Here is a 57,671-nt window from a genome sequence, read left to right as displayed (position 1 = left end):
TACTAAATTTTTTTAGGATCAATAATTAACAAATTGCAAATTGATAATTAAAGGAGAGGATAACTATGTTTAGAAACTGGACTTTATTTGAAAAAAGTTGGCTTTTGGTGTTTACGCTGATTAATTTTTATTTGCTTTTTAGGTGGGATGATTCCTTTTTGGGGTTAATTACCTCCATTACTGGTATGTTTTGTGTCGTTTTAGCAGCAAAAGGGAAAATCGCTAATTATTATTTTGGCATTATCCAAACAGCTACCTATGCATATCTTTCTTTCAGTTATGGGTTATATGGAGAAACAATGTTGAACGCTTTGTTTTATTTCCCACTTCAATTTATTGGAATGGCTCTATGGAGGAGAAATCAAGTGAGTGAAAAGGTGAAGGGTGAAGATATCCAGGTTAAACGATTAACCTCAAAAAGTTGGATGAAAGTTTTAGCTACCTTTACAGTGTTGTTTGTGTTCTATGCCTTTCTATTATCTCAATTAGGGGGGAAGAGCGTTTGGATTGATTCAGCAACGACAATTCTTTCTATTATTGCGCAAGTGTTAATGCTGCAGCGGTATGCTGAGCAATGGTTGTTCTGGATTACCGTGAATGTACTATCGATTTTGTTATGGATCACTGTCCTAGCCATACAGGGAGGAAATGATTTATCAATGCTTGTAATGTGGTCTGCCTTCTTAATTAATAGTGTCTACGGCTATTACAACTGGATGAATGTTTATAAAAAGCAAATGAGAAAGGTGGCGTAAACAATGACGGTGGGATTTTACGGAGGAAAGTTCTTGCCACTCCATCTAGGTCATGTTTATGCGATTATTCAAGCCTCTACAATGGTTGATGAATTGTATGTGGTATTATCGCATAGTGAAAATCGAGATAAAGAATTGTGTAAGAATACAAACATAGATTATATTGAGAGTCGGGTCCGCTTTAGGTGGCTTCACCAGCTAGTAAAGGATATGGAACATGTTAAGGTGTTGGCTGTTGAGGATTCTAATGGGGATAAAGATTATAATTGGCATGAAGGAGCCTTTGAGATTAAAAGAAAGATAGGGAAACCTATCGATTATGTATTCAGCTCTGAGCGGGCATATGAGGGTATTTTTGCCAATCTTTATCCTCATTCTACACATATCATAATTGATGGGAAACGCGAAATGGTTCCTATTTCAGCAACAAAAATACGCGAAAATGGGGTGTTTCAGTATTGGGATTTCCTTCCCGATGTTGTGAAACCTCATTTTGTGAAGAAAGTGGTTGTACTGGGGACCGAAAGTTGTGGGAAATCGACACTTACTCGTAATCTAGCAAAAATTTTTAATACTACCTTCGTTGAGGAATACGGGAGAACTTTTTGTGAGAAAGTCGGAGGTTGTGAAGGAATCATGCTTGAGGAAGATTATCCTCTTATAGCTTATCACCATAAAGTAAAGGAAGCAGAGGCAATTGAAAAGGCAAATAAAATTGTTTTTATCGATACCGAAGCAGTCGTTACTCAATTTTACTCAGAACTGTACAATGGAAGTTTTCATCCCATTCTAGATGAAATGGCGAAAAACCAAAATTATGATCTTATGCTTTACTTAGAACCAGATGTGAAATGGGTAAATGATGGTTTAAGAGTGCATGGGAAGCAAGAAATACGAGAGGAAAACAATCAACGTCTTAAGATGCTTTTACAAAAAAATAAACTCCCATTTATTCCATTGTCAGGGACGTACCACGAAAAGCTGGCACAAGCCGTAAAAGAAGTTCGAGCAATATTAAGGTATAGGAAGTAGGGAATATCCCTACTTCTTTTTGTAAACTCAAATCAAATATTAGTTGACACAAAAACAGAAAACCTTTATTCTGTTAAATAGAATTAATAGTCTGAAAGTTTGATAGGGGAGGATGCTTAATGAAAAAGTTATCAGCTTTTGAAATTAGCCTAGCAGGGATGTTCGTGGCCCTAATGGCAATTGGGGCCAATATCACAACGATTGTTCCGTTTATGGTCGTTGGTGGAGTCCCAATTACGCTGCAAACCTTTTTTTCAGTTTTAGCAGGAGCAGTATTAGGGAGTCGGCTAGGTGCAATCAGTATGATCGTTTATGCGGCATTAGGTTTAGTTGGTGCTCCGGTGTTTGCAAAATTTGGCGGTGGTTTTGGTTCGATTGTGAGTCCAAATTTTGGGTTCATTGTATCGTTTATTCTCGTCGCATATGTTGTTGGGAAGATGGTTGAGAAAAAGTCAACCCTACACATGTTTGTTTTTGCTTCCCTTGTCGGAATGGTCATCAATTATTTGTTTGGTACCAATTGGATGTACTTTGCTTATATATTGTGGGCAGCGGCACCAGAAGGCTTTACTTATCAAATGGCTTGGTTATGGATGGCAGTTCCGCTTCCAAAGGATATTATTCTATCCATTCTAGCAGGAGTATTTGCTTATCGATTAGAGTATTCTGTTTTAAGTCGGAGTACATTTAGAAAAATAAAACAATCAGCATAGGAGGAGAGAAGATGAACTGGAAACAACTCGCACAGCAGGTTATCGATGGAAGCGAAATAACGAATAATGAGGCACTTGCGATTTTGACAAGTTCAGACACTGAATTATTAACATTATTGAATGGAGCTTATTTGATTCGTCGGCATTATTTCGGGAATAAAGTTAAACTCAATATGATTGTGAATGCAAAATCAGGGTTATGTCCGGAAAACTGCGGCTATTGTGCACAATCTAGCATTTCGACGGCTCCGATTCAAAAATATAAAATGATGGATAAAGAGGCCATTTTAAAAGGCGCGGAACAAGCACATCGCTTGAATGCTGGTACATATTGTATTGTTGCTAGTGGACGAGGCCCAAGTGATAAAGAAATTGACCAGGTGGCATCAGCTGTAAAGGAAATAAAAGAAAAATACAACTTAAAAATTTGTGCTTGTTTAGGGTTGATACAGCCTGAACAAGCGGGAAAGCTAAAAGAGGCTGGCGTCGAGCGCTATAACCACAATTTAAACACATCTGAAAACCACCACGAAGCCATCACCACATCCCATACGTATGAAGACCGTATCAATACCGTACAATTGATTAAGGAAAAAGGAATCTCTCCTTGTTCCGGTGTCATTATTGGCATGAAAGAAACTATACAAGATGTCATTGATATGGCACGCAGTTTAAAAGCGTTAGATGCCGACTCTATCCCAGTTAATTTTTTGCATGCGATTGACGGAACGCCACTAGAAGGCACCAATGAGTTAAATCCGAGATATTGCTTAAAGGTTCTTGCTTTGATGCGTTATATCAATCCAACAAAAGAGATTCGGATTTCCGGTGGAAGAGAAGTTAATCTTCGGAGCCTTCAGCCTCTTGGTTTATACGCAGCGAACTCTATTTTTGTAGGCGACTATTTAACCACGGCTGGACAAGAAGAGTCTGCTGATCATCAAATGCTGAAGGACTTAGGATTTGAAATAGATTACGTGAAAGAATCTACCACAGTCAATTAATAAATGGAAGGAAGGAGAGGAGATAAGCATCCTCTCCTTTTGTTATGAGCTGGGGATTGTTTTTAGTCTTAGTAAAAGGTTTTGTTTTAATCCTTATACGACGATTGTCACGCACTAGAAGTCTAGCGTTCCCAATTAAGGAAGAACAAGACGAAAAGGTAACGCAAGATAAGGCTAGTGTTATTAAGTCTTTTTAATTGGCTCTTTTCTCAAAAATTGTTGCTTTTTAAAGGAAATATAGAATAATTTAGCTATGATTCCATTCCAAATTTGCTTTCAAGAGGCGAAAAGAGCTTACAACTAAGTAGAAGCGCAGAGAAAGGCTTATTCCTCGTTAAAATCGGTTTTAGGATTTTACAACAAACTTTAAGAAAACAGCCTTTTAATTACACTAAATATGAGAAATACCCCTAGTATGGAAACAGGCTGACAAGTACGAAAGGGATTGACACATACTCCTATTCAAGCGGAAAATGACTCTAATGAAAGGTGGGATACTATGTGTGGTATGAGTTAACAGATAAAAAATCGGTCAAGAACTTGTTGAATCAGTATGATGGTTTTCATGATAGTTGTTTAAAAGAGATGATGATTCATACGAATAGTTTTGTGGATGAAGAATATCGAATGAGTGTTGAACCAACGTTTACCGCTTATTTATATTTTCAAAGTCAATGTGAATTACCAGCTTCTACGATTGAAATGAAATTTGAGGAAGTGATTGAGTGTCATTTGATGCCTCATACAAGATATTATGATGCTATCATTTTTGATGTGAAAATAGCATTTTTTGATGATGCTATTTATTGGGCGAATTCCGCGGATTTTTCTCCAGAGCAACCACACTATCAAAAAGGATTGTACTGGCTTTCAGCTAAGAAGGTGTATTGGCGACCGATTGAAGCTGTTTTGGGAAGTGAAAATAGATATATAGTGAGTGAATAGTCCACCTTTCTGTTTGCTAAGTAAGTAAACAAGACAAAGGCAGCATCCGTTAGACGCTGCCTATAAACTTTAATATTTATTTTCAATGACTTTTTCTTTCTCTTGAATCGGGTCAGGAATTTTTCCATCTTCTTTGACTTCAGTATTTGTAGGGAGGTTCTCCATTTGCTTTCCGAGTTGAGTTATTTCTGTGAAATTTCTTGCCATTGAACTGTTTTTAGGGTTGAAGGACTTGTCCATTTTGTTTTTCAACATTATCACCTCTAGTAACCTAATACCCTAATGGAAAGTAGCTAAACCTTTGGAAAACCATCAATTGTACTAGACAAACTAATAGTCTATGGTAAAATAATGCACAAGTGAATAAATCTTGCAGAGATTAGGTGCTATATTTTTAATAGCTTAAGAGGGAATTCGGTGTAAGACCGAAGCTGTTTCCGCAACTGTAATTGCTGATGAAATAAGGAATACCACTGTTTGTTTTGAAACAAATGGGAAGGCCTTAAAGTAAAGTGAAGCATAAGCCAGGAGACCTGCCTTTTCTTGATCGTATTATGCTCTTCGGAATAAAAGAGGATTGTACGGCAGCTCCATTTTTCCAATCTTTTCTACTGAAAAAGGGTTTCCGCCGTCCAATTGTTATGGACGGTTTTTTTACGCTCATTTTTACTGGATGAAGGAAAACACAGCTGTTGTTATTTTCATGTTTCCCGAAGAGTTGTTCTTTAAGATCATTCACAAAAATAATAAGGGGGCAAGAAATTGACAAAAAAAGACATGCGGTACTTGTGTTATCCATTTATGAGGGAAGCGGCTTCGACAGTTGATTATGAAATACGCACAGATTCACTTGCAACAAGGATTGGTGAGGCAGCATCCTTAACAAAGAAGATTCCCGTCGTTCAAAAGGATTTAATGGAACTCCTACCAATGGCTTACCATTTAAATGGGTCAGCAAGGGGGAAGGTAGCGATTAGTGAGGCAAATTTGAAGCGCTTAAGTGATAAGTATGATTTTTATGTATCAGAAGTTGAAGATCGGATTCAATCGTTTGTACTACCTCAAGGCAGCACAGCGGCTTGTGCACTTCATGTATGTCGCAGTGAAGCCAAAAAATCTGTCCGTGCTTTACATAAGGTAAGTTTAGAAAGAGATGTCCCTGAAATTCTTTTCGATTACGCTCATCTAATGGCCAATGTTTTATTTGTCATGGCTGTGTATGTAAATAAACAAGAAGGGATTAAGGAAATCCCATTCATTAGTAAATCGTATCCAAATTCATTTAAAGGAAAGAAGAGGAAGAGTGAAAATGAACAATAACAAATTGTGTAAATGGTTAGCTGGAATTTTTCTGTTATTATTTTTAGCCGGTTGTCAATCTAATGAAACAAGTTTGGAAGAGACTCCAAAAGCTACAGAAACCGAAGCTTATAGTGTGGTCGACGACCGTGGCAAGGAAATTCTTTTCGAAAAAACACCTGAAACTGTTGTATCCTTACAGCCAAGTAATACCGAAATACTTTTTGAAATCGGTGTGGGTGATAAAGTAATTGGTGTGACGGAATTTGATAATTTTCCTGAAGAAGTAAGTGAGATTGAAGTGGTTTCTGATACGGTAGTGTTTAATGCAGAAAGAATTATTGAATTGGATCCGGATGTTGTCATAGCTTATACGATTGGCGATGAAAATGCCATAACTCCGTTAGAAGAAGCGGGTATCCCAGTATTCGTGATTGAATCTGCGAGTGCTTTTGAGGATGTTTATAGTGATATCAAACAGATATCGAAAGTAATGGGGGTTGAAGAAACCGGAGAAGAGTTAGTGGCGAACATCCAGTCACGAATTGAAGATGTGAAAAAAACGGGAGAAGTTATAGAATCAGCGAAGAAAGTCTACCTTGAAATTAGTCCAGCTCCAGAAATTTTTACAACTGGAAAAAACACTTTTCAACAGGAAATACTCGACCATGCTGGTGTTGAAAATGTATTTTTAGATCAAGAAGGGTGGATAAAACTATCAGAAGAAGATGTGATTAAGCGAAACCCAGAGATTATCGCGACAACCGTGTATTATACAGAAGACCCACTTGCAGAAATTAAAGGGCGGAATGGTTGGAATGAAATCCAGGCCATTCAAAATGAACAAGTGTTTCAATTAGATGGTGATATTTTATCTCGTCCAGGCCCTAGAATTGCTGAAGCGGTCGAAATGGTAGCAGAAATGGCTTATCCAGAGCTCTATAAATAAGGCTGTTTTTATAAGGCTATTTTCGTAAAGTTTGTTGTTAAAATCCTAAAGCCGATTTTACGTGAAATAAGTTTTTATCTGCGTTACTACTTAGTTTATAAGCTCTTTTCTCATCTTATAAACATCTTTGGAATGGAATCATAGATAAATTATTCTTTATTTCCTTTAAAAAGCAACAATCTTTGAGAAAAAGAGCCTTAATTAAGACGAAAGGGACTGGCCATTTTGTCAGTCCCTTGATTGGTCCAAGGCTTTGCTCGCTAAAAATAATCCAACTGCTTTATTGCGTTCCCAAATATCAGGAAACTCTTGGAGAGGAAGGCTATTATCTTCAATCAACTCACCAATCTCAATGGTGACGCCCGGTTTTTTGAATTCCTGAACAAACCAATCTGTATAACCACCTCCTTGTTGATGAGAGGAAGGCTCTTTTAATGGATAGTTTGTAATAGTTGAAAGTGGTTGAGCGATCTTATAAATATCTTTTGCATACTCAGTGGTATGAGTCAGCCCCCATTGATGATATCCCCAAAATAAAACATTCCCACTTGAATGATAAGCTACTGCGATCTCCGGTTTGACTTGATAGGTAAAATGAAAAAGTGCGAGTACTTCTTTTGCTTCGAGGGGATAGTTCCCTTTGAATAATTTGTAACATGGTTTTAGGGTCACTCTTTTTAGCTGATCCCAATTAGCTGGATATTGGCGATTTAGATCAATGCCTTGTAAATTGGCTTTCCATCTTTTGAAATCCTTCGAGCCTTCATTCATTTCTAGTAAATGTGCATGCATCTTTTCGGGAAAAGAGTGAATGCCTAATTGTTGTAATGTAACTCCATCAGGATTCAGCATAGGTACGAACCAAATCGATACTTCCTCTAGTAAATGAGGGGAAAAGCCTGCTACATTTTCCTTATTTGTAATTGCCTCTGCATAGGTTTCTATCATTTTCATCAGCAGTATGCTTGTCATCCACTCACGACCATGATGGGCTCCATGTAATAAGATCGATGTTTCTCCAGTTCCCAACCGAATGGCCAAGATGTCTCTACCGAAAGGCGTGGTTCCAATTGATTGGGTCTTAATCCATTCTGGGTATTCGTAGGCAAGTTCCATGGCATCTTGTAGGAGTTTATTATAAGAATATACTTCAGAAGGATTAATAATTTGAGCTGTACTATTTGTAGGATGAAGGAAAAAACATAGGCATAAAACAACAAGAATAAATTTCATACATAGCTTCCTTTTTACGTAATGTCACTTTATTTATGGCTCTTTTCTCAGTGGGAAATAAATAGGTGTTAAAGGCAAAAGGGCTTTGATAGTATAGTTGTGCCCCCTTATAATGAATCCTATCATTTCTTAGTTTTGTTAGAAGGAGCAGTAAAAATGCATTCAATCAGACTCCATATCGTAACTTGGATCAGTAATTGAATATGGTTAAAAGCTCTGTAGGTGATAACAGAATACAAGGGATAAGACTGTTCTTTTTTACCATCCTCATGGTTTATTCAAACTAAAGGAAAAGACAGTACGGCACTGTTTTCTATTTTCACATACTAATTTTTGATAATCTGAGTAATTCCTTTCTTTCAAAGCAAATAGCTTAAAGATGGCTTTATCCACTTATTCTTTTCACATGCGCTTGGTCTGTAAATTTTTATTATTCGAAAAGGAGGAAAAGCATCATGCAGTTTTTACTCTTTTATTGATAAAAACAAGGTTAACTAATAAGCGATTGATAGAAGGTCGTGAAAACATGAATACAACAGAATATCGTTTGGAAAATTGGAAAAGGAACATCATCCTTTTTTTAAGTAGTCAGACGGTTTCCTTGTTTGGGGCGTCTTTGGTTCAATATGCGATGATGTGGTATGTCATGCTTCAAACAGAGTCTGGAATGATGATGACTTTGTACATTATTTGTGGATTTATTCCTACCTTCCTGTATCACCAGTAGCTGGTGTTTGGGCAGATCGGTATAACCGCATAAAATTGATTGTGATTGCTGATGGGATGATTGCGTTATCAACGCTCATTCTCGCGATTGTTTTCATGATGGGATATGAGGAAATTTGGTTGCTATTTTTGATGGCAGGTATACGTGCCCTTGGACATCGGAACAGGGTTGCTCATGTTTGTCCTCTCGTTCTTCTTAGGGATAAACAAAATCCTTTAGAAACAGGTAAACCAGTTGTTCAAGAACAAACAAAATAGGAATGACGAGCCGGCTCAGTTTAGTAGTTGGCTCTTTTAAAACTAGGTAAGTCATATACTTCAAAAGACGAGTTTTCAGTTACTAGGATGGAGTACAAGCACATAAAGTAAGTGGAGCATAAATTAGAAGGAATCGAATAGAAAGGGGGATTAGATGTGTCTAAGAAGCATAGGGAAACGGATACAAAAATGAGATTTGAAAAAGAGTTCAAGGCTAGATTTCCATTCAATACAAAATTGCGATGTAAAATGAAGTTTTCATTCGACAGGAATTAACACTAAAAGAACCTCTTCTATTAGGGGCATGCGTTTCAAGCCCCTATTGTTACATAAAATAGAACCAAACAGTTGTTTATTACGGTTGGGCGGTTACATCGAAGCTTCCAAAGACAGTGCTAAACAGTTGAACTTTTAATGCCAGATTCTTTGATTTAACCTTTTCAGATTATTCTGTTATTATAAAAAGGAGATATGTAAATAAAAGGTAAGGGAGTTTTGGCAAAAGTGACAACACTTGCTGGTCAGATGAATAGCGTTGAGAGTGTTTTAAGCAAGGCGGAAAAAAGAAAGCTCTTGTTTTTAATATGCTCCGTTTTGTTATTTTCCGTTATGAACGGAACGATGTTTATGATAGCTGTTCCAGATATCGCGAAGTCGTTTTCACTTATGCCTTCGCAGGTAAGTTGGGTTGTAACGGGATATATCATCCTTTACGCCATCGGTGCGCTAATGTATGGGAAATTAGCGGATTTTTACCCTTTAAAAACATTGTTGACGTTGGGCTTATGCTTATTCGCAACAGGTTCCATTCTGGGGTTTTTTGCTCCGAATTATTTAACGGTCATCTTCGCAAGATTAGTTCAAGCATCCGGAGCATCGTCGATTGTCGCACTCGTTTTTATTGTTCCCACGCGGTATTTTCCAGAAGAACGCGGGAGGGTTTTGGGGATTGTTTCCAGTACAATGGCTTTTGCCTCCGGTATTGGTCCGGTATTAGGTGGATTTATTGCCGGGGCCTTAAACTGGCAATTTTTATTTTTAATTTCTGTTTTTGTTTTGTTAACGATCCCATTTTTTCAAATGTGGATGCCGAAAGAGGAGAAGAAAGAGGGGAAAGTCGATATTCTCGGTGCGATGCTGATTGCTTGTGCCTCCGCGTCACTCATTTTAGTTATTACAACCTTTGTGTGGGAGTACTTCGTCTCTAGTCTGATTTTTTTGCTACTATTTCTTTGGAGAATTCATCATCATCCTGAGCCGTTTATCCATCCTGACTTGTTTAAAAATATTCCTTTTCGAACCACGATTATTTCATTTTTCTTTGCAATTATGACGATGTTTGGCATGATGTTTATGTTGCCGCTTTTGTTAAGTGAAGTAAATGGGTTAAATACGCTCTTGATTGGTCTTACCCTGTTTCCGGGTGCAATAGCGGCTGCTTATACGGGCAAATGGGCAGGCATTCTAAATGATTTATGGGGTAGTCAGCAGGTTATTTTTTTAGCGTTTAGCTTAATGGCGTTAGGTTTTTTTCTTTTATCTACCTTTATTGGAACAGCAGCTTGGGTCATTAGTATAATTGTTATTATTAGTTATATTGCATTTCCCTTTATTCAGACGGGGACGGCTAGCTTAATTTCGTCCACATTGCCTAGTCATGTACTTGGTGTGGGCATGGGGATTTATAATTTAACCAATTTTATGGCGGGGGCATTTGGTAGTGCGATCATTGGGAGAATACTAGATTATCAGACGGAAATTAAGCTGAACCCCCTTACATTTGCTCAATTTGAGAGTGTGATGTATAGCAATGTTTTTATCGGGATGATTGGTCTGACCTTTTTTAATGTCTGTTTTCTTTACTTCTCTCTTCGTCTCAACAAGATACATAAGCAAGAACGCTTTTACTAACAATGGATCGTTGGTGCAATACTGCATCAACGTTTTTTTATCCCGCATTAACTGGCAGCAAGACCTCAAAAAACAAGATTTAAGGAAGAACTAGTAAGAATAGGTGGGGATCAACTGCCAGTAAAAAGCCCGATTGGTGAAGCAAGATCCTTTCTTAGGGCTTTAAGCCTTTAGAAACATCAATCAGGCTACGCATGACTATCATTCAGTAGGGGATACCCCCCACTGAATGAAGTTACACTTTATGTTCAAAAGCAAGATTTGTAAGAATATTTACATAAATTAATGGCGGTTTATTGACAATATTGCTAATGTCGAAAATAAAACTACGGCTTAAGTTACAATAAAAGTGTAGTCATCGAGAAGCTCATTCCAATTTGGAGTTCGACATAGATGGACATGAAGTGAGGGAAAGGAGAGGGTATTAATGAAAGGGATTTGTACTAGAATGGTTGTTGCCTATGATCACTCTGAATCTAGTCAAAAGGCGTTAGACATGGCCATGACAATGGCGAGCCAAAACGAAGAGATTGTGATTGATGTAGTTATGGTCATTAAACCGGAGGTGGTTTATAGTGTTCACTCTGTGTCATTGCTAGCCAAGTATGAACTTCGCCAACAAGAAGCACAGGAAATAAGGAAAGAAGTAGAGCAGAAGTTATCAACACTATCTAATAAGACGAGGACATATATATTGGACGGTTATCCGGCTGAAGTCATCGAAGAATTTGTCAGAGTGAATGATGTGGATTTTATTTTCATTGGAAATCGAGGGTTGCACGGACTGAAGGAAATGGTCTTAGGGAGTGTCAGTAACTATGTGCTTCATAAAGCAAACTGTCCAGTATTAGTTGTAAAGTGAAACGATAGAAGCGCTTGTTTCGTGAATGAGTCACGGACAAGCGCTTTTTTATTTGTTTTCAACTAAATTCGCTTTTCTTCCCACACCAAATGTTTATTGTTCCAAATATCGATACAGTGTCGATTTGCTGATGCCGGTTGCTTCTTTAATTTGGGCAAGAGTATATTGATTGCTTTGGTACATGTCAATCGCCCGGGCGACATTTTCATCCGGTTTCCTAGGTCTTCCAGTTGAAACCCCTTTTTTCTTTGCTTCCGATAACCCTTGTTTTGTTCTTTCGCTGATTAAGTCACTTTGAAAGTCAACAATATGTTTCAAAACGCTTTGAAAACTGTATCCTGCTTCCTTGCTAGTATCAAGGTCTTCTTGAATACAATAAAGGTTTGCCCCCTTTTTACCGATCATTTCAAATAACTCAACAAGATGGCGTGTAGAGTCAGCGAGGGTAGAAAGTCTATTGATGATGAGTTTGTCCCCTTGTTTCAAGGTGTTCATCATATTTTTTAGTTCAACTCTTTTTTTAGGGGAGGAATGATTTTCTTCAAAAAATAGTTCACAACCTAATGTTGTTAATTTTTCACGTTGGCTTGTACCGTTTGGGTCCACTATGGACGGTCTTATATATCCAATTAACATGACAAAACTCCTATTGAATCAATCTTGCATAAAGTTCTTTTTCATACACTTGTTGCTTTAGAAAGAAACTATTAATTTATTTTACCGTATTGTATGATTTTTTTCAGCGCTTATCACTGTTTCAAAGGATCTTTAACCTTAACATGATTATACCACAAAGCTTACAAAAAAATATTCCCATAATGGTTCCATTTTGGGAAAAAAGGTGATAGACTGTTCAAGTGGTTTTTATTCGGCTAATAGTGTTGTTCCCGCTTTAACTGGCAGTAAGAGCCCCACCTCAAGACTAGGGTAAGACCCAAAAAGGATGTGGGGATCAACTGAAAGCTGAAAAATCAATCAGGCTATACGTGACGAAAATTCAGTGGGAGTTGGAGAAACACCTACTGAATGAAGTTTCACTTTATCTAAAACTATAAAAATATAAATTGGAGGTATGTGCAGTGTTTGAAAAGATTAAGGTTGATTGGTTTTCCAATATAAAAGGGGATGTCCTTGCTGGAATTGTGGTTGCTTTGGCGTTGATCCCCGAAGCCATCGCCTTTTCGATTATTGCTGGAGTGGACCCAATGGTTGGGTTATATGCCTCCTTCACAATGGCTGTCATTATCGCGTTTGCAGGTGGTCGACCGGGAATGATTTCGGCAGCGACTGGCGCAATGGCATTGGTAATGGCCCCGTTAATTCGTGATCATGGAGTCGAGTATTTATTTGCAGCTACTATTTTGACAGGGGTTATCCAAATCCTTTTCGGTGTGTTTAAAATAGCAAAATTAATGAGGTTTATCCCACGGGCTGTCATGATTGGCTTTGTCAATTCGTTAGCGATCTTAATTTTTATGGCACAAGTCCCACACTTTATTGGGATTAACAATATGACCTATGTATTCGTAGCGATTACCTTGTTGATTGTGTATGTTGTGCCTAGATTTTTCAAGGCGATTCCGGCTCCATTAATTGCGATTGTCGCGTTAACATCGATTGCTCTTTATTCAAATGCTGATTTACGTACGGTTGGAGATCTTGGGGCGATTACACAATCATTGCCAACTTTCTTAATTCCGACTGTCCCGTTCAACTTTGAAACCTTGGCGATTATTTTCCCTTATGCAATTGCGTTAGCGATTGTTGGTTTACTAGAAAGTTTGTTAACAGCATCCATCGTGGATGATATGACAGATACAACAAGTAATAAAAACCTAGAAGCAAGGGGCCAAGGGATTGCGAACGTGGTAACTGGTTTCTTTGGTGGTATGGCTGGCTGTGCAATGATCGGTCAATCCGTAATCAACGTTAAATCAGGTGGTCGTAGTCGCTTATCCACTCTTGTTGCTGGTGTCTTTTTGATGTTCCTAATCATTGTCTTAGGTGAATTGGTTGTTCAAATTCCCATGCCTGTTCTTGTTGGAATCATGATTATGGTTTCAATTGGAACATTTGATTGGTCTTCTTTCAGCTATCTGCGCAAAGCACCAAAAACAGACGCACTTGTTATGTTAGTGACAGTAGCGATTGTGGTCGCAACTCATGACCTTTCAAAAGGAGTGATTGCCGGGGTTATTTTAAGTGCAATTTTCTTTGTAGCTAAAATTTCCACCATGAAGGTTCTGAAACAAGAGGAAGACAATCAAATTACGTTTCAAGTGGAAGGACAATTATTCTTTGCTTCTGTTGACGCTTTTGTAGATGCGTTCGATATATCAGTTGAAAAGAAAAACATCGTGATTGATTTCACAACGGCCCATGTTTGGGATGACTCAGCTGTCGGCGCAATTGATAAAGTAGTCATGAAGTATCGAGAGAATCACAATCAAGTCACGATTAAAAACCTCAATGCCGCAAGTAAAAAACTTGTTGATCAATTGGCTGTTTTTAATGATCCAAAAGCTTCTACACATTAAGCACAATGATGGAGTGGTGAAGGTGTACAAGAGAATATTGGTCGCCATTGATGGGTCATTACATTCCTATCGCGCAGCAGCTGAAGCGGTCAAAATCGCTTCATTGGATAAAGCTAGTAAGGTAGAACTACTCTATATTGCTGATTTCTCGAAAGCGAAAAAGGAAGTTTTGCATGCGCAGGGAAAAGCGGAGCTAGAACAGGTAAGAAGAGGTTGGATTCAGCCAGCCGAAGACTTGATGAAAGAGAATCTGATTGATTATGAAGTGAAAATATTACACGGCGATCCCGGTCCGACAATTGTCGACTATGCCAATAAAGAAAAATTCGATTTGGTTGTGATTGGGAGTCGGGGACTAAACGGCTTACAAGAAATGGTGTTGGGCAGTGTCAGCCATAAAGTTGTAAAGCGCGTGAATTGTCCTGTGTTGATTATAAAATAATCACTAGAATAGGTGAATTGTATTCTTATAGTTTTTTAGACCACTCAACACGTAATGTTGGGTGGTCTTTTCCTTTTTGAACACGCATAGGAAGTTCAGGAAGCCTTTTTAAAAATCAGTATTGGAGAATCCTAGAAAAGGACTTGCCAAAGCAAAAATAGTATATTATAGTTAGTGATACAATATATGGTGTTTATTAAAAATATAAACACTAAATATAGATATTGCCAATAAAAGTGGTGTCTAAATAGACGTTAATAGGGAATCTGGTGAAATCCCAGAACTGTACCCGCAACTGTAATTGCTGACGAAATAAGCAAATCCACTGTCTACTAAGATGGGAAGGGCTTAGAGTAGGAAGAAGCATAAGTCAGGAGACCTGCCATTTTTATATGTATTATCTTCTTCGGGAGTTGGGAAGGTAAAACGAGGGTATTCATAGATTCACAGTATAGGTTAAACTGTGTTCCTAGATTATTCTACGTTTATCCAACCCATCTTAGCTTATAGATGGGTTTTTTGCGTGTAAAAATAATCATTCCTAACGACCGATGCATGGATTTAGTTTCCTAAAAAAAGAAAGTGAGGGATGGGATGTTGGAAGAAACGCCTGCATCAAGGTCAAGAAGTGTTCAAACAAAACTTGTGTTACCTCCAGATACAAACCACATGGGAACCATTTTTGGAGGAACTGTTTTGTCTTATATCGATGAAATCGCAGCGATTACCGCGATGAAACATAGTAAAAGTGCGGTTGTAACGGCTTCGATTGATACGGTTAATTTTATTTCATCTGCAAAAGTGGGGGACATTTTAAATTTAGAGGGTGTCGTCATTTCTACAGGCCGAACATCGATGGAAGTGTATGTAAAAGTAGATTGCCAGAATCTCGAAACAGGAAACAAAACGGTCACCACAACAGCCATTTTGACAATGGTTGCGGTAAACAATGACGGGAAACCGACACCTGTTTGTCGGGTGGTACCGGAGACGGAGGAAGAAAAAAGTCTCTTTCAAAATGCACAGAAGCGTAAGGCAAGGCGCTTGAAAATAAACGAGTTCTCAAAGGAGCAAGCTTATGATAAGTGAACAATTAATAAACAACCAGTCGATCATCCAGACTATTAAAAAAACGGCAGAAAAATATAATCTAGATACAGTGGGGCTGAGTGCAAGGTTTCTCTCTGAGAAGGAATCAGCCTCTAAGGTAGCTCTTCATTATGCGTTAGATCAAATTTCAATGGAAAGTCCGAATTGGACCTATCTTGCGGCACATCTTTATTTACAAGAATTGTACCACGAGGCAGCTAGCAATCGAGGGTATGAACAAGAAAAGAAATACGGCGATTTTTATACGCTGATTAAGAATTTAACGAAACTTGGAATCTATTCAAAAGAGTTATTGAACCAGTATACAAAAGCGGAAATCGAAGAATTAGGAGCAGAAATCTCTCCAGAAAGAGATGAATTGTTTCAGTACATAGGGCTATTTTTATTGGCGAGCCGCTATCTTGCAAAAGATTATGAAGGCCGTTTCTATGAATTGCCTCAAGAACGCTTTATGGTGATTGCGATGACGTTAATGAGTAAGGAGGCAAAATCGAAACGGTTAGATTATGTGAAGGAAGCCTATTGGGCCTTGAGTAACCTGTATATGACCGTAGCGACGCCAACACTAGCGAATGCAGGCAAAAGTTATGGACAGCTTTCCTCTTGCTTTATTGATACGGTGGATGACTCATTAGATGCGATCTTTTTAAATAATTGGGAGACTGCTCGACTAAGTAAAGATGGGGGCGGTCTTGGGATCTATCTTGGAAAAATACGCGCGTTAGGATCAGACATTAAAAAGTTTAAAGGCAATTCTTCGGGAGTTATTCCGTGGATTCGGTTATTAAACGATACCGCCGTAAGTGTAGATCAATTAGGGCAAAGGCAAGGTGCGGTTGCTGTATATTTAGATGTTTTCCATAAGGATATCATGAATGGGTTCTTAGAATTAAAAACAAATAACGGCGATGAAAGACGGAAGGCTCATGATTTGTTCACTGGGGTTTCCATCCCAGATTTATTTATGCAGAAGTTAGCAGAACAGGATGAACAGGGGAAAAGCATAGGAGAATGGCATACTTTTTGTCCGCACGAAGTGAAACAAATCATGGGATGGAAGGATGAAAATGGAAATGCACTTGGTTTGGAAGATTTTTATGACGAGATCGATGACAAAGCGTTTACCGAAAAATATGAAGAGGCGGTCAATCATCCACTGCTTCCGCGTAAAACCTATCGCGCGATGGATCTTATGGCTAGAATCATGATTTCTCAGTTAGAAACAGGGACTCCATACATGTTTTACCGCGATGAAGTCAACCGCCAAAATCCGAATAAACATGTGAGGGGAAAAGGAAGAACCTCTATTTTTTGTAGCAATTTATGTACAGAGATTGCTCAGAACATGTCGGCGACGAAAATTGTCGAGGAATATAAGGATGACATCGGAAATATGGTCCTCGTCCGCAAGCCAGGCGAGTTTGTTGTTTGTAATTTGTCGTCTATCAATCTCCCAAAGGCTGTAACGGATCGTGTGTTAGAAAGATTAATTCCGATCCAGATGCGAATGCTAGATAACGTCATTGATCATCAGTCGATATCAGTCGGACAAGCAGATATTACGAATAAAAAATATCGGGGAGTGGGTTTAGGAACTTTTGGGTGGCATCACCTTTTAGCCTTAAAAGGGATTCATTGGGAATCTGAGGAAGCTGTGATCCTGGCAGATCAGCTTTATGAGGACATTGCTTTTTATGCGATTCAGTCATCACTGGAACTGGCGAAAGAAAAAGGGGCATACGGTGAATTTGCTGGGTCAGAATGGCAAACAGGAGAGTATTTTGAGCGAAAACAATATCATACAAGACGTTGGGAGAAATTGAAAAAAGAAGTTGCCTCTTTTGGAGTTCGTAATGGTTGGCTGATGGCTGTTGCTCCTAACTCTTCGACTGCTAAAATTGGTGGTTCGACCGATGGCATTGATCCTTTATATGCTGTTGAATATGCGGAGGAAAAGAAAAACTTCAAATTTAAAGTAACGGCACCCGATTTAACTCATCGCACATACAATTATTATCGCAAAACTAGACATGAGTTGGATCAGGTTTGGAGCATTCGCCAAAACGCAGCACGCCAGCGGCATATTGACCAAGCTATTAGTTTTAACCTTTATGTTCGTCATGATATTAAAGCGAAAGAATTATTGCATCTCCATTTAGAAGCATGGAGACAAGGATTAAAAACGACCTATTATGTTCGCAGTACTTCTCAAGCGGAAATCGACGTATGTGACGCTTGTCAAAGTTAGTGGAAAGGGGAAAAAAAATGAAGCCATCATTATTAAAAAAAATTAAGCTATTAAACCCTGAATTTCCAAACAAATCTACAGGAGTGATCAATGGGAAGTCCTCCGGATTGCTCAACTGGAATGATATTGCTTATCCGAAGATGTATGATGTATACCAAGCGTTGTTATCAAACTTTTGGAAAGCGCAGGAAATCAATATGCAAGATGATATTAAACAGTGGGATTCTCTAAGTATTCAAGAGAAAGAGATCTTTTTACGAATTAACACCCAGTTAGCGTCTTTGGATAGTTTACAAACACCAACAATGAGTTGTGTCATGGATTATGTAACTGATTCTAGTTTCAAGGCCATTTTTGCCGTCATCTCGCAGCAGGAAGCTGTTCATAATGAATCCTATTCGTATATCTTAAGTTCACTTGTACCTGTTAAAGAACAGAATGCCCGTTTTGATCAAGTCCATCAAGACCCAATCGTGAGGAAACGGAATCAACTTATTTTAGATACCTATGAAAACTTTAGACAAGAACCAACTCCAGATCATTTATTTAAACTATGTGTAGGTTCGACCATCCTAGAAGGGATTTATTTTTATGCAGGATTTGCGTTTTTCTATCATTTAGCGCGGCAGCAAAAAATGCTGAAAACGAGTACGATGATTAGTTATATTCAACGAGATGAAATGCAACACGCATATTTTATTTCCCAGTTTACCCGAATTCTTATGACTGAAAATCCAGAGCTTCAAACCGAAGAACATCTAGAATATGTTTATCAAACAATCGACAAAGCGGTTTCTCTTGAAAAAGAATGGGCCCATTCCATCTTCGTTGGCTTAGACGGAATTGACTTAGATGAATTTGATGGATATGTGGAATATTTAGCCAATAAACGACTCCGACAGTTAGGACTTGAAAACCTTTATGAAGAAAGAACGAATCCGATGCCATGGATTCAAGTATTTAGTGATGAAATGATGAATGAAACCAAATCTGATTTCTTCGAACAAAAATCAAGAACGTATACGAAAGTATCGCAAGCGAATGGATTTGATGAGTTGTAAATGAAGTGTGTGATCGTTTATACATCTGTTACTGGAAATACAAAAGAATTGGCGGAAAACTTATATCAATCTATTTTGTCCAAAGAAGTTGATATTCAAATTTATAGAATTGAACAGTTTTCAACAACCTATTTAAATGAATATGATGCGATCGTGATTGGGACCTATACATGGGGAAATGGGCAGGTTCCTCAAGAAATGAGAAGACTTTATCGTGCATTTGAAATGTTTGAAAAGAAAGATAAAATAACAGCTGTTTTTGGGACAGGTGACAGTTTTTACCCTCATTATTGTGGAGCAGTGGATCAGTTTCGGGATATGTTATACGTTCATTCCAACTTGGCGGCCACATTGAAAGTAGAGCTATTTCCACAACAACAGGATGAAAAGCGTTGTCAAAAATTTGTTCAGTCGATTTTCGAACGTGCCCAAAAGCTAGTTTAATTGAAAAATCCCGCTCAAAGAGATTGCAAACCTCTGAGCGGGGTTTTTTATGATGTCTCGTATGGTTCTTTGGTAATCAAGCGATGCCCTTTTCTTAAAAAATAATAAGCACCAATAAAGGTAACAGCTGAGCCATAAAACAGTGCGGAATGTGAGAATAAATCCATCAGCAAACCAAGAAGTCCCGGAGCGACGATTGCCGAAGCCATTGAGAAAAAGTAGTAGAGTCCGGTAAAAAAACCGATTTTGCTTTTTCCACCTAAATCGGCCACTAACGGATAGGCCTGAACATTGATAAACGCCCAAGCAATTCCACCGATAAATAAAACGATTTGAAGAAGTAGGACTGGATTGATAGTGGGAAAGAAACCACCAAGATAAGGCAGCAGCGGAATGCTAATAAAAATAATCGGTTGTGCGATCAACCCAATTAACATGGAAGGAGCTTTGCCCCATCTACTTCCGAGTATGCCGGCTGGAACCGCAAATATAACAAACGATAAACTGAAGAAACCGAGGGTGAATCCTGCGGTGCTTTCTTTCATGTTTAAGTGCTCAACAGCATAAACGGTAAATTGGGATTCGACACCGGTAAAGCCAATAAAATAAAGGAAAATACTAATTAACACAAATAAATGACCCCGAAATGCTTTTTCTTTTAAAATCTTAAAGTTCTTTATCAATGAATCGGAATGATCATTATTCGTAGCTCTGGTGACGTAAGGAGGTTTTCGGTCGACGGTGTAATATAATAGTAGAAACGTTAGTAAAAGCAATAAGCCAGCAACGAGAAATGGGTAGTTTCGATTAATCCCATATAGAGTCGATAATCCAAATAAGGCAATGATGGCACCAATTCCACCAATCAAATTAATAATTCCATTGGCTGTTGAGCGTTGTTCAGGTGGTGTATGGTCAGGCATAAGCGCGATAACGGGTGCTCGGTATAAGGTCATTGCAAATAAAAAGACAATATCCACAAGAAGCAGCAGCCAAAATGTCATGGTTGATGCGAAAGGGATGAGGATGAAAAAAAGGGCGGCTACTGGCATGCCCACCATGATGAATGGAAGTCGATTACCAAACCGTGTATCCATTTTATCAGACCATGCTCCAATGATAGGAATTAAGAGAACTGCTAGGAAATTATCTAATCCCATGATGGCTCCCCGAAGTGCTCGGCTTTCAATATAATCACCTAAAATGAGAGGCATATAGGCATTGTAAAAAGCCCAAACCAATGATAATGCAAAAAAACCACTTCCAATAACAAAAATCTTTCCATATGAAAATGGGCCTTGTTTCTGCATAAAGTTCACCACCAATCGGTTGTTATATGGATTACTTATTATTTAGTATATGGTGTGATTTTCCATAAAGAATGGGTGAGCTTGTGAGAATCCAAGATAACAGAAAAAAACCGAATTTCTGCTAAAGATGAAGAAATCCGGTTTTTTATGAATGCTCTTTAGCTTCTAATGTTTGTTTTGGTTCCTTGCTTTTACTAAGTAGTATGCTGTAATAGACGCAGTAACAGGAATAATCAAAGCAACTCCAATTCCAGCGCATAAAATGGTTATCATTTCCGCGCTAAATACTTTGGAGTTAATGATTTCCCCCAGCGAGTATGATAAGTCTTTAAACCAAATCAATAACCCTAAATATCCACCAAAGAAAGCAAAAAACAAGGTGTTCGTACTTGTTCCTAAAATGTCTTTTCCAATGTTCATTCCGGAAAAAAATAATTCTTTCCGACTTATCGTTGGATTATGAATGAAAATTTCACGCATTGGAGACGAAATTGCCATCGCTGTATCTGTGATCGCCCCAATGGTACTCATGATGATCACAGCAGTGGCGATTTTTATAAAATCAATCCCAATAAATAGCGTAAATATCCCAATTTCTTCAATTTCCTCTTCGCCAAAGCCTTGAATCATCGACTTTTCAGTAAAGACAAAAATAAACATTAGTAACATGATTATGGTAATGACAGTTGAAATGAAGGCTGTCTTAGTCGTTCTATTTACTTCATTAATATAAAAAAGATTAATACAGCTGATTATGGTTGAAGCAATAATCGTGATGATAATTGGATCCGCATTTGGCACAGTCATCAGGAGGACAGTAAACAAGATGACGGCAAAATTGTAAATGATGGCAATAAACGAGCGAGCCCCTTTGTGTCCACCAACTAGAATCATTAAGATGAGTAGGATTCCGGCTAGCCATATTAACACATTCATGCTCTCGCCCTCTTTCGATTAACAAAATAAATCGCCGTATATAACCCAATCGGAATGGTCAATACAATGCCGATTCCGCCTGCAAGAGCACGAGCAAGTTCGAGGGAAAGGTTCATCGATAGCGTAAACATCCATGTTGAACCGTTTTTTAAATATAAAAGCAACATCGGAATGCTCCCACTGATGTAGGCGAAAAATAAAATATTAGTCATTGTACCCATAATATCTTTTCCGATTTCCAAACCAGATTTTTTTAGAGCCTCTACGGATATCTGATGATTTTTCTCATATAAGCTAAAAATTGACGACGACATGGTAATGGCAACATCCATGACCGCTCCCAATGCTCCAATAAACACCCCGGCCATAAACACCATCTTATAAGGACGGGTAATAAATTGCATCTCTTCATATCTTAGACCGTTTTCGTTCGTGATTACCATAACTATATAGGTTATGAGGAGTGATAGAAATGTTCCGAGTAGTGTAGCGATAATCGCTGCATACGTTTTTTCATTTAATCCATTCACCAACAATAATGATATCACGGTAAATAAAATGATGCTGACTCCAGAAATGAGCAATAAACTGATGCCAGATGTGCTTAAATACAAGTCCAAAGCATAGGACAACAATACAGCATTCACCACTAAACTAATAATCGAAAACAAACCTTGTTTCCTTCCGACCAATAGCAGCGTAAAGATGAAGACCCATCCAACGATGACCACATACTTGTCCCGTTTGATGTCTTCAATTGAACCAGTAAGTTCAGAGCTCGTGCTATCTTCATTGATAGAGACAAAGATTTCAGAACCAAGCTGAAATTTCTGATCATTAGCACCCGATAAAGAATAGTCATTTGTTAACTCAATGAGCTCTCCTTTCGCGGGCCCGTTTTTTAGTTCTGCTAAAAGTCGTTGTGTAAAAATTTGATCCTCATTTTCGATATCAACCGAATCGATAAGAGTCGTTTTTACGACTTCCGCAATTGGACGGTCATAAAAGGAATAATTATGATAAACAAAAAAGATGGAGGCGACAAAACTAAGACCGATGATGGCATATCCAATTTTTTTTATCAAGGTTCAAACTACCTCCAAATTTGGCATTAACGGACCTAGAATAACAGGTATGTTTTTTGAACGTCAACTAATAATGGTAGGTTCATGTTTTTTTTAGGCCTTTTTCTAAAAATTTGTTGCTTTTCAACAAAAGATACGTTGAATAAGCTTGGTATTCAATAAACAGCTATTTTTACGAGAAAAGCGCTCGCAAACTAATTTTAAACAAACAAAATGGCTACTATATCGTTAAAATCGGCTTTAGGATTTTAACAACAACCTTTACGAAAACATTTCATTAATTTTTTTTTACTTTCCAAAAACAAGGTAGTTTGGAAGGTGATAGTCTATTTTGGTATGGGAAAAAAATAGCGAACCTAGTATGTTCATTTACCTCAATTCTGTTAAAAATCTTATCATGCACCTAATGTAAGGTTTCTATATTCATATGTCTTTAATTTCAAGAATATTGAAACTTCTGTTTTTTAAAATCGTATCTCCTTATAGAAGGGGGAAGGGGATTGAAAGTGATTCTATGGATATTAGCGGCTATCGTGGTATTTGCTGGGGGAGGCATTTGGTTATTTTTAAGGGAAGACCCTGATTATATTGTAAAGTTGATCAAAGAAAATGCGCCTAGTAAAAAGGGAGCTCTTACAATCAATTATAATAATGAAAGTTGGGTTAAGGTGAATGAGAATGAACCACTTCCACTTGCTAGTACGATGAAAATCATCATTGCGATTGAATATGCTCACCAAGCGGCAAAAGGAGAAATTGACCCCCAGCAAAAAGTTCGGTTATCAGAGCTTGCAAACTATTATGTACCAAAGACAGATGGTGGAGCACATGAAGCCTGGCTTAAATCGGTAACCAAAGCTAAAGAGGAAGATGAGGTACCATTAAGTGAAATTGCTAATGGGATGATTGCTTATAGTTCAAATGCTAATACTGACTATTTAATTAAAGTACTTGGAATCGAAAATATCAATAACTTATTACATGAAATCGGGGCTACCAATCATGAGCCAATTTATCCGGTTGTGAGTAGTTTGTTTATACCAGTTCAATTGACGGCGGAAGAACAATTGTCGTGCGAGGAAGCTTTAGAGGTATTGAAAAAGATGGACATCACTGAGTATCGGCTAAGGGCTTTGAAAATCCATCAGAACTGGTTAGAAAATCCGCCGACTACTGAGGAAAAAGAACAAATTATAAAATCCTTAAATATGGACTACCAACGATTATGGTCCGATCAATTGCCGCGGGCAGCGGCACAGGATTATCTTGCACTCATGAAAAAAATAAATAGCAAAACGTTTTTTGACAAAGAAGTTCATCATTATTTGGATCTGGTACTCGAACAAGTAATGAAGAATCCCAAAAATCGCGAGTGGTTAGAACATGCAGGTCAAAAGGGCGGATCCACTGCTTTTGTTTTTACCATTTCCATGTACGCCAAGGACGTGGATGGCAATCAAACCGAACTCGTTTTTTTAGCAGATGATTTGAACATGCTTCAACAAATAAAGCTTAGACGCAATATGAATGGATTTCAACTAAAATTTTTACGTGATGATAAATTCAGGCTAAAAGTAAAGCAATCATTAGCTGAGAGAAATTAAAGGCAAATAACGGTAGGTAGACTTATCCAGTCATTCAATCCTTTTATTGCTCGTAAAACCTAATCATTTAGCGTGATGAGGATACTAATTGATAGACTGAAAAATTAGGAGGATTATTGATTCGCGGAAGGAGGAGCAGAATGAAGAATCGGAACTATGCAAAGGAATGTCCAAAATGTGGTGGAAAAGATATAGGATTTGGCAAGCAAAGTGGCTATGCCACAATGTCAACAGCGAACAAAATGAGTTTAGGTTCAAATATAGAATTCGTGCTATGTACAGATTGCGGATATATTATTGAAAGTTATGTGGCTAAACCAGAAAAGTTTAAAGGAACGATTATGTGATGGAGACGATCATTACCCTTTGATTTTGAACAAATTTCAAATGAAATATTATACCATCAACCTGCTTGAAATTCTGCTTTTTTATTTTTAAAATCTAAAAATAAAAATGTAGTAAAACGACAATTCACAGTGTAAAATAAATTCAGTTTCATAGTAACAAAGACAGCGACTAGATTCGCTGGAGCTTGACCGTTCTCTGTTTAAAAGTCGAAAAATTGCAAAAATTAAATATGAATATAAGAGGTTGATGAACGTTGACAATGGATATAAAAGATTTATCTGTTAAAGAACCAACTATTTTTACTCATGTTGGCAATAAAATCGTGACCGAAGATCGTGTCATTAACATTATTGCAAAATTTGAGGAGCCATTGGTCGTTATTTTAGGAAATGTATTAAGTGATGAAGAATGTGATGAATTAATTGCATTATCAAAGGAGCGAATGAACCGTTCGAAGATAGGGAATACACGTCAAGTAAACGAACTTCGCACTAGTAGTAGTACATTCCTTCAAGAAGGAGAAAATGATGTTGTCAGCCGAATTGAAAAACGGATTTCTGCAATTATGAATATTCCTGAAGAACACGGGGAAAGTTTGCAAATTCTTAATTATAAAATTGGTCAAGAATATAAAGCGCATTATGACTTCTTTAAATCAACCGGTCAAGGAGTAAGTAATCCAAGAATTAGTACACTTGTCATGTATTTAAGTGATGTTGAGGAGGGGGGAGAAACCTATTTTCCAAAACTAGGTTTATCTGTGTCTCCGCAAAAAGGAATGGCAGTGTATTTTGAGTACTTTTATAATAATGAAACATTAAACAATTTGACCCTGCACGGTGGAGCACCTGTTGTAATTGGAGATAAATGGGCTGCTACTCAGTGGATGAGACGAAAACAAGTAAATTAAACTATAAATTAAAGTGGGAACGCCTATAATGGGTGTTCCCATTTTTATCTTTCGAAGGGAAACACTACAAGAAAATCGAATTAAGTAAAGAAAGCTGGAAAAAGGGGTTTTAACAAAATGAAAAAACTGGCACTTTCTTGGAGCGGCGGCAAAGATGCTTGCCTAGCTTTAGATGTTCTAACAACACAAGGGATTGAAGTTGCTTGTCTAGTCACAACCGTTCCTAAGGAATTAGGAAGAACTTTTGGCCATGGCGAGAAAATGGAATTGATCAAATTGCAGGGAGAAGCCCTGGGAATTCCTGTTCATTTTATTCAATGTACGTTTGAAGACTACACCGATCGTTTTGTAGGAGATTTGATGAAATTAAAAAAAGAACATCGATTAACAGGGGTGGCCTTTGGTGACTTGTATTTTGAGCCCCATCGCGAGTGGGGTGAAAAAGTAGCGGCGCAGGTTGGGGTTGAAGCAGTTTATCCATTATGGATGGAGGAGAAGGATCGTTTAAAAGCTCTTGAAACATTTATTCAAACAGGCTATCAATCGACTGTCATTCGTGTAAGAGAAGAAATGCTAGACAGTTCCTGGCTTGGTAGAAATGTAGATTTTTCTTTTTATCATGACATTCAATCAAAAAATGTCTGTCCAATGGGGGAAGCGGGCGAATACCATACATTCACGTATGATGGGCCTCTTTTTAAGAGAAGACTTGTGCTTGAACACCCTGATGTCATTGAATTAGAGACGACAAAGAAGCTCGAATTTCGAAACTATTATTTAGAGAGCAAAAGCAAAGAGGAATAGAATAGAAGAAACCAGATTTGCTTGTAATGACATTAGCAAATCTGGTTTCGTTAGGTTCAAATTAATTTAATATCGAATTCATATCTTGATGGATTTTTAATAAACGTTTGAGGAGATTTGTAAACCTTTTTTCATCGGTTATTTGAGTTTGATCTAATTCTTTTTTGACTTTATTGCTTTCGTTAATAAGCGCTTCTAATGCTCTCTCTTCTGATGCTCTTTTTAACATATCCATTCTCCTTAACGTAAATCTATTACCTTTAAGGTATCATAGATAACGCACAACAAGGTTACGGGTGAATGTTATTCAGATTAAAAGTTCGTAACAAGGTGTGTAATATTTCATCCAAATCAAGGGAAATCATTCTCGTTGACCTATAAGGCCTGTTGTCGGTAGTTATCTTACGCTGACAAGCGATTTTCTTTTATACAACCATGAGCCTAATAAATAGGCACAAATTCCCCATAAGGTAAGAATCCCGATGCCTAACCAAAGCGAACTAGAGAAAATACTAACTTCATAGACCATACTATCCCTTAATCCTTCTGCAAAATAGGTAAGAGGAAGTATTGTGGAAACAGGCTGAAGCCAATCTGGCATCATTTCAATTGGAAAGAATATCCCGCTTAAAAACATCATGATGAAGCTTAGGATATTTGCCACACCCATATACGCCTCGGTTGTTTTGCTAAAGGAAGAAAAGAAATATCCCAGCGCATTAAAAGAAAGTGCCCCAATTAGAAAGATGACAAGCAAGCTAGCAAAATTTATATATAGATTAGCCCCGAATAAGAGGACACCGATTAGGCTCAACAGTATAATCTGGATGATGCTAAACACAAGGCGCATCACCATATCACTTAAACCAAACAAACTCATATTTGCTGGGGTCATTCTTAGTCGTTTAATCAGACCTTTGCGTTGCATATCGACTAAGTCCACCATCCCGAACATTCCACCTTGAGAAATAGCTAGTGCAATCATCCCAGTTAGTAGAAAATCAGAATAATCTAAGTTTGATTCACCTGCTGATACCGAGACGTATTCAATCTCATAGGTAGGAGTAGCACCAACAATAGCCAAATTCGCTTGGTGCAGAATTTTATCCAGTGTAGCAGAGACTGCTTGGGTGGATGTGCTTTGCTCATCTTCTTTATTCATAATGAGTTCAACGGACGTAGATTCTCCCGATTCAGGCAAGACAATGGCTGCGCTAACTTCTTGTTCTTTTACCCATTCTTCAGCTTGTTCGCGACTCACTGGTTTCCCAGTCTTTAGCTCAACAATTTGAATTTGTTCTAATTGTGTGAATAACAATTCTGAGGTTTGATTTGGTTGTTCATGCACAATCGCCACTTGTGTTTGAAATTCTTCGTTCGAATCAGAACCAAAAATGAGCATGAAAATACTCATTAAAATGACTGGGTAAAATATTCCCCAAAACCATGCTTGCTTTTCACGAAAAGTCATCCTTAATTGTGCAAAAAACATTTGCTTGAATTGCTTTAGATTCAAGTTAATCCCTCCATTCTTTGCCGGTGTAAGCAATAAACACGTCCTCAAGGCTCATTTCACGAATGGAGACTTGTTCAAGCAAATAGTCTTTTTCTTTGGTGAATTTAAATAAATTTAAGAGAGTATCTTCTGGGTTTAATGTCCAAAGTTTTAGAGAGGTACCTTCTCGTTCTGTACGGATAACAGATTCAAGTTGATTTGAAAATAGTTCACCGTCTAGGGCAGCGGTTTCTCCATCTTGAAAAGATAACCTCACTTCCCGTTCTTTGGTTAGTTTTTCTATGAGATTTGATGGGGAGTCTAATGTTACGACACGTCCTTGGTCGACAATACAAACACGGTCACTTAATTTTTCGGCTTCTTCCATATAATGCGTGGTCAAAATCGTCGTTTTGTTTAAGCTTTTTAATTGGGTTATGATCTCCCAAATGTTCCGCCGTGCTTGGGGGTCAAGACCTGTAGTGGGTTCGTCGAGAAAAATGATTTCTGGATCGCTAATCATGGCAAGACCAATCGCTAGACGCTGTCGCTGTCCACCTGAGAGCTTTTTAACTTGATTGTTTTGATGGTCGGTTAAATTGACAATCTCAAGAATTTCCGCTGTTGAACGTGCTTTGTCGTAAAAGGAGGCAAATAAATCTAAATTTTCTTTTGGGGTGAGTAGGTCAAACATTGCACTTGATTGAGGTTGAACACCAATCTTCTTTTTGATCTCGATGGCGTGCTGTTTCCAGTTTAATTCTCCGAAATGGATTTCTCCAGTATCTGGAGCCACTAGTCCCTCAATCATTTCTAGTGTCATCGTTTTGCCGGCTCCATTTGGTCCAATAATTGTAAATACTTCGCCAGGTTCAACAGAAAAACTAATACCCTGTACGGCATGGATATCCCCAAACGATTTTTGCAATTGGTTCACTTCTAAGATGGGCATTTTTTCTTCTCCCTTGATTCGAGCCATACTATATATATTTTCAAGGGTGGGAAAACTTTCTATTTAATTTAAATTAGAAAAGCATTTATCAAAAAAGGAAACTGGTTTATTGATTGTTTTAATTGGAAATGTCCTTATTTGAATACAAAAGGGAATTAATAGTGAGGGAGGTATAAATAGTGGTATATAGTTGCGTGTGTCAGGAAGCAGAGAAAGACTCTGCTTCTTATCTGTTATTATCTTCTGTAAAATTATCGACAGCCTTAGCAGTTGCATCAACAGCGTTCATCGCAGCATCTTCTGTTTCTTCCAGTGCTCGGTGGACGGAATGAAACGCAGCGCCGGCACCATCTTTAATTTTTTCAGAAACGGGTTCATTTTTCTCGCGTTTATCGTTAGCCATTCGTTATCACCTCCAAACAACACTAGTTTGTCTTAATAAGTTAGAAATATGCTATTTCTGATTTTGCAACAAACATTTCACGCGTAACCGTACATCTTTGGCAAAGAATTAATTAAACTTAATGGATCAGATTGCATATTTTTCTTCTCTTTTCTACCTTTTGATTCAGTACGGTTTATTTCTTTTAAATAGGCTCTTATTTAAAATTTTGTTGCTATTCGGGAAAAATGAAGAGAAATCACTTTATTTTCACTGAAAAGGACTTTTTTAGATTAGGAGAAAAGGGGCCAGCAAACACACAAAATGGCTGATTCAACGTTAAAATCAGCCTTTTAATAATAGGTCTTAGAATGAGTAACATTCTCATTCAAGAAATTGTCATGAAGATGAAGACGGGATGCATGCTCAAGGAGGTTTATCTAACAAAATGTTACAAGTGCTAAGGAATGGGAGCAGGTTGTGAGTGAAACCGAAAAAGCTTTCAGTCCAGTTGATATTTTGGTAAATAATGCTATGACTAGCAAGATTGACTCGATTGAGGAAATTTCGAAGGAAGAATACTGAAGAATCATTGATATTAATTAAGTTTCAGTATTCTTGGGATGTAGAAGTGATTCCAACGATGAAAGAAAGCGGAAAAGGTTCGATTGTCAATATTCTTCAATTAATGGGTTTGTTGGCGGAGCGATTGGTTATACAGATTCGAAGCACACTGTGATGTCCATTCAGGAGTGATTGAAACGCTTATGATTATGATTGCAAGAAGACTCCAGAGAGGCCAATGAGCAACTTTGCGAAATTCATTCCAAATGGGCGAGTAGCATAGCCTTAATTACGGACGATTGTCGTCTTATTCCGAGCGTCCTCCGAGAATTCTAGTAAATTGCACAGGAAAGGAACCTACCGTTGATGGTGATCTAACAGCACAATAAACAAGTGTTAAAAAAAGGAATATACATGTAAGGGAGGCACGAAGCTTGTGCCGCCCTTTCAATCTTGCGACACCTGAATTTGGTGCATCGCTTGAACGTTTTCAGGAAAATGGTTCCTCCAGTCGTCTAGTTGAAGATCATCGTAAGTGAATAGATTGTATTTTTCGGCTTCTACTAGCTCTTTCCCGTATTGAAGAATATCGTTCCGATAGACTTGAAACATTCTTCTTCCGTGCATTTTCCCTCCAAACCAGCCTTTTTTCGCGCCACGTAAAATCTTCACGTATTGTTGTTTCCTTTCTTTTTTATCGATCGTTCCGAGCATACCATTGACGATCCTTGCTGCGTGGGGAATTGTAATATAGCCAGGGTCTAGGTGATAATTTCGCATCATTACACCTCCAATAACATCTTCCTTACTATTCTGTATGGGCAATCATCGAAAAACATGACAAAAAATAATAGAATCGCATGCTGAACTAGAATAAAACGTTTTTATGCAAAACGAACGGATGTATTGAAGAAATAATCGGCAAGAAAGTTAAATGGAAGCATATAAGGAAGGAGGAGAGACCAAAAGGTGGAAACAGTTTTTAAAGCGGAGCGACGCAAAGCCGTTCAAACGAAGAAAGGGAAGTAAAAAAAAAGAGCCTTAAATGGCTCCTTTTTGAATCAGCCTTTAGCTATTTACCTTAAACAGCCATCACTGTATCATTAGTATTTTCAAAACAGGCTTTCTAAACTACTTTAAGCTGTTCCGAGTGTAACTCCGATGCGTTTTAAATATTGACGGTAAGAAATGCTCATCCGATCGCACTTTAAGGATAATTCAACCTGTAAGTCTAATGGAAGTTCCTCTGGTTTTTGATTTTCAACAATTGGTTTATCTTGGATGAAAATCATATCTTGGAATTCAATGGTTTCCTCATCAGTTTGATTGGTTTCATAGTTAAAGGACATAATTCCATATGCGATTGATTTTTCTTCCGAGATAGGGGAAATCAACAGAATAATGACCATTTTGCTATCTGTTTCAGGATCTCGTTTAGTGAAGCGGACAGCAAGTGGGCTAAGGATTTCATACGTATAATAAACGTTTTTGGCTACGCCGGATCCGTCTGGATCAGGTTGAAAAATCGCAATTTCATCACTATAAATACGACCTTCCTCAATGTGAACATTGTAGTCCCCAATGACTGGATGTTCTTGAACCCCAAGAAATCCTTCGTGAACGAATGAAAGGTGCCCTACATCAAGGAAATTTTCAACGACGCGAGGTGGAAGGGCATTCACTTCTTGAGGTCCCCATAAAATATTGCGGTATTTATTATCTGAGAATTCGGTATAGGTGAAAATTTCTGGACCATTATTATTAAAATTGACCCAAACAAACCCATATTTTTCTTGGCAATTATATTTAACTGCTTTTGCTTTTAATGGAATCGAGCGTCCTTCAGGTAGTTGCGGGATTTTCGTGCAATCTCCAGAATCAGCAAATTCCCAACCGTGGTATGGGCAAACGAGGTTTCCGTCCTTTACACAACCTAACGAAAGCGCAGCACCCCTGTGAATACATAAATCTTTAAAAATATGGATGCCTTTATCATTACGGAAAAGAACAATCCGTTCTCCCATTACAATCTTTTGGATAGGTTCCTCTTTTACATCGTCTATTTTACAAACAATAATCCAATCGTTTCTTAAAACACGATCTTCTATGACTTTCATCCTGTACTCCCTCCATAACTTTTGATTCATATCTTCATTTTATGGTGGAAGAGATGTCTAGTCAACTTAAAACTCGAACATTTTTATTAATATCCTAAATAAATATTCGTGTTTGTTGTTTACTTTTAATTCAGAGTTCTTTATAATTCAAGTGGAAAAAGTCCTTGATCTTCATTTTTTCGGTAATTGACAGAAATCAATTTAAAACGGGGGAAGCAAAACAATGAAGCAAAAGAGCGAAAATCCGAACTTAAGTGTCGGAGTGGAGGAGAAAATCAGCCTGGGTAAGTCGATTTTACTGGGGATGCAGCATGTTCTGGCAATGGACCTTTATATTGCTCCAATCATTATTGCAGGACTATTAGCACTTGACGCCATGAATACAACCTTTTTTATTCAAATGTGCTTTCTAGCGGCAGGAATTGCGACGTTAATCCAGACAATCGGCGGAATTCGTCTTCCAGTTGTTCAAGGCCCATCCTATGTTCCGATTGGAGCATTAGCTGCTATTGGCGGGAAGCTAGGATTAGGTGCCGTTTTTGGAAGCTTAATTCCGGGAGCGCTATTAATTGCCATTCTAGGTTATCCATTGAAAGTATTCGCAAAAATGGTAAGAAAATTTATCCCGCCTTTGGTTGGAGGCACGGTTATTGTCATCGTAGGGATTTCACTCATGCCAAGTGCGTTTAATAGTATCTATATGTCACCAGGAAATGTCGGAGATAACGTCATTATTGCCGCTGTATCTGCAGCAGTACTTGTTATATGTATGTTGCTTGGTCGTAAAGCAAAAGGGTATGGAACGTTCTTCCGCTTAATGTCGGTTATCTTAGCGATTCTTGCAGGAACCATCACGGCTTCAATCTTCGGATCCGTTGACTTTTCTCCTGTTAAAGATGCGGCCTGGTTTTCATTTCCTAGTTTCTTCCCGTTTGGGGCACCTGTGTTTGATTTACAAGCGATTTTAACGATGGTCTTTATTTATTTAATTATCTTAATTGAAACAACAGGTACATGGTTTGTCGTATCGACAGTAACAGATAGCGAATTAGATGATAAGCGGTTAAATCGAGCTTCTGTCGGGGAAGGCCTTGGCTGCTTCGTTGGTTCGTTATTCGGAGGTACACCAATGACAGGCTATTCCTCTAATGCGGGGATTATTGCGATTACGGGTGTTGCGAGTAGAATGGCGATTATTAGTGCTGGTGTCATTCTTGTGGTCCTTGGATTAATTCCAAAATTGTCGGCAGTAATTACATGCATTCCTGAACCAGTTATTCAAGGGATTTTTGGAATCGTCTGTGTGGCAATTGCGATGAATGGGTTGAAAGTTATTCAGCATGTCGATATCAACGACCGGAACATGATGGTTATTGGGATTCCTATTCTTTTAACGATTGGAACCTTAGTTTTACCGAAAGAGATTCTATACAGTGTACCTGATTTTGCAAACTATATTCTTTCTTCTGGTACAGCTGTTGGAGCAATCGCTGTCGTAATCTTGAACTTGGTGATCCCCAATGAAAAGATAGACACGAACGAACTACAGCAAAAAACAGCAGAAAAGACTCTATAACCAAACCAAACCAAACCCAACCGATGACTCGAAGACTGAGTCGTCGGTTTGATTTAGATACCATTCCCTTCGACGATTATTGACGCGAACCTGTTAGTTAAATGTTTTCCAATCTATTATGTCAATATAATTTAAGGGGGTTTTTCGTCCGAAATTTATATGAAGGTATTAGTAAACTGTGAAGACTTCTTGTTTTTAATAATAAAAATTAAGACGAAAGACATGAACCTAGTTTCTAGAAAAGTAGGTATTTATAGGTAAATATTCCTTATAAAGGACTAGAGTTTAAAAATAAACTAGGTCATAATTACCGAATTTATAATTTTCATAAATTTATATAACTTTCTTAATATAGTTCTGCTATATTGATTTTAGAGTCGATGGGCTCAAATTAAGTCGAAGGATGGATGTAGCGTATGAAAAAGCGTAGTAAATCCAGTGGAAGAAAAATCTTATCAAGTACTCTTGCACTTAGTTTGTTAGCGACACCTTTTGTTCCTTATAATGTGCTAGCAGCAAAACCTACCGCTCCAAAGGTTCAGTCAGAAGTTGAGCTTCGAATCATGGAAACAACCGACATTCACACAAATTTAGTAAACTTTGATTATTACAAGAATGCCGAAGCTCCTAAGCTGGGTTTGGCGAAAACAGCAACATTGATTAAACAGGCTAGGAAAGAGGCTGACAATTCCGTTTTAGTTGACAATGGCGATCTTATTCAAGGGACTCCACTAGGTACATACAAAGCAAAAATTGAACCTTTAGCAGAGGGCGAATTCCATCCTGTGATAAAAGCAATGAACCTATTAGATTATGACATTGCGACATTAGGGAACCATGAATTTAATTACGGTTTAGAGTATTTAGAAGAAGTCTATGACGATGCAGAGTTCCCATACGTGAATGCAAACGTTTATGTAGACGACAAGGATAACGATCCTACAAACGATATAAATAAATATGCACCATACAAAATAATAAATAAAAAAGTTGTCGATGAAGCTGGGAAAACCAAAGTGATTAAAATCGGCTACATTGGCTTCGTTCCGCCACAAATCAACGAGTGGGATAAAGCGCATCTTGACGGAAAAGTCATAACCAAAGATATTATTGAATCTGCTGAAAAATATATTCCGCAAATGAGAGAAGAGGGAGCTGACCTTGTGATCGCGATGGCTCACTCCGGCTTTAGTGGGAATGAAGCGAGCACAGAAGATACTGTATACGCTCTAAGTAAAGTCGAGGGAATAGATGCCATTACATTCTCGCATACACATAAAGTATTCCCGGCAAAAGATGAGACGAGTTTGGATGCTTTATTTAAAGGTGCAGACGGCAATCCTTTACCTGGAGTTGACAATAACAAAGGAACCATCAATGGTGTAGCTGCAGTTCAAGCAGGATATGGTGGTGGAGCATTAGGAATTATTGACTTAACGCTACAAAAAGTAAAAGGAAAATGGTCGGTTGCTGGTTCCCAATCATCCACAAGAGCAATTGATTCCGTTCAACCAGATAAAGAGATTGTGGAGGCAGTTCGTGCTGATCATGAAGCTACGATCGAGTACGTAAATACTCCAATCGGAACAACCACTGATGATATCTACAGCTATTTTGCTTTGGTACAAGATGATCCATCAATCCAGGTTGTCACAAATGCTCAAAAATGGTATGTCGAAAATTATCTTGCGCTAAATAAACCTGAATTAAAAGATTTACCGATTTTATCGGTAGGTGCGCCTTTCAAAGCTGGACGGAATGGCGTGGAAGAATATACGGAAATTAAAGCAGGGGATTTAACCATCCGCAGTGCCGGAGATTTATATCTTTATGATAATACATTAAAGGCAATAAAGGTTAAGGGCTCCGTTGTCAAAGAATGGATTGAAATGACAGCAGGAAAATACAATACGATTGATCCTAATAAATCAGAGGAACAAGAATTATTGAATCCTAGTTTCCCAGTTTATAATTTTGATGTGATTGATGGCGTGACGTATCAAATCGATGTTACAAAGCCTGCAAAATATGATTCGAAAGGCAATGAAATAAACCCTGAGTCAAGTCGCGTTGTTAATCTTAAATATAATGACCAACCAGTTGATTCGGATCAAGACTTTATTGTTGTGACAAATAACTACCGTGCAGGTGGAGGCGGAAACTTCCCAGGTGTTGCAGGAAGCGAATTAATAGTGGATTCTGCAGATGAAAACCGTCAAATTTTAATGGATTATATTTCTGAAGTAAAGGAAATTACCCCTACAGCGGACAACAATTGGTCGATTGCCCCGATTTCAGGGGATGTGAATGTCACGTTTAAAACTTCACCAAAAGCTGAAGTTTACACAGAAGGAAGTCCGTTCACATATACAGGCAAGACCGACGCTGACGGATTTGGAATCTTTAAGATGAACTTAACCCGCGGCGATAACACACCAGTAAAAGTTCAGCTTTTAGGTGTAAATGACCTGCATGGGCAGTTAGATACTGTTACAAAAGTCAATGATCAACCAGCTGGACATATTGAATATACCGCAGCGGCTTTAAAGCAAGAAGAAGCCACTAACCCGAACACACTGTTGCTTCATTCTGGGGATATGATTGGCGGGAGTCCATTAATTTCTGCCCTTTTCCAGGACGAGCCTACGATTGAAATTCTTGAAGAAATTGGCTTTGATGCGGGAACCTTCGGAAACCATGAGTTTGATGAGGGCATCGATGAGTTAAAACGGATGATGAATGGAGGCGAACATCCAAATGGAACTCCAGGTTATGACGGGATGGATTTCCCGCTTGTAGCAGCAAATGCTTATGATACAAGAGATGGAGAGCTGATTACTGAACCGTATACTGTATTAGAAACTGGCGGTCAAAAAATTGGTGTTATCGGTGTAGTTACCCAAGAAACACCTGAGATGATTGTTAGAAAAGGCAACGAAACTCTACAAATAACAGACGAAGTTGAAGCGATTAACAAGTATTCTGATAAGTTAGAGGAACAGGGGATTGAAGCAATTGTTGTTCTTGCCCACAATCCAGCGGCGCAAACAGGATATACAGACATGTTTGATGCAAGCAGAATTGCCGAGCAAGTCGATGATGAAGTGGATGTGATCTTTTCCGCCCATAACCATGTTAAAGTAAACCGCGTCGTTGACAATAAACTAATTGTCCAAGCTTACTCATACGGCTCTGCATACGCTGATGTGGAAGTCGAGATTGACCCTGCTACGGGAGACATCGTCAATAAATCAGCAGAAATTAAAACAGTGTTCCAAAAAGACTATGATCCAGATCCAGAAGTAGCAGCTATTATGGATAAGTATGAAGAAAAAGCAGAACCAATTAAAGCTCAGGTAGTTGGAGAGTCCTTATCTACGCTTGAAAAAGGATATCCAACAGTCGCGAAAGAGTTTGGTGATTTCGGTCTAGGAAATTTGATTGCGGACGGCATGGTAGCAGCAATGGATGCAGACTTTGCGATGATGAATGGTGGCGGTGTGCGTTCACCTCTTGAAGCGGGGGATGTTACTTACGGAGATTTATTTGCCATCCAGCCTTTCGGAAATGTCCTTAACAAAGTGAAGCTTAGTGGTGAGGATATTCGCGTGATTCTCGACGAACAAATTACGGCTCGCGGACTTGATTATCATATTGCTGGTTTCAATTATACGTATACCTATGATGACGAGGCCAAAACGGGTAAAGTGGTAGATATTACTTTGCCTGACGGAACACCAATTGATCCAACGAAAGAATATTCTGTTGTCGTAAACAATTATATGTATGGCAATATTGGTACAAGTATTGGCAAACTTTCAACTGATATGGAAGTGGGGCCAATTGATTTGGATGCAACAGTTGACTTTGTAAAGTCGTTGACTAAACCTTTCGATTATAAGTCAGAAGGAAGAATTAAAAGAGTTCAATAATGATAGAACGAAAAGGACTGATGAGGTTCCATTGAGGACCCTGCCAGTCCTTTTTACTTTTCAATAAAGTGATTGGTATGACTTTAGCAGGGAAAATGACAACACTCATGACTTCTTTTGGGATTTTTAATGCGTTTGCATTCTTTTAGAATACAAAACACATGGCCTAAATTTTAAACAATTGAAGGGCAATTGGACAAAGTAGCCGATTTCTCGTATGAACTTAGCATTCGATTCATATATTTTTAAAATCATCATTTGGACAGGGGATGCAGTTTATGAAAAGGTTGTTTGTGCTACTCTTTTCTAGTGTTTGTATTGGAATAGGACTCAATATGTTTTTACTTCCAATTCATCTTATCAACGGCGGAATATTCGGGGTAAGTCTGTTAATCAAATATGTTTGGGGCATTAAGATAGGGCACAGTATGATTATGATTAATATTCCTATCTATTTACTATCTTTACTATCTAACAAGACCTATTTTATAAATGCCATCATTGGATTAATCTTTACTTCCACGATGATAGACTTGCTTACACCGTTAATTGGATTGGTACAGCTACCAATCCTCTCTAGTGCCATTTTAGGTGGTATTATAATTGGTGTCGGTATTGGTTCGATGCTTCGACTGAATATTAGTCCCGGAGGGATGGACTTACTAGCCCTTTTAATTTCAAAATCAAAAGGGATCAATCCGGGAATAGTCATATTTTTGATGGATGCTGTAATCATTATCATTGGAATGATTGTATTGAATGACGTTAGGTTAATGTATTCTTTTGTGACAGTCGCTTGTGTGGGAGTATGTGTCATCTTACTGAACACGTTTAAATCGGTAAATATCTATATCAATTAATGGGTTGTTCATCGTTTTTGAAGCAGACTTTATTTAGGAAAAGATAGTATTAAAATATAGTTCGGACAGTCTTTTGAAATGAGTTAATTATCATCTGATTAATTTACGAATTTTAGTAAAAGAAGTACAGAATGGATAAGTTCTGTACTCCTTTTTAATGTTATAAAATTTATTTTCTCTATCTTACGCGTACATGAAAAAATCGATAAATAACGAATCCACATAATCCAATTAACAAGATCTCCATGCCAATTGCAAAACTTGAAACACTGCTATCGATTAAAATTCCTAGTGCTGAACCAATAGGAAAAGAAATGGCTGCTCCCAATACGATCCCTGTAACTAAACCTATTAAAATACCAAGTATTAAACCCATAATCATTACTCCTTTCAAAGTCTTTGGTTGTTATTGATGTTTTTATTATAGTTGGTTTTCACTGCAATGTGATTGTTTTCACAAAGTGAACAAGCTTTTGTTTGAAAAATATAAAAAAATTTTCATATTTTATCTATTGATTCTTTGAGAAGTCTCGTACTTCACATAGATGAGCTGTGAATCAGGGATAGCAACTTTAAGATTGAGATTAGCCTTACTACAGGAAGTTGACCAACTAAAGAGCTTTGTCATCATAGATTAAATTTGAATATTTTTTTAAAAATAGTGTATTGACGAATTTGTATATACAAGATAGAATGAAAACGTAACCAAAACTTGTATATACAAATAAAAATGAAACCGATATCATTCCTTGTACGAGTCGAGGATACAACAAAAAAATAGATATCTTGCCAGATGGTGAGGGGGAGAAAGAATGAGTAAATATCAAGAATCAGCAAAACAGCTTTTAGACCATATTGGTGGAAGCGAAAATATATCAGTTGTTACGCACTGTGTAACAAGAATGAGGTTTGTTTTAAACGATCCCAAAAAAGCGAATGTCGATGAAATAGAAAAAATTGGAATTGTAAAAGGCACTTTTACTCAAGCAGGACAATTTCAAGTCATCGTTGGGAATGAAGTTTCGTCTTTCTACAATGAATTTATTAAAATTGCAGGTGTAAGTGATACCTCAAAAGACGAAGCAAAAGAAGTGGCGAAACAAAATATGAATATTCTACAAAGATTAATCTCGCATTTAGCTGATATCTTTACACCGTTGATTCCTGCCTTAGTTGTCGGTGGTTTAATTTTAGGTTTCAGAAATGTAATCGGTGACATTAAGTTAATGGAAGATGGAACAAAAACCATTGTTGAAATTTCTCAATTTTGGGCGGGTGTTCATGCTTTCCTTTGGTTAATTGGTGAAGCAATCTTCCATTTCCTACCGGTCGGAATTACTTGGGCGGTTGCAAGAAAAATGGGTGCTTCTCAGATCCTTGGGATTGTGCTTGGGATTACGCTTGTATCACCTCAGTTATTGAATGCTTATGGTGTGGCTGGTGCAGAAGAGATTCCATTCTGGGATTTCGGATTTGCACAAATTGACATGATTGGGTATCAAGCGCAAGTGATCCCGGCGATTTTAGCAGGTCTTGTCTTCTCTTATTTAGAACTAAAGTTACGTAAAATCGTTCCAAACTCAATTTCAATGATTGTTGTACCATTTTTATCATTAGTTCCAACGGTTTTACTTGCACACACAATTCTTGGTCCTATTGGTTGGGAAATTGGTTCTTGGATTTCAAATGTTGTTTATACAAGCTTAACATCTGCCTTTGGCTGGCTGTTTGCAGCGGTATTCGGTTTTGTTTATGCACCACTTGTTATCACCGGTCTGCATCATATGACAAATGCGATTGATTTGCAGTTAATGAGCGAGCTTGGGGGCACAAACCTTTGGCCGATGATTGCGTTATCAAATATTGCTCAAGGTTCTGCTGTTCTTGCAATGATTTATATAAATCGTAAAAACGAAGCGGAAAAACAAGTATCAATTCCGGCAGCAATCTCTTGTTATCTTGGCGTGACAGAGCCTGCGATGTTCGGAATTAACTTGAAATACGGTTTCCCATTCTTAGCTGCTATGATTGGTAGTTTAGTAGCAGCCGTGATTTCTGTTGGTAGCGGAGTAATGGCAAACTCCATTGGGGTTGGTGGTCTACCTGGAATTCTATCCATCCAACCACAATTTATGGGAACATTCGCGCTTGCAATGGTCGTAGCGATTATTATTCCAATCGTCTTAACCATGGTATTTAATAAAATGAACCTTGGTAAGGTTGCTTTTAAGAAAAATCGTTAATTGTTATGTCTCTTTTCTCAAACTTTGTTGCCTTTGAACAAAAAATACAATTGAATGAAGTTTCACGTATGAGAACAGAGTGTGCAAACATAATATCAACAACAACCTTTACAAAAATAACCTTTGTTTATGGGGGAGGAACAATCAGATGCTGGTAGTTCCTCTTTTCTATGAATAAGGGCGAAAAAGCTTTTCGATAAGATACACAGACAGGTATAATAAAGATGGTGATTAAAATGAGAAATAAGTATATGAAAATACAAGAAGATCTGGCTGAACATATTCGCAAAGGTAGGATTAAGCCAGGAGATTTGCTTCCTTCAGAAAACGAATTATGTGAGACTTACTCAGCTTCGAGAGAAACGATTCGGAAAGCGTTGAAAATGTTGGCGGAGGATGGTTATATTCATAAAGTCCAAGGAAAAGGTTCGATTGTTTTGGATGTGTCAAAATTTGATTTTCCAATTTCAGGACTTGTTAGCTTTAAGGAAGTTTCCAAAAAAATGGGGCACCGGGCCAAGACCATTGTTCAGCAATTCGGAAAGATATTGCCGACACCTGAATTGAAAAGCATTATTCAGGTAGCTGAGGACGATGAGTTATGGGAAGTCTATCGTATTCGTGAAATTGATGGCGAAAAAATTATTCTTGACAAGGATTATCTCGTCAAAAAAGTCGTTCCTTATCTAACAAAAGAAATATGTGAAAACTCTATTTATGAGTTTTTAGAAGGAGAACTGGGGTTAACGATTTCGTTTGCAAAAAAGGAAATTACTATGGAAGAGCCAACAGAAGAAGATCGGAATTTTTTGGATTTGGATGGATTCCATTCCATTGTAGTAGTAAAAAACTTTGTCTATTTAGATGATGCAAGTATGTTCCAATATACAGAGTCACGACATCGACCGGATAAGTTTCGATTTGTCGACTTTGCGCGACGTAAATAAATACTAGAATGCAGCCTAAATCGCTTTTGGTTTAGGTTTTTTTGTTTACAGGGGTTTAATATGTTTGAAGGATAACGCTAAGTAGAAAGAGATTAAAGTAGGAGTCGCCTTTCTTGGAGCATTTAACGTAGTCGGTACAGTAAATTGGATTAATCGGGTATTGTCTTCATCGGTTGGCAGGTAATACCTGTTTTACCAAAGCGGCCAATTTCACTTTTCTATGATAATATAAAGCAAGAAATAGGAAAGGTAGAGAAGGCAATGTCTAGAGGAGAACGATTGCTACAACAACGATATGGTACGACGAAAAGAGCGTCCTCATTTTATGAGAATCAAATGGTAGATTTCCTAAATGAACGAATGATTCAGTTTATCGGAGAACAATCAATGGTTTTCATTGCCACGGCCGATGATAAAGGGAATTGTGATTCCTCTTTTCGAGCCGGAATACCTGGATTTGTACGCGTACTTGATAACAGAACATTAATCTATCCTGAATACCGGGGAAATGGTGTTCTAGCAAGTTTAGGGAATATTATAGAAAATCCTCATATCGGTTTAATGTTCATAGATTTTTTGGAAAAAAAGGTTGGGTTACATGTAAACGGCAAAGCAAGGATTATTGAAAACAATCAATTAGCGGCTGAGTTACAAATATCTCGTACATTGCTTGGGGATATTGTAGAAAAGGAAGGTAGCAAGCCTGAACGATGGGTTGTAGTGAAAGTTGAGGAAGCTTACATCCACTGCTCAAAGCATATTCCAAAAATGAAAAAGGTTGATAGCACTATAGATTGGGGAAGCGATGATGAAGTGGCTAAGGGAGGAGATTTCTTTCATGTCAAACAAGAGAAAAAACAACCGAAATAATTAATAAATGAATTGATCAAATAAAACCGGAGCTATATGAGGAAGGCACTAACGCTCCGGATCATTTGATTGAAATTTGCCCTTTGTTGATAATTCGAACAAGGGCAATGACACTTCGACAAACTAACAGTTTCATTGTTAGACTAGTCATTGTATGATACCATGTCCATCCATTTTTCCAGGTAATTAGTTTGGTTCTTTTAGCTGCAATTGTCTCAATAACCGTTTGTGGAATCACGAACGGGAAAAGTTTGAATAGGATGCCTGATAATCTGCTGTTTAATGTCCACTGATTATAGTAAAGAAGCATTAATGGGTAATGAATAAAGTCAAATGGCAAATGAATTTTATGATTAGGAAACAGTTTTCTTGGATATTTTAAATACCCTTTTGCTACTAAATATTGATCAAGGACGCCATTCCCAATGACACTGACCAGATAAACAATCAACCAATCTTTGAATGAGCGTTTGACAATCGCAAATGGTAGTAAAATAAGGCCAGTAATGGTTGTTAGAGTCAAAAATGAATATTCAATTCCCCTTTTTTTCAAATTCCCCACCTCGTTTTTAATATGTTCGGAAAAGAGACTTTTATGTAACGGTTGTTTTAATAAGTGGATAGAGGTGATGAAATTGTTTTTAAATGGCAAAAGGCTCGGATTGGGTACCGAGCAATTTTGGGAAGATGACAATAGTTTTCTCCCTGTTGATTGCGGATCTTTGGTTTAGAGGATCAATGGCTACTGGTGAACAGAACCACGTTCAAAATGATTCATGTCTGTTAGTTCAATAATGTATTCGTAGTTGACTATGGATTTAAGAATCTCTTCTTTTTCTTCCTGGGATAGACTAGCATCGTGCATTTTATTTTCTAAGTTTTGCTTCATTGACTCTAAAAATTGTCTCACTTCTTTGTATTCCATCATCCTTAACACCTTCTCTCTATAGATTTCCTTTCAAACTATTTTTGTAAACGCTTTCTTACTCTTATTATATACGATATTTTTCTTTGTTCAGCAGGGCTACTATTGCAGAATTGTGAAAGCTTTTTGAGAACTATGTGAAGGTGTTTATGATATGTAAATCGATGATTTTTTAACTCTTCTCACTTTGGAAAAGATTTGTTTGATTTTCAAAAATTATCCTCTTTTTTCTTAATAAACAATGTTTTAAAAAACAAAGGCATATAATTCAATTGTCACAGAATAAGATGGAAAGAATTAACTGAATTATAGGTTAAAAGGAGGGGGTTATTTGAGTGAATTGCAATCAAGGTTTGGCGAGGGATTGAACAAACTTCAAGATTCGCTGCAACAAGGGAAACAAAAATTACATACCGCCCAAGAAATGAATCAATTCAAAAAGGTGATTAATGAAACAAGTGAAAAACGGGCTGAAATAATTTTAAAGCTTGGAGAAATGGTGTATAAAAAAATTCGCTTACAGGAAATTTCTGACCCAGAACTAACTAAACTATCGCAAGATTTATTTCAGTTCGATCAGCAAATCTTTCGTACAGAGGTAGAACTAGGCAAACGAACGGAAAAATCGAATCAACATCAACATGCTTGTTCCAACTGTCATAATCAAATATTGCTAGGAGATAAATTTTGCGGTTCATGCGGATTTAAAGTCGAAGAGGTTCCAGTTTCAGAGATAATCGAAACAAAAACCTGTTCTATATGTGAGGAACAAGTGCCCGTTAGTGCCATTTTTTGTGGTTGCTGTGGAAGTCATTTAGTAGGGTAATGGAGGGAATCTATGTACTGTAAAACATGTGGTGAAAAAAACTTCTCTCCAAGTAATTATTGTGTCCGCGATGGAACCTATCAATCGCAGGAAAAGTTCGGTTTCAAACTTTCTGGAAAACGAAAATTTTGCCAAGATTGTGGGAGAGAAAGTCGTCCTCACTTTAATTATTGTTTGTCCTGTGGTTCAGCTTTAGGGCTTTATACGTCTAAGCAAAACAAGCGGACTCCATCACCTGTTAGTGTAATTGAGAAAGATACCAAGATGTTCAATTCGAAGTTATTAGTTGTTCATAAATTATCCATTGAACAGTTTAAAAAGGGACTATTTCCGGCTATTCTGTCGGTTGTAATTTTGGCGATGCTCTCGTTTGTTGTTTTAAATGTGTCACAAAACTTTGTTCAGGACTTTGTATTTAATGAAACGACTGAGCTAGATGAGATCACTAGAACATTAGAAAATATGGCTCTTGAGTCAGAAGTTGAGATTCCAGATTTAACAAATATGATTAATCTAACTGATGTAATGTTATATGCCAACCTTCAAGGATCGGTCATAGAATGGAGTGCGACAGGAGATGGGGAGGCCGTTCGGGGTACCTTTGAGCTAGAAAATAGTGCTGTTATCTATATGGCCCTTCCGCTTATTTCGCTATTTGTGGGTGGTCTCATCCTTGGCCGCAGGAACCGAGAAACAGTGGACAGTTTACTAAGTATGAATTTCGCCATGGCGATTATTTACGCACTAGTATTAGCGGTCATCAGCCTGTTTGCAGGATTTTCATATAGCGCATCATTTGTAGATGAGTATTTTTCAGTTGACTTTACACTAGTGAATCAATATTCATTTGTTCGTACCCTTGTATTTAGCTTTGTATTTGCGTTTGTATTTGCTGGTTTAGGCAGTTTGTTTTCTAAAAATTACCGAAAATTCTCTGGACAATTATCTTCGTTGATGCCTTATGGTGAAGGTGTTCATCAGGCTTTTTCGACGATTGTCCGTGGAATAGGGATATGGTTTGTAGTCGGATCTATCTTTTTTTTTACAAAGGTTCATGATTTGAAGGAGAACATCGGATGGTTTTTAGGGGATACACCTATGATGACGTTGCTCGAGAAAGGTTTTATTGTTGTTGTTTCGCTTTCGGCCCAGTTCAGTACTTATGTATGGAACTTGTTACACTTGGCTCCACTCACCTTAACCGTAAGAGACGACACAGAAGAAATGACGGTAAATTATTCGATTATAAATGGGGTAACGAGTAGTGATTTCAACGAATCTGAGTTCCATTATGTACAACAGCTAATCGCCAATACCGATATAGGCTTTTATCTTAAGGTTGCAATAATCCTTCCCATTTTGTTGTTCCTCTGGGCAGGATACCGAATCTCGTTACAGCAAGAAAATACGCTCATGCACATGGTAGTTTTTAGTATTACTTATGGGGTTCTGATGAGCTTTGTTGCTTCCATTACCGATCTAGTTTTCGCTACCACATTGTATGAAAATGGTTATCCTAGTAAGCAAATGGGATTCATGCTTGGGTTTAGTACCTTTGGTATATTTATACGCAGTTTCTTGTTTGCGTTTATTTTTGCGTATATTGGTACATGGTTAAGGAACATAAATATACGTACTAAAATAGTGAGAAAGCTTTAATTCAATAAAGAGGGCGAGCTTGAAGGAACCTTGTAAGGAATTATATAAGGTTTCTCCGTTCTGATTAGGGTATGTGGAGGAGTGATGTCATGGGATTCTGTAGGACTTGTGGGAGTCAATTAAAGGTTGAACAAGAATTTTGTCCACAGTGTGGCGCCAAAATAGATCAAAGAATTAAACAAAAATCTGAAGCTCCACAGAAGCAAACAAATACCTTAAAACAACCAAGCCGACCATTGTTTAACAGTAAAAAAACAAAAATAATAGTCGTAGCTGGAATCGTTACTTTCATAATGTTCCTATCAAGTTATTTTTTTATAAAGCGGATTACTGCCCCAGAGGCAATTGCGGAAAAGTTTATTGAAGCGATGCTTGCCGAGGATGTTGCGACAGTACAAAATTTTCTTGATGATGGCCAGCATGGCCTACAACTGGATGATGAGCAGATTGAACAATTCCTAGAATATATCAATGACCACCCACAGATTTTAACAGCTTTTTCCGAGAAACTACTGAGTGATGCTAAAAAATATGAAGGGAATGTAATTACAAAAGAGAAAGAAAACGCAACAACACTTGTAAAACTGTCAAACAAAGGTTCAAAATGGATACTTTTTGATGATTATCAGGTGGAAATTAATACTTTTTATATTGAAGTTAATAGTGATTTAGAAAATACCGGAATTTATTTGAATGATGAAAAAGTGGGAAGTATGGAGGAGTTCACGAAAACAATCGGTCCAGTATTACCAGGTAAATATACAGTGAAAGTGGTATATGATGGCGATTTTGGGAAGGTAGAGCAAACGAAAAAAATTGATACAATAGAACATGATGATGAAACACTTACTCTTGAATTTCAATGGTCTGAGTATTTTATCTCTATCGCATCTAACTACGAGGATGCGGTATTGTATGTAAATAATGAAAGTACAAAAATGCAAATCGGGGAGTTAACTGAAATAGGGCCAGTGCCAAAGGATGGAAGCGTTAGAGTCCATGCGCAGAAAAAATTTGAAGATGAAGTAAAGAAAAGTGAAGAAATTCTATTAACCTCAAATGTCGCTCGTGCAAATTTAGAAATTGATTATCAAGAACCTAAGAAGGAACAACAAGTACAATCTCAACCCGAACAGAAGCCAACACCTGAACCACAACCTCAACCAGTTGAAAGAATACCAACCTCCTATTCTTATCATGACAGCAGTATAGAGGAATCAGCTATCGCCAATACGATTTTCTATCATTATAACACTATTTCTGCTGATGATTTTCGAGCGGCTTATCATGTGTTTTCAGCAGACCGGAAATCCAAAGTGACATATGATGGTTGGGTGAAAGGGCTTCAGGATAATATTCAGGATGTAGTGACAACTTTAAATGTAACAGAAATCAACGGCAAAACAGCGAAAGCATATATAGAAATGACTTCATATGATCAACAAAAAGACGGAAAAACTTTGGTTCAACAATGGGCAGGGAATTGGAATTTAGTGAAGGAGAGCGATGGCTGGAAGCTTCATAAAGCAGATATCGAGAAAAAGTCATCATGGTCAGAGTGATGGAGACAAACATTGTTACCAATCGATGCTGGGCAATTGCCGTCGTGACATTGGGGGTGATGTTTCTCTTGGTGTTTGTCGGCTGTTCTAGGACCGATCTTTCAACCACCTTAGAGGAAAAAGAAGAAATTCAAGTTAAATCAGATTTTACGGAAAGCGTAGAGGGGCCAAAAGATATACAGAATGAAGAACGTGAGGCATCATCAGAGGTGGAAGAGCAACCAGTGGATTCAGCGTTCTTACAAATTGAACATGATGTTCAACAACAAGTAGAGAAACTAATTGCTAGTATGACATTAGAGGAGAAAATCGGGCAAATGATTGTGGTCGGTTTTTCAAGCAAAGCCATTGATTCTCATATTAAAGCAATGATCCAAGAGTATAAGGCTGGTGGAGTGATTTTATATGACCGGAACATGGATTCACCTAAACAAGTAAAGGAATTAACAGACAGCTTGCAGTGGTTAGCGAGAGGAAATGAACATAAAATTCCTTTAATGATTAGCATCGACCAAGAGGGCGGGCAAATCGTTCGCATGAGAGACAAAGTAGCCAAAAAGCCATCACAGAAAGAACTTGGAATACGAGGTGATGATGTTGTTATTTATGAAACCAATCTCCAAACGGGAAAAGAACTGATGGAGATGGGGATTCAAGTTAATCATGCACCCGTACTTGATTTATCCGCAACAGACAGTCGTTCGTATGGTGAGGACCCAATGCAGGCGAGTGAATATGGGAAACTAGCGGTTCAAGGGCTTAACGATGCGGGAGTTACAGCGACGTTAAAGCATTTTCCTGGCAACGGTCGCAGCGAAGTCGATCCTCATTATGAAGCTTCTTCCGTCGAAGCAAATCAACTGGATCTCGAGAATCAAGATATACTACCGTTTAAAGAAATCATGGATGGCATCGACCATCAAAATTTTTTCGTCATGGTAACTCATCTTAAATATCCTGCTTATGACGATGAACACCCTGCTAGTATTTCACCAATTATTATACAAGAGCTGTTGCGGGGCAAGCTTCAGTATGAGGGGCTCGTGGTCACCGATGACCTTGAAATGGGAGCCGTTAACAAATATTTTACCTACAAGGATTTAGGATATAGTGCTGTGGACGCGGGAAATGATTTGTTATTGGTATGTCATACATTTGATAGCCAAAAACAAGTGATCCAGGGAATACAGGAAGCTGTCGAAAATAAACAATTAAGTGAAGAGCGGATTGATGAATCAGTAAGGCGAATTTTACTATATAAATTGAATCATATGAATGGAGGAAACAAACAAGAACATTAAAGAAAGGAAGCAGAGGCTCCGTCTGCTTCCTTTCTTATGGAAATTAAGATTTGCTTTCATTATGATAAAAGTTCAAGGAGAACGTTACCAATAATTTGCCCCGCTGATTTAGGAGCAACTTTCCCGGGAAGACCTAAAGCCCAAACAGTGTTTATTCCATGTTGTTTAGCGAACTCAAAATCCGTTCCTCCTGGTTTTGATGCAACATCAATAACGAGAGCGTGGCGCGGCAGGTTTGCAAGTACGGAGGAAGTTAGAACCATATGAGGAATTGTATTGATACAAATATCAACATCACTTAAGTCTTGTTCAAGATTATTTAAGTGACAGGGTGTTAGTCCAATTTCACTAATACGGGCAAAATCGGCTTCTTTACGAGCGCTCACGTAAACGTGCGCACCAACACCTGCAAATACGCGAGCTAATGTTTTTCCAACGCGTCCATATCCAAGGACCATCACTTTCGAACCATGGATCATAAAGTCTGTCTGTTCCATAGCAAGTTGCAAGGTCCCTTCGGCAGTTGGGATTGAATTGAGAATCGCCACATCATCTCGTTCAAACAGTGGAACCAGTTTCCTCTCAGTTTTAGCTACTAAATCCTGTAAATAAGATGTTTGTACACCTGTATAAATCACACAGTGCTTGGGTGTTTTGTTTACCTGGTCGTGTGTTAGTGCGAGCTCTTGTTCAGCAAATGGAGCTTTGATTTTGCCTTGTTGATCAATACCAGAGACGGGGACAAGGATTGCATCCATGGTATGAAACTCTATCTCTTGAAGACTAATTTTCTCGTTTATGATTGTATGCTCGGGATGCTGCTCAAACCCTACTAAGGTAATATCCTTTCCTTTTGCAAAAAGAAGCTTGGCAACTTCTAGTTGGCGAACATCTCCACCTATGATTAAGATTTTTTGATTCAATTTGGATTCCCCTTTATATAAAACATGTAATGAATAGTTTTCAAATTCACAAACACCAATATGGTAAACTATATGTACGAAAATCAGCTTTAGGAACGCGAAATAACATTTTTGGGTACCGGATTTTTAATTCTGGGTAGAGCTTAATCGATAAGAAAGGCAAGTTTGTTGCGTTAACATGTTCTAGCCCGGATTAAATGTAGCTAAGTTTAGAATTTTTTAATTATTTCATCATTTTGTAATTTGTAGCCTTGGGAAACATCCGTTAGGAACGAATACGAGGCCGCTAATCCTTATAACTGGAGGACCTTTAACTTAAACATTAGAAATTTTTGCAATCAATCTTGAACAATTTCCTCTTCCCCACCTTGCCGATTTACGACGTCTCGCATGGCTTGTAAAAAAGCGTCGGGTTTTTCGAGCATTGGTTCGTGCATGGCATCGTCAATAACGACCAGTTTTTTATCTGGTGCTTTGATTTGGTTGAAATATTCCACTGCTAAACAAGTCGGAACTTGCCAATCCTTCTTTCCTAAGAGGTAATAAATAGGTATATGATAGGCAGGAGAACTGTCAACCAAATCAAAGTAAAAGATTTCCTCAAGCAGTTCGGTCAGCATTTGTGCGCTCAGCTGCGGAGCTAATAAATCCTCTTCTGAAAACAGTGGACTCTGTTTGATCCAAGCTAAATTCTTTTTCTTATTATCAACACACATTCCTAACTCTACTTGTAGTTTTCGAAATGTCCCCATTTTACGTAAAAACTCAGCAGGCGTTTCCCCTGGGTATCTACCCAAGTTCTCAAGCCGTTTTAATCTCTTTTCATCCTTGCTGGCGTAAAGTCGTTGGATCATTTCTTGATAACTCTTTTTTTCATTTTGCACGGGAGCAATTACTTGTCCGACGCCGATGTAAAAAGCGAGATGCTCTGGAAATTGTTGTGCATAAATGGACCCAATCATTGTGCCCCAAGAATGAGCTAAAATCCCAATTTTTGCTTTGTTGTATTTTCTTTTTAAATAAAGAATAAGTTCATGTATATCCTCAATCATGTGTTGAAAAGATGGTTTTGTTTCCGGATTTCGAATAGCGGTTTTTCCAGCACCACGTTGATCATAATAGACCATTGTAAAATAAGGACTCCAGGATTCAAGCAAATATGCTTTATTAGAAAATGGATTGCCTGGTCCCCCATGAAGATGAAGAATGACTGGATTATCATAATGACTTCCCTGATGATAGATAAACTGTTGAATCCCATTGATTTTAACGAATTCAGCTTGATTGATTTGTTTTTCCGTCGTTTGTAGTGTTTGGATTTTATTCACGATTGTGTTCCTCTTGTAATCATTTCTTTTAATTTGTTTAATCGTATAATATTTAGAAAAATTTTGCTAATAAATAAAACATATTTTATTTGAAAAAATACTGCCGCTTAATTGATGTTTTCTGTTATTAAGCGCAATCTTTTGGTACGATAAGAGCGAAGTTCATAGGAAAGAGGGAAACATCATGAAAAAAATAGCTGTATTAACAAGTGGTGGTGATGCGCCAGGAATGAATGCTGCAATTCGTGCTGTTGTTAGACGAGGCATTGATCTTGGGTTGGAAGTGTATGGTGTTCGCCACGGATATGTTGGGTTAATGGCCGGTGATTTTATCAAAATGGAGCTTGGGAGCGTCGGCGATATCATCCACCGTGGTGGAACTATTTTGCGAAGCGCACGCAGTGAAGAGTTTAAAACAGTTGAAGGACAGCAAAAAGCGATTGACCAATTAAAAACTGCTGAGATTGATGGTTTGGTGGTGATTGGTGGCGATGGGTCGTTTATGGGTGCTGGCAAATTAACGGAACAAGGATTCCCGACCATTGGTGTTCCGGGAACCATTGATAATGATATTTCAGGGACAGATTATTCGATTGGATTTGACACCGCTGTCAATACGGTTATTGAAGCGATTGATAAAATTCGAGATACCGCGTATTCTCATGAAAGGATTTGTATCGTTGAAGTAATGGGACGTAATGCCGGTGATATTGCATTATGGACCGGACTCACATCTGGGGCGGAATCAATCTTAATCCCTGAAGCTCCATATAATTTCGATGATGTGATTCAACGGATTCAAAATGGACAAGAGCGTGGGAAAATGCATAGTATTATTGTTGTTGCTGAAGGAGTGTGTAGTGGGGAGGATTTGAAAAACGAAATTAAAGCGAAAGCTGGTTTAAATACAAATGTAATTGTACTTGGCTATCTCCAACGCGGAGGTCATCCAACTGCATATGACCGTATGATGGCAAGCAGAATGGGGGCAAGGGCGGTTGATTTGTTACTTGATGGGGAAAAGGGCCTTATGGTAGGTTGGAAAAAAGGACAACTTGTAAACCCTTCTTTTGCAGAAGCTGCAATAGAGAAGCATGAAATAAACTTGGAAGACTATTCCCTTGCAAGAAGTATTTCAATCTAAGTACATAGGACAAACAGAGAAATGACTTGCTCTTTTGTCATAATGTGAGGTGGAAGATGGATTTTTTAAAAACGATAGAACCCCATTTACGGAGTGAGGATCCACTAATTTTAGAAACAGTTCTCCATGCCTTGGCGGATTACCCGAATGTGCCTGAGGAGTGGACATATGAATTATTAAAATTAGCGTTTCAGAATGAAGAACACCTCGCTTCAATTTTAATCTATATCGAAAATCAGAGGTTGAATGAAGATGCCGTTAAATTGCTCATCAATGAAATTCCGTTGATGAACCAATCTCTTCATTTAGCGGTCAATTTGGTTGAGAGAATTGAACCAAAACTAGCCCTAAAATACAAGGATCAGCTTAAAAGCTATTTAACAGAGGAACTTTGGTCGTTATACGAATTTATTGTCCATGGGACAGAGGAAGAAGTTTATGGTGAATATGGGGAAACGGTTGCAATTCTTGATACTGCTGAAACTTTCGACCATAGTCGATACTTGAAAGCAAAAAAGCTGGCTGCCTGTATTGTCGAAAAGGGATGGGTCACCGACCAAGAAATCAATCTGGAGATGCAAGACGAATTAGCGGAAGACTTGTTCTCGTTTAATGGGATATTAACGGTTTATATGATTGGTTTAATGAAACTAGAAAGGTATATTCCGACCCTTGCAAGTTTACTTGACCGAGACGATGATATCTTATTAGAGGAAGTGTCTGCTGCGTTAATCAGTTTCCAAAATGATGAGGTAGTTAAAGTTGTTACACCTTATTTACTTAATGAGAATTCCGTTATTTATGCTAGTTCAGTGATGGAGAATATTAAAACAGAGGCAGCAGTTGACGCACTAAGAAGGGCTTATTATGAAACGGAAGATAGTGAAGACCAAGCGCTCCTAATCGAAGCCCTTTGTCACCAACTTTCCCCAACGGTCACAGCGGAAATTAGTGACCATATGGACAAGGAGGAAACATCCAGCTTGGTAGACCTTGAACAAAAGGCTTATTCCTACTATACCATTTTGGGATTACATCATCCGCGGTTGGAAGAATGGCGCCAAATTGCGATGACTATTGAGGAAAATCCTAATCTCCTATCGTCTCAGCCTGAGTTGGTCACTGGTGAACCTTACCGTAACTCAAATAAAATTGGTCGCAATGACCCTTGTCCATGTGGGAGTGGGAAGAAATATAAAAAATGTTGCGGGAAATAACTCTTTATCCTATTTTCAGCTAGAAATTTGAGGGGAAAGCAGGATACTCTGTCTCCTGCTTTCTTTTTTGTTCATAATTACGGAAAGTGACCGGCTTCTTAGTTTGCGGCATTTTCCTGCATTGAATATTCATTTTTCGCGTTCCATAAGAGGTATTCATTGATGCCGAGATCGTTGGCTGCACGAATTTGCGCATTGACTTCTTTTAAGCTGTAAGGGACTTTCATGCTAAAATCTTGCAACCAAGGTCTGATGACTGCAATCGATTTCCCTTGAGAAAACGAGTTTTTGTTTTTGGTTATTGCATCTTTCAGTCCTGCTTTAATTAGGAGCCCAGGATTGGCTTCGGGGCTAGGAATTCCATAGTTGCCATCAGCATAATGAGATGGATACATCATCGGGGAGATGACATCCACAAATTGGGCAATAGTTTCCCACCTTTGTCCAATTCCCATGTCATTTTTAACTGAAGTGGTTAACCCAAAAACATCTGCTGAAATGGTGATTTTCGGTGTTTTTAATTTTGTGTATGCATGCTGGAGAAAGCTGCCGATTGTTGCTTCTTTGGATTTGTAACCTGAAGGTGCAAACGTAACTTCCTCATCGATGTTTTTATAATCAGGAAAGCGAACATAATCCCATTGAATTTCATCGAAACCTAGTTGTGCAACTTCCTTTGCAATTGAAATATTATAATTCCATACTTCTTGCCGGTGAGGATCGACCCACTTGATGCCGCTAGCGTCTTTCCATAAATCACCTGACTTATCTTTAATAGCCCATTCTGGTTTTTTCTTTGCGAGATAAGGGTCTTTGAAAACAACAATTCGGGCAATCGTATAGATGTTTTTTTCTTTAAGTTTTTGAAGTAACTTAGATAAGTCTTTTATAGGGGCGTTTTGATCACTTTGGATTTTGTGAACGATTGATAGGTCAGAATTGTACGTTAACATTCCTTCATCGTCTTTGACATCGATGACCATTGCGTTTAAGTCTGTTTTTTCAATAATCTTGAGCAATTGCCGAAACTTAGTGTCCGTGGTCACTGAGTCTGCGGTAACATAGATTCCCTTTATAGGAGTAGGAGTGGTTGGCCACTCAGTATTAAGAAAACTTACGTTTAGCATAGTGAAAATAGACAGAAAGGCAAGTAGCTTCAACATCGCATTCTCCTCGTCTAAAAAGTGATAAAAAGCTCTTATTCCTTACTGTTTCTAAAATGTAAATTTTCATACAAACGAAAATCACTACCGTTCTCCTCTGGCATCGTAGGATTCCTTCTTATGGAAATTCCTGGATGGTGCCTGGCACCTTCCAAGGTTTGGGAGATACATCAGAGGGAAAGATAGAAGGACAGAGATATTATTTGAAAGGATGATGATGAATTGCAATTAACTGGAAAGAAAATAATTAGTCTTGTTCACCATGATTTTGAAGATTTAGAGCTTTGGTATCCAATCTTGAGACTTCGGGAAGAGGGAGCGGTTGTGGAACTTGCCGGTGAAGAAGCGGATGTAAAATATGTTGGGAAATATGGAGTTCCCGCTGAATCGGACCTTGCATACAGTGATGTTCGTGCTGAGGACTATGATGCAATTCTGGTTCCTGGGGGATGGGCACCTGATAAAATTCGCCGGTTCCCTGAAGTATTAAGCTTGCTTCAAGAAATGGATAAAGCTCAAAAGCCAATCGGACAAATTTGTCACGCTGGTTGGGTCCTGATTTCCGCTAAAATTCTAAAAGGAAAGAAGGTTACTAGTACGCCAGGGATTAAGGACGACATGGAAAACGCAGGAGCTATATGGTCGGACGAACCTGTTGTCACGGATGGTCACCTCGTTTCAAGCCGTCGCCCACCTGATTTACCAGATTACCTGCGTGAGTTCATTCGTGTACTTACAAATAAATAGTTTTCCTTATCGTGTTCTTTCTCTATATAAACAGTAGATTTTCCGTATAAACAAAAGACGCTCCATTTGTGAGTGTCTTTTGTTTGGATTTTGAAATTAACTAATATGTATTTAACGAACTGCCTTTAGGAAATCTTCCTTTTCTAATTTCATGTATAGTCCCGCCAACAAAGCCAATGAACCATCCAAATTTTAATGCTAGGATAGCAAATTGGAACTGTCTTACCAAAAGTTTGAAGCAGAGCAACGATGTAGACGTTGCTCTATTTTACATAGTTTAAGAAGATGAAATCCGCCTTGGCGAAAAGTTAAGAATATTTTTTTATTGTAATAACAATGTCAACTAGGTTGACGTTTTGAAAAAATGTTTGGTATAGTTAACAAGCTCTTAGTTTGTGGAGGTGTACTAGAGAATCGGAGAATACTGATCTGGTGAACTGATTAGGAGAGAGGAAACCTTTCATAAACACTTATTATGGTGAATGAAAGAAGTAACCGGCTTAATAAGAAAGAAAGTTTTCTACTAGACTCTCTTGTGAAAAGAATCGATCTCAAGAGTCTTGAATGAAGCATCATTCATAGGTTTTTTATTGAGGATAAAGCATTTTTCATTGAAATGGATAGGTGTCCGAGTCGATCCATAAATCGACAAAGGTGAAAAATGAAATTAAAAACGACTATAAAGTCGAAGAAATGTAAAAAGGAGATTTAAATGAATACACAAATGCAAGTGAAAAATCCGAAGACAATGGCGTTTATTTTAATGTTAGGGGCTTTTATTGGGCTATTTGGTGAAACTGCATTAAATATGGCTTTGTCAAATGTGATGGAACAGTTTTCAATCACAGCCGCTACAGGACAGTGGTTGACAACTGGTTATCTTTTAGTCTTAGCAATTCTAGTACCGATTTCGGCGCTATTAATGAAGTGGTTTTCAACGAGACAATTGGTTATTGGGGGACTTGTGGTTTCGCTGCTGGGGGCGATTCTTGCGGCACTTTCTCCAAGTTTTGAAATCTTACTACTGGGGCGTTTGGTTCAAGCAATGGGAACAGGGGTTTTAATTCCGGTAATGACTAGTGTTCTGTTGATTATTTTCCCAATTCATAAACGTGGAGTAGTTATGGGAATCATGGGGCTTGTCATTACCTTAGGCCCAGCATTAGGTCCGACACTTTCGGGCGTGATTATTAGTTCATTAGGATGGCATTATATTTTCTGGATTAGTTCGATTTTCTATGTTGTTTTAACAGTTTTTGCGTTAGTTAAGATTGTAAATGTATCAGAAATTACCAAACCTAAGATTGATGTTGGCTCGATTTTATTATCTACACTTGGTTTTGGTGGTCTAATTTTTGCATTGGCGACGATGGCAGAAGCATCTTTCTCTTCACCAAAAGTATGGGGACCTTTACTTGTGGGGATTATTTCCTTAGTTTTATTTGGAGTTCGTCAAATGACGATGGCTCAACCTATGGTTAATTTACGAGTTTTCAAATATCCAATGTTTGCCCTAGGAACAGCAATAATGTTCCTCAGTATTTTGGTGATTCTGTCTACGGCGATCCTTTTGCCACTTTACCTCAAGGGTGCTTTATTATTTAGTGCAATGGTAGCCGGTTTATTATTACTTCCTGGGAATGCCGTCAATGTGATTTTGTCTCCTATTGTAGGAACGCTATTCGATAAATGGGGACCAGGTGTTTTTGTGATTACAGGCTCTGTTATCGTGTTAATAGGGAACCTTATGTTCATGATGTTTATTTCGGCAACAACACCTGTGTGGCAAATCATTCTATCTTTCATGGTGCTATTCTTTGGGTTAACAATGGTCACAATGCCTTCGCAAACAAATGCTCTTAACCAATTGCCACGTGAGTTATATGCAGATGGTTCTGCTGCTATGAATACGTTGAATCAAGTAGCAGGGGCGGCTGGTACGGCGATTGCGATTACAATTTTCACAGCAGGTCAAAGTGGCTATGTGGTTGACGTTCCAACTGCTACTCAACCTGAAATATTTGCTGCCGGTGTAAAATATGCTTTTTACTTTATCACTGGGATTTCAGCAATAACACTGATTTGTTCCTTATTTGTTCGGAAAGCTAGTGATACGCAACAACCTACTCACGCCGTAGTAAAAGCAACTCAACCAGTTCGCGATTAGGAGTCTAGTTATAAAATGGTGTGAATGACTACTTAAGGATAATGTGCTTTAAGAAGCTGATAAAATAATATCAACCGAATTTAAAAGCATACTAGTAGCTGTAGAAGGATAAAACAACGATTGCTAACAAGGTTGCTAGTTCAACAAACGCGGATTTAATTATTTGTGCCGCGACTGGATAAAATGGGGTTGAACGGTTTCTAACTACTTGTTCAGTTTCGGAAGCAATCATTCGTTCAGCATAA

The 57,671-nt window shown here is 38.0% G+C and carries 54 protein-coding genes, 1 pseudogene and 2 riboswitches (1 of these 57 only partly in view); of the genes and pseudogenes, 37 read left to right on the top strand and 18 right to left on the bottom strand.

Annotated elements, in window-relative coordinates; all coding sequences use genetic code 11:
- The 6 genes from M3182_RS12970 to M3182_RS12945 form a co-directional block, all read left to right on the top strand.
- Nucleotides 1-6: the end of an NUDIX domain-containing protein gene (locus tag M3182_RS12970; RefSeq protein WP_251558366.1), read on the top strand. The gene continues 786 nt to the left of window position 1, outside the view; 6 of the gene's 792 nt are visible here — the last part of the coding sequence; its start codon lies off the left edge, out of view; its stop codon occupies nt 4-6.
- A gap of 59 nt (nt 7-65) precedes the next feature.
- Nucleotides 66-755 carry a nicotinamide riboside transporter PnuC gene (gene pnuC, locus M3182_RS12965; protein ID WP_251427353.1) on the top strand — a complete coding sequence of 230 codons (690 nt, stop codon included), beginning with the start codon at nt 66-68 and terminating at the stop codon, nt 753-755.
- A gap of 3 nt (nt 756-758) precedes the next feature.
- Nucleotides 759-1,787, top strand: coding sequence for a multifunctional transcriptional regulator/nicotinamide-nucleotide adenylyltransferase/ribosylnicotinamide kinase NadR (gene nadR / locus M3182_RS12960; RefSeq protein WP_251427356.1), 1,029 nt, complete (start codon nt 759-761; stop codon nt 1,785-1,787).
- A gap of 119 nt (nt 1,788-1,906) precedes the next feature.
- On the top strand, nt 1,907-2,500 hold the full coding sequence (locus M3182_RS12955; RefSeq protein ID WP_251427359.1) for a biotin transporter BioY: 594 nt from the start codon (nt 1,907-1,909) through the stop codon (nt 2,498-2,500).
- 11 nt (nt 2,501-2,511) lie between these two features.
- Nucleotides 2,512-3,504 (top strand): biotin synthase BioB, encoded by a 993-nt coding sequence (bioB, locus tag M3182_RS12950; RefSeq protein ID WP_251558364.1) that lies wholly within the window; start codon nt 2,512-2,514, stop codon nt 3,502-3,504.
- A 501-nt stretch (nt 3,505-4,005) separates the two neighbouring features.
- On the top strand, nt 4,006-4,449 hold the full coding sequence (locus M3182_RS12945) for a hypothetical protein (protein WP_251427365.1): 444 nt from the start codon (nt 4,006-4,008) through the stop codon (nt 4,447-4,449).
- A gap of 69 nt (nt 4,450-4,518) precedes the next feature.
- Here the strand turns inward: M3182_RS12945 and M3182_RS12940 are convergent, their stop codons facing one another.
- Nucleotides 4,519-4,704 carry a hypothetical protein gene (locus M3182_RS12940; protein WP_251427368.1) on the bottom strand — a complete coding sequence of 62 codons (186 nt, stop codon included), beginning with the start codon at nt 4,702-4,704 and terminating at the stop codon, nt 4,519-4,521.
- A 109-nt stretch (nt 4,705-4,813) separates the two neighbouring features.
- A riboswitch (cobalamin riboswitch) is annotated at nt 4,814-5,004 on the top strand.
- Between the two features lie 207 nt (nt 5,005-5,211).
- On the opposite strand from M3182_RS12940, the gene M3182_RS12935 reads away from it, so the two are divergent.
- Entirely contained in the window at nt 5,212-5,769 is a 558-nt protein-coding gene (locus M3182_RS12935) for a hypothetical protein (RefSeq protein ID WP_285868010.1), read from the top strand.
- Complete coding sequence (locus tag M3182_RS12930; RefSeq protein WP_251427371.1) at nt 5,759-6,697, top strand: ABC transporter substrate-binding protein; 939 nt, start codon at nt 5,759-5,761, stop codon at nt 6,695-6,697. The genes M3182_RS12935 and M3182_RS12930 overlap by 11 nt, the downstream gene beginning before the upstream one ends.
- A 228-nt stretch (nt 6,698-6,925) precedes the next feature.
- Here M3182_RS12930 and M3182_RS12925 read toward each other — a convergent pair whose 3' ends face one another.
- Complete coding sequence (locus tag M3182_RS12925; RefSeq protein ID WP_251558362.1) at nt 6,926-7,930, bottom strand: M14 family metallopeptidase; 1,005 nt, start codon at nt 7,928-7,930, stop codon at nt 6,926-6,928.
- Between the two features lie 526 nt (nt 7,931-8,456).
- On the opposite strand from M3182_RS12925, the pseudogene M3182_RS12920 reads away from it, so the two are divergent.
- The 3 genes and pseudogenes from M3182_RS12920 to M3182_RS12910 all read left to right on the top strand — a co-directional run.
- Nucleotides 8,457-8,812 (top strand): annotated as a pseudogene (locus M3182_RS12920) (MFS transporter); the annotation flags it as partial.
- Between the two features lie 606 nt (nt 8,813-9,418).
- A complete protein-coding gene (locus tag M3182_RS12915; RefSeq protein WP_251558488.1) occupies nt 9,419-10,825 on the top strand; it encodes an MFS transporter in 1,407 nt (468 codons plus the stop codon).
- 427 nt (nt 10,826-11,252) lie between these two features.
- Complete coding sequence (locus tag M3182_RS12910; protein ID WP_251558360.1) at nt 11,253-11,687, top strand: universal stress protein; 435 nt, start codon at nt 11,253-11,255, stop codon at nt 11,685-11,687.
- Between the two features lie 93 nt (nt 11,688-11,780).
- Here the strand turns inward: M3182_RS12910 and M3182_RS12905 are convergent, their stop codons facing one another.
- Nucleotides 11,781-12,323 carry a recombinase family protein gene (locus M3182_RS12905; protein ID WP_251558358.1) on the bottom strand — a complete coding sequence of 181 codons (543 nt, stop codon included), beginning with the start codon at nt 12,321-12,323 and terminating at the stop codon, nt 11,781-11,783.
- A gap of 443 nt (nt 12,324-12,766) precedes the next feature.
- On the opposite strand from M3182_RS12905, the gene M3182_RS12900 reads away from it, so the two are divergent.
- The 6 genes from M3182_RS12900 to M3182_RS12875 all read left to right on the top strand — a co-directional run bounded on the left by M3182_RS12900 (nt 12,767) and on the right by M3182_RS12875 (nt 19,529).
- Complete coding sequence (locus M3182_RS12900; RefSeq protein WP_251558356.1) at nt 12,767-14,224, top strand: SulP family inorganic anion transporter; 1,458 nt, start codon at nt 12,767-12,769, stop codon at nt 14,222-14,224.
- Nucleotides 14,225-14,246: 22 nt separating this feature from the next.
- Complete coding sequence (locus tag M3182_RS12895; protein ID WP_251558354.1) at nt 14,247-14,666, top strand: universal stress protein; 420 nt, start codon at nt 14,247-14,249, stop codon at nt 14,664-14,666.
- 220 nt (nt 14,667-14,886) lie between these two features.
- Nucleotides 14,887-15,067, top strand: a riboswitch (cobalamin riboswitch).
- 193 nt (nt 15,068-15,260) lie between these two features.
- Nucleotides 15,261-15,755, top strand: coding sequence for an acyl-CoA thioesterase (locus tag M3182_RS12890; protein WP_251427386.1), 495 nt, complete (start codon nt 15,261-15,263; stop codon nt 15,753-15,755).
- Nucleotides 15,745-18,024 (top strand): ribonucleoside-diphosphate reductase subunit alpha, encoded by a 2,280-nt coding sequence (locus M3182_RS12885; RefSeq protein WP_251558352.1) that lies wholly within the window; start codon nt 15,745-15,747, stop codon nt 18,022-18,024. The genes M3182_RS12890 and M3182_RS12885 overlap by 11 nt, the downstream gene beginning before the upstream one ends.
- A gap of 17 nt (nt 18,025-18,041) precedes the next feature.
- Nucleotides 18,042-19,085: a ribonucleotide-diphosphate reductase subunit beta gene (locus M3182_RS12880; RefSeq protein WP_251558351.1), complete on the top strand. Its 1,044-nt coding sequence runs from the start codon at nt 18,042-18,044 to the stop codon at nt 19,083-19,085.
- Nucleotides 19,086-19,529: a flavodoxin domain-containing protein gene (locus M3182_RS12875; RefSeq protein ID WP_251558349.1), complete on the top strand. Its 444-nt coding sequence runs from the start codon at nt 19,086-19,088 to the stop codon at nt 19,527-19,529.
- 47 nt (nt 19,530-19,576) lie between these two features.
- Here M3182_RS12875 and M3182_RS12870 read toward each other — a convergent pair whose 3' ends face one another.
- The 3 genes from M3182_RS12870 to M3182_RS12860 form a co-directional block, all read right to left on the bottom strand.
- Complete coding sequence (locus M3182_RS12870) at nt 19,577-20,839, bottom strand: MFS transporter (protein WP_251558347.1); 1,263 nt, start codon at nt 20,837-20,839, stop codon at nt 19,577-19,579.
- A 165-nt stretch (nt 20,840-21,004) separates the two neighbouring features.
- Nucleotides 21,005-21,775, bottom strand: a complete 771-nt coding sequence (locus tag M3182_RS12865; RefSeq protein ID WP_251558345.1) for a YibE/F family protein — start codon at nt 21,773-21,775, stop codon at nt 21,005-21,007.
- On the bottom strand, nt 21,772-22,860 hold the full coding sequence (locus M3182_RS12860; RefSeq protein WP_251558344.1) for a YibE/F family protein: 1,089 nt from the start codon (nt 22,858-22,860) through the stop codon (nt 21,772-21,774). Before M3182_RS12860 ends, M3182_RS12865 begins: the two co-directional genes overlap by 4 nt.
- Nucleotides 22,861-23,366: 506 nt before the next feature.
- Here M3182_RS12860 and M3182_RS12855 point away from each other — a divergent pair.
- The 4 genes from M3182_RS12855 to M3182_RS12840 all read left to right on the top strand — a co-directional run bounded on the left by M3182_RS12855 (nt 23,367) and on the right by M3182_RS12840 (nt 26,526).
- Complete coding sequence (locus tag M3182_RS12855) at nt 23,367-24,464, top strand: serine hydrolase (RefSeq protein ID WP_251558486.1); 1,098 nt, start codon at nt 23,367-23,369, stop codon at nt 24,462-24,464.
- A gap of 140 nt (nt 24,465-24,604) precedes the next feature.
- Nucleotides 24,605-24,811 carry a transcription initiation factor TFIIIB gene (locus tag M3182_RS12850; protein WP_251427405.1) on the top strand — a complete coding sequence of 69 codons (207 nt, stop codon included), beginning with the start codon at nt 24,605-24,607 and terminating at the stop codon, nt 24,809-24,811.
- 260 nt (nt 24,812-25,071) lie between these two features.
- Complete coding sequence (locus M3182_RS12845) at nt 25,072-25,722, top strand: 2OG-Fe(II) oxygenase (RefSeq protein WP_251558484.1); 651 nt, start codon at nt 25,072-25,074, stop codon at nt 25,720-25,722.
- A 117-nt stretch (nt 25,723-25,839) separates the two neighbouring features.
- Entirely contained in the window at nt 25,840-26,526 is a 687-nt protein-coding gene (locus tag M3182_RS12840) for a Dph6-related ATP pyrophosphatase (protein WP_251558342.1), read from the top strand.
- A 61-nt stretch (nt 26,527-26,587) separates the two neighbouring features.
- Here the strand turns inward: M3182_RS12840 and M3182_RS12835 are convergent, their stop codons facing one another.
- From M3182_RS12835 to M3182_RS12820, 4 genes are all read right to left on the bottom strand, one after another.
- Entirely contained in the window at nt 26,588-26,755 is a 168-nt protein-coding gene (locus M3182_RS12835) for a hypothetical protein (RefSeq protein WP_251427409.1), read from the bottom strand.
- A gap of 168 nt (nt 26,756-26,923) precedes the next feature.
- Nucleotides 26,924-28,042 carry an ABC transporter permease gene (locus M3182_RS12830; protein ID WP_251427411.1) on the bottom strand — a complete coding sequence of 373 codons (1,119 nt, stop codon included), beginning with the start codon at nt 28,040-28,042 and terminating at the stop codon, nt 26,924-26,926.
- 1 nt (nt 28,043) lies between these two features.
- The gene (locus M3182_RS12825) at nt 28,044-28,973 is read right to left on the bottom strand and encodes an ABC transporter ATP-binding protein (RefSeq protein WP_251558340.1); all 930 of its coding nucleotides are present in this window, start codon (nt 28,971-28,973) and stop codon (nt 28,044-28,046) included.
- Between the two features lie 226 nt (nt 28,974-29,199).
- A complete protein-coding gene (locus M3182_RS12820; RefSeq protein WP_251427417.1) occupies nt 29,200-29,376 on the bottom strand; it encodes a hypothetical protein in 177 nt (58 codons plus the stop codon).
- A 459-nt stretch (nt 29,377-29,835) separates the two neighbouring features.
- On the opposite strand from M3182_RS12820, the gene M3182_RS26505 reads away from it, so the two are divergent.
- Nucleotides 29,836-29,940: a hypothetical protein gene (locus M3182_RS26505; protein ID WP_432806584.1), complete on the top strand. Its 105-nt coding sequence runs from the start codon at nt 29,836-29,838 to the stop codon at nt 29,938-29,940.
- On the top strand, nt 29,912-30,094 hold the full coding sequence (locus M3182_RS12815; protein WP_251427420.1) for a hypothetical protein: 183 nt from the start codon (nt 29,912-29,914) through the stop codon (nt 30,092-30,094). Before M3182_RS26505 ends, M3182_RS12815 begins: the two co-directional genes overlap by 29 nt.
- Before the next feature lie 272 nt (nt 30,095-30,366).
- Here M3182_RS12815 and M3182_RS12810 read toward each other — a convergent pair whose 3' ends face one another.
- Nucleotides 30,367-30,702 carry a hypothetical protein gene (locus M3182_RS12810; protein ID WP_251427423.1) on the bottom strand — a complete coding sequence of 112 codons (336 nt, stop codon included), beginning with the start codon at nt 30,700-30,702 and terminating at the stop codon, nt 30,367-30,369.
- A 353-nt stretch (nt 30,703-31,055) separates the two neighbouring features.
- Nucleotides 31,056-32,036 carry an aromatic ring-hydroxylating oxygenase subunit alpha gene (locus M3182_RS12805; protein WP_251558338.1) on the bottom strand — a complete coding sequence of 327 codons (981 nt, stop codon included), beginning with the start codon at nt 32,034-32,036 and terminating at the stop codon, nt 31,056-31,058.
- 223 nt (nt 32,037-32,259) lie between these two features.
- Here M3182_RS12805 and M3182_RS12800 point away from each other — a divergent pair, with 223 nt between their 5' ends.
- From M3182_RS12800 to M3182_RS12790, 3 genes are all read left to right on the top strand, one after another.
- Entirely contained in the window at nt 32,260-33,612 is a 1,353-nt protein-coding gene (locus M3182_RS12800; RefSeq protein WP_251558337.1) for a uracil-xanthine permease family protein, read from the top strand.
- A gap of 416 nt (nt 33,613-34,028) precedes the next feature.
- Nucleotides 34,029-37,544, top strand: a complete 3,516-nt coding sequence (locus M3182_RS12795) for a bifunctional 2',3'-cyclic-nucleotide 2'-phosphodiesterase/3'-nucleotidase (protein ID WP_251558335.1) — start codon at nt 34,029-34,031, stop codon at nt 37,542-37,544.
- A gap of 278 nt (nt 37,545-37,822) precedes the next feature.
- A complete protein-coding gene (locus M3182_RS12790; RefSeq protein ID WP_251558333.1) occupies nt 37,823-38,404 on the top strand; it encodes a YitT family protein in 582 nt (193 codons plus the stop codon).
- A 178-nt stretch (nt 38,405-38,582) separates the two neighbouring features.
- On the opposite strand, the gene M3182_RS12785 is transcribed toward M3182_RS12790, so the two are convergent.
- Nucleotides 38,583-38,780 (bottom strand): hypothetical protein, encoded by a 198-nt coding sequence (locus M3182_RS12785; protein ID WP_251427440.1) that lies wholly within the window; start codon nt 38,778-38,780, stop codon nt 38,583-38,585.
- A gap of 436 nt (nt 38,781-39,216) precedes the next feature.
- On the opposite strand from M3182_RS12785, the gene treP reads away from it, so the two are divergent.
- The 3 genes from treP (at nt 39,217) to M3182_RS12770 (ending at nt 42,464) form a co-directional block, all read left to right on the top strand.
- Nucleotides 39,217-40,647: a PTS system trehalose-specific EIIBC component gene (gene treP / locus M3182_RS12780; RefSeq protein WP_251558331.1), complete on the top strand. Its 1,431-nt coding sequence runs from the start codon at nt 39,217-39,219 to the stop codon at nt 40,645-40,647.
- A 236-nt stretch (nt 40,648-40,883) separates the two neighbouring features.
- Nucleotides 40,884-41,594 (top strand): trehalose operon repressor, encoded by a 711-nt coding sequence (treR, locus tag M3182_RS12775; protein WP_251427446.1) that lies wholly within the window; start codon nt 40,884-40,886, stop codon nt 41,592-41,594.
- A gap of 261 nt (nt 41,595-41,855) precedes the next feature.
- Nucleotides 41,856-42,464, top strand: a complete 609-nt coding sequence (locus tag M3182_RS12770; protein WP_251558329.1) for a pyridoxamine 5'-phosphate oxidase family protein — start codon at nt 41,856-41,858, stop codon at nt 42,462-42,464.
- Nucleotides 42,465-42,525: 61 nt separating this feature from the next.
- Here M3182_RS12770 and M3182_RS12765 read toward each other — a convergent pair whose 3' ends face one another.
- On the bottom strand, nt 42,526-43,017 hold the full coding sequence (locus M3182_RS12765; protein WP_251427457.1) for a CBO0543 family protein: 492 nt from the start codon (nt 43,015-43,017) through the stop codon (nt 42,526-42,528).
- A gap of 189 nt (nt 43,018-43,206) precedes the next feature.
- The gene (locus tag M3182_RS12760; protein ID WP_251427460.1) at nt 43,207-43,392 is read right to left on the bottom strand and encodes a DUF3896 family protein; all 186 of its coding nucleotides are present in this window, start codon (nt 43,390-43,392) and stop codon (nt 43,207-43,209) included.
- 328 nt (nt 43,393-43,720) lie between these two features.
- On the opposite strand from M3182_RS12760, the gene M3182_RS12755 reads away from it, so the two are divergent.
- The 4 genes from M3182_RS12755 to M3182_RS12740 all read left to right on the top strand — a co-directional run bounded on the left by M3182_RS12755 (nt 43,721) and on the right by M3182_RS12740 (nt 48,737).
- Entirely contained in the window at nt 43,721-44,215 is a 495-nt protein-coding gene (locus tag M3182_RS12755) for a zinc ribbon domain-containing protein (RefSeq protein ID WP_251427463.1), read from the top strand.
- 12 nt (nt 44,216-44,227) lie between these two features.
- Entirely contained in the window at nt 44,228-45,874 is a 1,647-nt protein-coding gene (locus tag M3182_RS12750; RefSeq protein ID WP_251558327.1) for a zinc ribbon domain-containing protein, read from the top strand.
- A gap of 89 nt (nt 45,875-45,963) precedes the next feature.
- Entirely contained in the window at nt 45,964-47,436 is a 1,473-nt protein-coding gene (locus tag M3182_RS12745) for a zinc ribbon domain-containing protein (protein WP_251558325.1), read from the top strand.
- Nucleotides 47,424-48,737, top strand: coding sequence for a glycoside hydrolase family 3 protein (locus tag M3182_RS12740; protein ID WP_251558323.1), 1,314 nt, complete (start codon nt 47,424-47,426; stop codon nt 48,735-48,737). Before M3182_RS12745 ends, M3182_RS12740 begins: the two co-directional genes overlap by 13 nt.
- 59 nt (nt 48,738-48,796) lie before the next feature.
- Here the strand turns inward: M3182_RS12740 and dpsA are convergent, their stop codons facing one another.
- Together dpsA and M3182_RS12730 are read right to left on the bottom strand one after the other, a co-directional pair.
- Nucleotides 48,797-49,660: a dipicolinate synthase subunit DpsA gene (gene dpsA, locus M3182_RS12735; protein WP_251558321.1), complete on the bottom strand. Its 864-nt coding sequence runs from the start codon at nt 49,658-49,660 to the stop codon at nt 48,797-48,799.
- 338 nt (nt 49,661-49,998) lie between these two features.
- Complete coding sequence (locus M3182_RS12730) at nt 49,999-50,988, bottom strand: alpha/beta fold hydrolase (protein ID WP_251558319.1); 990 nt, start codon at nt 50,986-50,988, stop codon at nt 49,999-50,001.
- A gap of 184 nt (nt 50,989-51,172) precedes the next feature.
- Between M3182_RS12730 and pfkA the strand changes: the two genes are divergently transcribed.
- Together pfkA and M3182_RS12720 are read left to right on the top strand one after the other, a co-directional pair.
- Nucleotides 51,173-52,132, top strand: coding sequence for a 6-phosphofructokinase (gene pfkA / locus M3182_RS12725; RefSeq protein ID WP_251427481.1), 960 nt, complete (start codon nt 51,173-51,175; stop codon nt 52,130-52,132).
- Between the two features lie 56 nt (nt 52,133-52,188).
- Nucleotides 52,189-53,349: a YecA family protein gene (locus tag M3182_RS12720; protein WP_251558317.1), complete on the top strand. Its 1,161-nt coding sequence runs from the start codon at nt 52,189-52,191 to the stop codon at nt 53,347-53,349.
- A gap of 98 nt (nt 53,350-53,447) precedes the next feature.
- Here the strand turns inward: M3182_RS12720 and M3182_RS12715 are convergent, their stop codons facing one another.
- Nucleotides 53,448-54,512 carry a putative glycoside hydrolase gene (locus M3182_RS12715; RefSeq protein ID WP_251558315.1) on the bottom strand — a complete coding sequence of 355 codons (1,065 nt, stop codon included), beginning with the start codon at nt 54,510-54,512 and terminating at the stop codon, nt 53,448-53,450.
- Nucleotides 54,513-54,734: 222 nt separating this feature from the next.
- Between M3182_RS12715 and M3182_RS12710 the strand changes: the two genes are divergently transcribed.
- Together M3182_RS12710 and M3182_RS12705 are read left to right on the top strand one after the other, a co-directional pair.
- Nucleotides 54,735-55,259 carry a type 1 glutamine amidotransferase domain-containing protein gene (locus M3182_RS12710; protein ID WP_251558313.1) on the top strand — a complete coding sequence of 175 codons (525 nt, stop codon included), beginning with the start codon at nt 54,735-54,737 and terminating at the stop codon, nt 55,257-55,259.
- A 712-nt stretch (nt 55,260-55,971) separates the two neighbouring features.
- A complete protein-coding gene (locus M3182_RS12705; protein WP_251558310.1) occupies nt 55,972-57,426 on the top strand; it encodes a DHA2 family efflux MFS transporter permease subunit in 1,455 nt (484 codons plus the stop codon).
- The last annotated feature ends 245 nt before the right edge of the window (nt 57,427-57,671 follow it).

Source organism: Mesobacillus maritimus, from assembly GCF_023715205.1.
In the GTDB taxonomy this organism is placed as follows: domain Bacteria; phylum Bacillota; class Bacilli; order Bacillales; family Cytobacillaceae; genus Mesobacillus_B; species Mesobacillus_B maritimus_C.
The sequence above is the reverse complement of the archived record's forward strand: the minus strand, read 5'-3'. Positions and strand labels throughout refer to the sequence as shown.

Bases quoted from the DNA above. Each gene is read 5' to 3' on its own strand.
- M3182_RS12745 (WP_251558325.1), top strand. From the start codon at position 45,964: ATGGGATTCTGTAGGACTTGTGGGAGTCAATTAAAGGTTGAACAAGAA.
- M3182_RS12905 (WP_251558358.1), bottom strand. From the start codon at position 12,323: ATGTTAATTGGATATATAAGACCGTCCATAGTGGACCCAAACGGTACA.
- M3182_RS12760 (WP_251427460.1), bottom strand. From the start codon at position 43,392: ATGATGGAATACAAAGAAGTGAGACAATTTTTAGAGTCAATGAAGCAA.
- M3182_RS12955 (WP_251427359.1), top strand. From the start codon at position 1,907: ATGAAAAAGTTATCAGCTTTTGAAATTAGCCTAGCAGGGATGTTCGTG.
- treR (WP_251427446.1), top strand. From the start codon at position 40,884: ATGAGAAATAAGTATATGAAAATACAAGAAGATCTGGCTGAACATATT.
- nadR (WP_251427356.1), top strand. From the start codon at position 759: ATGACGGTGGGATTTTACGGAGGAAAGTTCTTGCCACTCCATCTAGGT.
- M3182_RS12750 (WP_251558327.1), top strand. From the start codon at position 44,228: ATGTACTGTAAAACATGTGGTGAAAAAAACTTCTCTCCAAGTAATTAT.
- pnuC (WP_251427353.1), top strand. From the start codon at position 66: ATGTTTAGAAACTGGACTTTATTTGAAAAAAGTTGGCTTTTGGTGTTT.
- M3182_RS12820 (WP_251427417.1), bottom strand. From the start codon at position 29,376: ATGGCTAACGATAAACGCGAGAAAAATGAACCCGTTTCTGAAAAAATT.
- M3182_RS12890 (WP_251427386.1), top strand. From the start codon at position 15,261: ATGTTGGAAGAAACGCCTGCATCAAGGTCAAGAAGTGTTCAAACAAAA.
- M3182_RS12770 (WP_251558329.1), top strand. From the start codon at position 41,856: ATGTCTAGAGGAGAACGATTGCTACAACAACGATATGGTACGACGAAA.
- M3182_RS12835 (WP_251427409.1), bottom strand. From the start codon at position 26,755: ATGTTAAAAAGAGCATCAGAAGAGAGAGCATTAGAAGCGCTTATTAAC.
- M3182_RS12720 (WP_251558317.1), top strand. From the start codon at position 52,189: ATGGATTTTTTAAAAACGATAGAACCCCATTTACGGAGTGAGGATCCA.
- M3182_RS12800 (WP_251558337.1), top strand. From the start codon at position 32,260: ATGAAGCAAAAGAGCGAAAATCCGAACTTAAGTGTCGGAGTGGAGGAG.
- M3182_RS12875 (WP_251558349.1), top strand. From the start codon at position 19,086: ATGAAGTGTGTGATCGTTTATACATCTGTTACTGGAAATACAAAAGAA.
- M3182_RS12825 (WP_251558340.1), bottom strand. From the start codon at position 28,973: ATGCCCATCTTAGAAGTGAACCAATTGCAAAAATCGTTTGGGGATATC.
- M3182_RS12805 (WP_251558338.1), bottom strand. From the start codon at position 32,036: ATGAAAGTCATAGAAGATCGTGTTTTAAGAAACGATTGGATTATTGTT.
- M3182_RS12910 (WP_251558360.1), top strand. From the start codon at position 11,253: ATGAAAGGGATTTGTACTAGAATGGTTGTTGCCTATGATCACTCTGAA.
- M3182_RS12850 (WP_251427405.1), top strand. From the start codon at position 24,605: ATGAAGAATCGGAACTATGCAAAGGAATGTCCAAAATGTGGTGGAAAA.
- M3182_RS12880 (WP_251558351.1), top strand. From the start codon at position 18,042: ATGAAGCCATCATTATTAAAAAAAATTAAGCTATTAAACCCTGAATTT.
- M3182_RS12940 (WP_251427368.1), bottom strand. From the start codon at position 4,704: ATGTTGAAAAACAAAATGGACAAGTCCTTCAACCCTAAAAACAGTTCA.
- treP (WP_251558331.1), top strand. From the start codon at position 39,217: ATGAGTAAATATCAAGAATCAGCAAAACAGCTTTTAGACCATATTGGT.
- M3182_RS12785 (WP_251427440.1), bottom strand. From the start codon at position 38,780: ATGGGTTTAATACTTGGTATTTTAATAGGTTTAGTTACAGGGATCGTA.
- pfkA (WP_251427481.1), top strand. From the start codon at position 51,173: ATGAAAAAAATAGCTGTATTAACAAGTGGTGGTGATGCGCCAGGAATG.
- M3182_RS12865 (WP_251558345.1), bottom strand. From the start codon at position 21,775: ATGAATGTGTTAATATGGCTAGCCGGAATCCTACTCATCTTAATGATT.
- M3182_RS12930 (WP_251427371.1), top strand. From the start codon at position 5,759: ATGAACAATAACAAATTGTGTAAATGGTTAGCTGGAATTTTTCTGTTA.
- M3182_RS12715 (WP_251558315.1), bottom strand. From the start codon at position 54,512: ATGTTGAAGCTACTTGCCTTTCTGTCTATTTTCACTATGCTAAACGTA.
- M3182_RS12795 (WP_251558335.1), top strand. From the start codon at position 34,029: ATGAAAAAGCGTAGTAAATCCAGTGGAAGAAAAATCTTATCAAGTACT.
- M3182_RS12790 (WP_251558333.1), top strand. From the start codon at position 37,823: ATGAAAAGGTTGTTTGTGCTACTCTTTTCTAGTGTTTGTATTGGAATA.
- M3182_RS12870 (WP_251558347.1), bottom strand. From the start codon at position 20,839: ATGCAGAAACAAGGCCCATTTTCATATGGAAAGATTTTTGTTATTGGA.
- M3182_RS12845 (WP_251558484.1), top strand. From the start codon at position 25,072: ATGGATATAAAAGATTTATCTGTTAAAGAACCAACTATTTTTACTCAT.
- M3182_RS12885 (WP_251558352.1), top strand. From the start codon at position 15,745: ATGATAAGTGAACAATTAATAAACAACCAGTCGATCATCCAGACTATT.
- M3182_RS12705 (WP_251558310.1), top strand. From the start codon at position 55,972: ATGAATACACAAATGCAAGTGAAAAATCCGAAGACAATGGCGTTTATT.
- bioB (WP_251558364.1), top strand. From the start codon at position 2,512: ATGAACTGGAAACAACTCGCACAGCAGGTTATCGATGGAAGCGAAATA.
- M3182_RS12740 (WP_251558323.1), top strand. From the start codon at position 47,424: ATGGTCAGAGTGATGGAGACAAACATTGTTACCAATCGATGCTGGGCA.
- M3182_RS12925 (WP_251558362.1), bottom strand. From the start codon at position 7,930: ATGAAATTTATTCTTGTTGTTTTATGCCTATGTTTTTTCCTTCATCCT.
- M3182_RS12840 (WP_251558342.1), top strand. From the start codon at position 25,840: ATGAAAAAACTGGCACTTTCTTGGAGCGGCGGCAAAGATGCTTGCCTA.
- M3182_RS12810 (WP_251427423.1), bottom strand. From the start codon at position 30,702: ATGATGCGAAATTATCACCTAGACCCTGGCTATATTACAATTCCCCAC.